Raw genomic sequence first — 57,671 nt, forward strand, 5'->3', positions numbered from 1 at the left:
TTTCATGCCAACCCGTGTCAATTAGAACAAGACCCTTTGGATGTTCTATAAGATACACAGATACAGGTAAGCGCAGTTGTTTCTTTTTAGATCTAAATAATCCGGTCCATGCTAAAGGTGGATTATATTTATAGTTGAATGGTAATGCTTCATCTACAATCACTGAACCAGTGTGTAAGACGTGCACATTGATTGTACTAGTCATTTTATTTTACTCCTTTTAGTTAAAACAATATGGCTAATGTAAAACGAATAATCAGAGATATGTAGGATTTGATCATTCAAGTACCATAAAATAGTGACGATTATCAATAGACATTAATTTCATCATAATTTGGTTATAACTATCTTCAGATGCTTTAAAGTGTTGAAAATAAGCAAATAAGATGTTGAAAACTTTAACTTATTTAGAGATTATGTGTCAAATAAATAATGATTTATTATAGTTATTCCATTAAAAACTTGTCGTATAAAAGTGAAAGAAGAGGCATGAGACAGGTTCTTTATAGCACTTTAAAAGTGGAGTATGGTATGGTGATAAAAAATGGGGGGAACTAAAATGAATATACAATCATCTTGGCTTAATTTACCGGTAGAAGATTTAGCAGCAAGTGAAACATTTTTTAGTGAAATAGGTTTTACAATCAAAAGAAACGAAGCAGTTTTAGATAAAATGAGAGGAATTGAAACTTTAGATAATAAAGTCATAATGCTTATTGAACGTAATCAATTTGAGAAAGTCGCCCAAGTTTCAAATGTCGGAAGTCATAGTACATTAGTTTCTATTTCTGTATCTGAACCGGAAGAGGTGGATTGCTTATTAGAACAAGTTGAAGCATCAGGTGGAGAAGTCCTACAAAGTGGTACTATGCACGAAGGGTATTATGGTGGCTTATTTAGAGATATTGATGGTCACCTTTTTAATATTATTGTAATGTAATTTAAGCAAGTATATGGTTATTTAATTATATCTTCGAGAGCAGAAGGGAGTATCAATGATGATAAAAGCAATTGCTGTAGATAAAGATGGGACCTTTTTAAAATCGGATCACACATACGATAAGGTATATTTTGAGAAAATATTCAATGAGTTGAAGCGTCAAGATATTAAATTTATTGTGGCAAGTGGTAATCAATATGCTCAATTACAGTCATTTTTTCCGGAAAAAGACCAACATATCACGTATGTTGCTGAAAATGGTGCTGTTACTTATTATGATAATGAATTGATGACATCTTATTATTTTGATCAACAACTCATTTATGATGTCGTGGAGACACTTACAAGAGACTTTGGGCTAGCAGATATTGTGTTGAGTGGTATTAAATCAGCTTACGTGAAACAGACGTGTAGCGAGGAGTTTTTGAATTTTATTAGTAACTACTATTATGATATTGAAAAAGTAGAGTCTTTTGAACATATAGAAGAAGATAATTTTGTAAAAGTTGCAATGCGCATCAAAGATAAAGATTTGGTTAAAGCAGTTATAGATGCATTAGAAACTAAATTTAGAGGAGAATTACGTGCAGTAACAAGCGGTAACGATAGTGTGGATCTTATTTTACCAAATGTTAATAAAGGTGTTGCGATTCAAGACATATTAAAACAATGGGGGATTGAACATGACGAGTTATTAGCATTTGGAGATGCCAATAATGATATAGAAATGTTAGGCTTAACTACGCATAGCTATGCGATGGCTAATTGTAGCCCTGAGGTAGAAGCGGTTGCCCAGCATAAAGCACCTTCAAATGATGACTCTGGTGTTTTACAAGTGATTGAACAGTATTTGAAGCAACAGCAATAAAAAATAAAACTCAATTCTTCTATTCATTTATGATGGAAGAATTGAGTTTTTTATATGAAAGCTAATTTACGATAAGTACAGGTATATCTACGTTACTTGCAATCTTGTGTGTCACATTACCAAGTATATTTTTAATATCTGATTTTGTACGTGTATTACTCATTACAATAATATCATAGCTATGTTCGTTAATTTCTGACAAAATTGAGTTTTTGATGTAGCCTGTACTAAATCTAATATTTACATTTAAACCTAGGTCTTCTAATTTGTTAACAAAAGGTTCGAGTAATTCGCTTTTTTCATGTGCCAAATCTTCAAAGTGTTTATTATCATACCGTACTGAAGTTTCTAACTCACTTTCTGGTATAACGTGGAATACTGTAATTTCAGCATCATCTACGCCAGCGGTTAGATTTTGCAACTCTTCAGGTACATTGTTAAACGAATTATCAAAATCATAAGCTAATAATATATTTTTATACATAATGGCACTACCTCCTTTTATTATACATATACCCTATTATTATTAAAGTAAAAGAGGTAGTGCAAGAATGAGCATAGACAATCACCTAGAAATATTAGGAGTCTAACCCAATAATTTCGCTAACATTACTATAACCATTAGATTTGAGATAATGTGCGAGTTGCTTATTTAATTTTTGAGTTAACCCAGGTCCTTCAAAGACTAAAGAACTATATATTTGTACTAATGAAGCACCACTACGTAACATTTTAATTACATCATTATCACTGAAAATACCACCTGTACCAATAATTAAGAAATCACCATTTGTTTGTTTGTAAGCATATGAAATTAATTCTAGATTACGGTTGAATAATGGTCTTCCGCTCAATCCACCTGTTTCATGACGATTGTCTGAATTTAAGTGCTCACGTTGTTGAGTTGTATTGGCTAGTATAATCCCGTCAAAGGTTTGTGTTATCGGTTTTAACATTTGATTAAGACCATCTAATGTTAAATCAGATGTAAGTTTGATGAAAATAGGGACGTTTAGATTTTGCTTTTCTTTATAAGATTGAATAGCTTCGCACAATTGGGCGAATTCATCTTTATCATGGAAACTTTGTAAGTTTTTTGTATTAGGAGAGCTGATGTTAACCGTAAAAAAGGTAACGTCATTTTTAAATGTATCGATAACTTTAATATAATCTTCATAACGCGCATCATAAGATGTGGTCTTGTTAACACCAACATTTAGGCCTATTGGAATTTGATAATTATATTTGCGTAGATTACTTAAAGCTTTGTTCATGCCTAGATTATTAAAACCCATTCTGTTAATCAGTGCATTATCTTCCACTAAGCGATACATCCGTGGTTTGGGGTTGCCAGGTTGTGGTATAGGTGTGATGCCTCCTAATTCAAGTGCGCCAAAACCAGCGTTTTCTAAGGCTTTAGGTACCTCACAAGATTTATCAAAACCTGCCGCTAATCCAATCGGATTGTCGAAATGAATGCCTTTGATATTTTGGTATAAGCGTTCATTTTCATAATGAAATAATTGATTAATAACAGGTAAAAGTTTTGGGTATTTTTGGACGAATTTGAGTGCGTTAATTGTCATACCGTGCGCTTTTTCAGGATCTATTTGGAATAAAATAGGTTTGATGAGTTTATACATATCATGATCGCTCCATTTATCAAATTATTTGTAATAAAACTATGTATTGTGATGAGTGCTTAGTCAATTAAAAAAAGTAAAATTGAAAAAGATGTCTTTAATAGACTAGCATTTTACGTATTATATGCCTAGAGTAAATAAAAGAATTATTAAAACTTTCACATATAATTTATTTGAACATGTGAGTGATTACATAAGTTAAAAAAGGCAATAATAATGATGTATTTATTTTTAATTATAATAATTGGAGGTATAACTCATGAAACAGTCATGGCAAACACAATTGCCTTTAAATAATATAAAGTTTATAACACCTGTTAGCGGGGGAGATGTAAACGAAGCATTTAAAATTGAGACAACTGAGGGAGCCTATTTTCTATTAGTTCAACGAAACCGAAAGGCATCTTTTTTTGCCGCAGAAATTTCAGGTTTAAAACTTTTTGAAGAGGCGGAAGTTACTGCACCACGAGTAATAGGTAGTGGTGAAATTGAGGGCGATGCTTATTTATTATTAACTTATTTAGATGAAGGTCGTACAGGAAGTCAAGAAGCATTAGGGGAATTAGTAGCCCAAATGCATAGTAAACAACAAGCAAATGGCAAGTTTGGTTTTGATTTACCTTATGAAGGTGGAGATATAACATTTGATAATAGTTGGACAGATAATTGGATAACATTATTTGTGAATCGACGCTTAGATCATCTGAAAGCAACTTTAGTAGAGCAAGGGGCTTGGAGCGACGACGATGTTTCACAATATGAATCTGTACGTTCAGTAATTGTAGATACATTAAAACAACATCCAAGTAAACCCTCTTTATTGCACGGTGATTTATGGGGTGGAAATTATATGTTCCTGACAGATGGTTCACCAGCGTTATTTGACCCAGCGCCATTATATGGTGACAGAGAATTTGATTTAGGTATTACTACTGTCTTTGGTGGTTTTACAGAGGCATTTTACAATGAATATGACAAACATTATCCACTAAACGAAGATGTAGAAAAGCGTCTCGAATTCTATAGATTGTACTTATTGATGGTTCATTTAGTTAAATTTGGTGGCATGTATGCGGGAAGTGTTAAACGTTCTATGAAACAAATCTTGTCACAATAAGATATAAAAAAGGAGCGAGCAAGCAATCTATCTTTAACTAGATTGCTGACTCACTCCTTTTTTGTGTTTTAATTAAGGTCTAATGTGCCCATTTCTTCACGTAATTTATAAACTTTATCAGGTGTTACGTCTTCACCTAATGGATCAACTACTTTCATTGTTGAAAATGTATTAATAACTTGTCCACGAATCATTTGTAAATATTCTTGTCTTAATATGTGTTGTTCTTGTTTTTCTTCAACACTCAATGCTTCTACTTTTTCTTTATTTGCAAGTTCATTAATTCTGTCTAATAATGTCATTTTTATGTTCCTCCTGTAATATATGTGGCGGGAAATGTGGTATTACATAATCGCCAATTTCTGTTAATAATGATTTATATGATCTGCTATTTGATTTTAAATGTAACATAATATGATTTGTGCCGATTTTTTCATAGGCTTTTAGAATTTTTATTAAAGTATTTCTACCTAACCGATAACCACCTTTAACAGGTTTCACTAATTCGTTCGGTTGGTTTGATAAATCTACAACAAGCGGATGCATAAATGGTTTGAAAGTATCATTGTTGTGCCAATCTTGAAGTAGCGCTTTCTGTTGTTGAAATGGTTGTGGGTAAAACATTAAGCCGTCCATATTGGACTTTAACCAAGACATTTGTTGTTTTGAATAGCCTGTCGCAAACATTGGGATATGTTTATGCTTTGGCAACATTTGTAGTCCTGAGTCTGCATATAATTCAAATATTGAGTTCGATATATCTGGTGAATGTACTTGCCATAACTCATTTATAGCCATAATAGTATCTTGAAATTTTTCGGTTAACTGTTCTTCTTTTATCTTAAATGTAGGAAATTCAAATTTACGGTCTCCTGTTGCCATACCTAACAAAAAGCGCTCATTTGAAATTAAGTCAAGAGAAGTAGCTGCCTTAGCTATATGAATTGGATGACGTAATGTAGCAACAATACTAGAGGTCCCGAGAGCGATTTTAGATGTTTTGGCACTGAGATAAGATAAAAATACAAACGGATCGTAGTTTGTCGTTACATTTCCTAGATGTGGACTATAAAGCGGACTGTCACGCACAAATAGGCTAGTAAATCCGAGTTCTTCAGCATATTGAGCTAACTCAATTTGATTTTCAAATGATAATTCATGGTCTTCCGAATTGTCGAAAGGAAATGCTAACCCTAAGGTCAAGTGATCCTTTTGAAAAGTTCGTTGGAACCCATGATGGTGTTGGATTGTTGTCACGTCTATCCCTCCTAACTTTTAATTTACAACACGAATCGTCTAACTAACACCTGTTGCATAGTTATATTGTATAACGTGTTTCTAATTATAGCAAACAACATGTTTATGCATATATCGTGTAAACAACACATAATCATAAATGTTGCTTAAATACGTAAAATCTTTATTTAATGAATATAAATTATTCTATGTATAATGAAATGATTTTTTGTAAAGAAATTTAAAATATAATATAATTTGATTATTTTTAGAAAATTCTTTAAATTGAAGAAGAGATTTATATTTTATTGGAGGGTTAATTTATGTTGAAAAGAATATTAATTAATAGTATCTCATGTGCTTTTATCGCTGTATTGTCATTAGCAATGTTTAATAGTGATAGTAAGATTGATGCTCAGAGTACTAATGCTACAGCACAGAGTACTGAAGCAACGCAAAATACAGCAGAACGTCCTGCTGAAAACAAAGCAATGCCAAGAGTTATATTACCCAACGAAGATAGAACACAAATTGAAAATACAAACAGTGGACATTATCAATCTATTGGTTATATAAATATTGGAAACAATATCGCGACAGGTGTTGTAATAGATAAGAATACGGTGTTAACGAATAAGCATGTTGCAGACCTTTCGGATGGCAACATGACCTTTGCACCAGCTGCCAAAGATGCTAATACATTTCCTAATGGTACTTTTACTGAAAAAGAAATAAAAGCATACCCTGGTGAGGAAGATTTAGTTGTTGTTCATTTTAATGAAAATAAAAACGGTCAATCAGTAGGTGATGTTGTTCAACCAGCAACGTTACAAGATGCTTCAAATGTTAGTGAAGGCGAACCTATAACGGTTACTGGGTATCCTGGAGATAAGTCACTAGCGACAATGTGGGAAAGTAAAGGAGAAATTTTAGCTAATAATAGTAATATACTTACATATGATGCGAGTACTTATGGTGGTAATTCTGGTTCACCACTCTTTAATGAAAATAATGAAGTTATTGGATTGCATCAAGGTGGTATTGAGGGTGAAAGTAATAGCGCAGTGGCGATAACAGGTAAAGTGTTAGATTTTATAAATGAAAATAGAGAATAAAGAATTAAAAAATACATTTGATATGTTTGAAAATGTAATGTGATATTTAAATTACAGTATAAAATATAAAGCGGAGCTATAAAATCAAAAATATCATTTGATTTTATAGCTCCGCTCTTTAAATATATTTAATTAGTATTTTGATTCATTAAGAAAGGAAGTGCTTGTTTAATATACGTTTGTGCTGGTAATTGACTCGTATGGAACCAATGCTTAGCTGTTCCATAAAGCCCCCAAGACAAGAACCTCGCAGTTGTAGCAAGCGTTTCACGATTTTCGTTAACGTGTTGTTGTACTAGCAGTGTTAGAAAGATATCCTCTAATTCTTCTTTTACTTTTTTTTCTACAACTTGACCATAAGCTTCACTATTTAATTTGCATTCGTTATGAGTCTCTTGAATATAGCTTGTGATAGTAATAAAACTTTTACATAGCGTTTCTTCATTGAGTTCCGTTGATACATTTAATGAATAATTTAAGTTTTTAAGTAAAGTTTCTGATAATGTATAATCCATGATGTCATATTTATCATAAAAATGAGCATAGAACGTTGCACGATTAACAGTTGCACGGTCTGTAATGTCTTTCACTGTTATGGATTGAAGTTTCTTTTCTTTTGCTATAGCTCGGAAGGCATCCATTAATAATTTTTTAGTTCTGGTAATTCTTGGGTCAACATGAGTTGTCGGCATTGACCTTGAACCTCCTTTAATTTATATCACTAGCAATGCTATTTGATATAAATTATCTTGCTTTCAAATAAGAATGTCAATGTGACTGTTTAGTTCAAATTGTAGATATAGTGTTCATTATATTTTATTAGTCATTTTTGAAAATGTGACGAAATAGTATACATTGATATGATTTGATATATTAGCTGAATTTTTGAATATCACTATTGTTTTCTCTAATTTTGGCATTCATAAAGCTATAAACAAAAATACCTAATGTGATAATAATGATACCAATAATACTAATAGGATCTGGTAAAGGTAACCCCAGAAATAACATTTCACCAATGAGTGTAAAGATTATTTCAGTAGCTTGAGTTGCTTCAACAGCAGCTAATTTAGCTTGGTTGTTTTTTACTAAATTTGTAGCATAGAAAAAGAGTGTAGTCGCGATGATACCAGAAAATATAGCGACTAAAAAAGTTTGTAATACTTGATTAGAAGAAGGGAATCCACTTTTAAAAACACCGATTACAAAGATAGTAATCCAGATAGGTAACGTGACTAAGGTCATACCATAAATACGTTCAATTGTTGTTAATTCATTATCTACAAGTTCCATCATTTTACGGTTACCCAACGGATAACTGAAAGCTCCAACGATAAGTGGAACAACAGAGAGAATAAAGGTTTGCATTTCTATGGACGTAATTTGAGGTATTTGAACTAACACGACACCAAACACCATAACGCTAGAAGTACTAACAGAGCGCCAAGAAATACGTTCTCTAACTTTAATTAATTGTTTATCAAACTGAATATATTCATAAAATAAAGGTGCAAGTAATAAACCACATATAATTGTTAGTTGCCATGTTGCTGATATCAACCAACCTGGGCTGTAATTGGAGACAAATGTAATGGGAATATAGAAAAAGACGAAACCAAGAGTACTCCAAAGTAACCATTGTAAAAAGTACTTTTTAATATGTTCAAGTATGTATCCATGTCTTTTTTTTATATAAACAAAAATAAAAAGAAATGGGAACATAAATATAAAACGTAATGAAGCACTAAATAACCAATTTCCACCACTACTTGCCATAGAATGATTTAGTATAAAAGTGATTGAAAAAAATAATGCTCCGAGAATACCTATAAAAATCGCGCGCATTAAATCCCCCCTCAGATATATATAAGTTAATATTTTTAATTTAACAGTTTTTATAATATAAGCAAGAGGAGAATATTTATGGGTGCGATATAAATATTGTATAAAAAACTTTTTGAAAAATAATTTAAGTTGAAATATGAATATAGTTGATTTATGATTGTGATATTATGTAAGCGCATACATAAAGTGATTTAACTTTTTTATTATTGAGTTAATAGTAAATATAATAGGGGAAATTATTTGCTAAAAGCATGTTAATACACTTTTAATGTGAATTTGGTGTAACTTTCTTGTTCAAGTGAAAAAGTAGTAAAATAGAAATGTGCGCATATTTCAAGGTTAAGGGGTTAGGAACTATGGCAGACAGATTAAAGAGAGAGTTAAGTAATAGGCATATACAATTAATTGCTATTGGTGGCGCAATAGGTACAGGTCTGTTCTTAGGAGCTGGACAGTCTATTAGTTTGGCAGGTCCATCAATTTTACTAACATATATTATCGTAGGATTTGCCTTATTTATGTTTATGAGGGCTATGGGGGAAATGTTACTTTCAGATACAAAATTCAATTCATTTGCGGATATAACAAATGAATATGTTGGGCCGCTCGCTGGTTTTATTACTGGTTGGACTTATTGGTTAACATGGATTATTTCCGGTATGGCAGAGGTTACAGCCGTAGCTAAATATGTATCATTTTGGTATCCAGAAATTCCAAATTGGTTATCGGCATTAGCTTGTGTCTTATTGCTAATGTCATTCAATTTACTAAGTACGAGATTGTTTGGAGAATTAGAATTTTGGTTTGCTATTATTAAAGTTGTTACTATCATCGCATTAATTATTATAGGTATTGTTATGATTGTAATGGCTTATCAAACGCCATTTGGGCATGCAAGTGTTTCTAATATTTACAATAACGGAGGGATTTTTCCCAACGGTATATCTGGATTTTTAATGTCATTCCAGATGGCGATTTTTTCTTTCCTTGGTATTGAAATGATTGGAATTACAGCAGGAGAAACTAAAAATCCTCATAAAACTATTCCACAGGCTATTAATAATGTACCATTTAGAATTCTAATATTTTATATCGGTGCTCTAGCAATTATTATTTCTATTATACCTTGGAATCAATTAGATCCAGATAGCAGTCCATTTGTTAAAGTTTTTGCGTTAGTCGGTATCCCATTTGCTGCAGGGATTATTAATTTTGTTGTATTAACTGCAGCGGCATCTGCTTGTAATAGTGGGATATTTGCAAATAGTAGAACATTGTTTGGATTAGCAGATAGAAAACAAGCGCCACCTAAGTTCCAAGTAACGAATCGTAGAGGTGTACCTGTTACAGCAATTTTAGTGACATGTATATTATTGCTTTTTGCAGTACTACTAAATTATTTTATACCTAATGCGACAACTGTATTCGTTTATATTAGTACTGTTTCAACAGTATTAAACATATTTTTATGGACATTGATTATGATTGCGTATTATAGATATACACGAGCTCGACCTGATTTGCATAAAGGAAGTAAATTTAAAATGCCTGGTGGTAAAGTAATGGCATTATGTATCATCATATTTTTTGCTTTTATTTTTTGTGTATTATTTGTAAATCCAGAAACACGAATAGGTGTAATCTTTGCGCCATTGTGGTTAGTTGTACTTGCAATTATGTATAGACAGTACAAAAAACATGCAGTCTAATAACTTTTAACTTTGAAATATACACGGCATGTATTTTTATGATTGGAGTGAAGAATATGAGTAAAAAAATTATTATGGATTGTGATCCAGGTCATGATGACGCGATTGCGTTAATATTAGCAGGAGCTAAAAATAGTACGTTAGATATATTGGCTGTAACAACAGTGGCTGGTAATCAATCAGTTGAAAAAAATACCAAAAATGCTTTAAACGTATTGGAAGTAATGGGAAGAGGAGATATTAGTGTATCTGTCGGTGCTACAAGACCACTGATCAAGCCAGCTTCATTTGCATCACAAATACATGGTAATAGTGGATTAGATGGTCCAAAATTACCAGAAGTACCTTCGTTGAAACCAACGCAAAGTCATGCCGCTGATGTAATAATTGAAACACTAAAACATAGTGAGGAACCTGTAACGCTAGTGGCTACAGGCCCTTTAACGAATATTGCAACGGCTTTAATTAAAGAGCCGAGTATTACGCAATATATAGATTCTATAACGATTATGGGTGGAGGAACCTTTGGAAATTGGACACCTACTGCAGAATTTAATATTTGGGTTGATGCTGAAGCGGCCAAACGTGTATTTGACTGTGGCGTACCTATCAACGTGTTTGGCTTAGATGTAACGCATCAAGTATTGGCAAACGATGCCATTATCAACAGGTTCAAAGCAATCGACAATCAAATTGCAAAATTTGTTGTAGAACTTTTAGAATTCTTTAAATCTACATATAAAACACACTTTAATATGGATGGAGGGCCTATACATGATGCTTGTACAATTTTGTATTTGTTGCAACCTGATTTATTTACAATGCAACAAACACATGTTGATATCGAGCACCAAAGTGCGCTTACCTATGGAACGATGGCTGTTGATTTAAATAATATTACAAATAAGGAAAAAAATGCTTATTTTGCGACTGCTGTAAATGTTGAACGCGTATGGACATTAATGGAAGACATACTTAAAAGTTATAGTGATGACCAATAACTTTTAAATATAGATATAAATAATGAAAACTTACATGGATGTTGTATGCACACCGTTTGGTTGCGCTATAATACCATGTAAAATAATAATTGCGTAGTTTTGAGTTAATTGTGGAAGCGAAAATAAGAAACTGCATTTCCCTCTCAATTTTTACGTCAAACTAAAGTATGAGGTTCTTTTTAAGCGGATTATTAGTTTTTTGGGACTATAAAAAGTATACTTATGAACTAATAATAACTATTTAAAAGGTGATTCATTTAGTGAAAAATACGTTGAAAACAATTGTGTTATTAATCATTATAATCGTTCCATTTATTTTCTTGATGGCGAATATGGATTATATACAAAAAAGTATAAATGAAAATTTTTCAGAAATCAGTAACCAAAATAATAAAAATGACCGATCGACATCTTATACAGATTTTTTTGATCGAAGCAGAGAAACAGAAAATTTTGGTAAATATGAGTTTAGTGGTTTTGATGGGAAACATTATGGGATAGATTATGATTTGCCTGAAGATACGCCGGTTAAAGCCGCAACAGATGGCAAGGTTACTCGCACATTTGAGAATGACTTAGGTGGCAAAGTAGTGCAAATAGCTGAAACGAACGGACAGTATCACCAATGGTATATGCATTTAAATCAATTTAAAGTTAAAGTAGGAGACAATGTACAAGCGGGAGATGTAATTGCACTTTCTGGTAATACAGGAGAACAAACGACTGGGTCTCACCTTCATTTTCAGAGAATGAATGGTGGCATCGGTAATGACTATGCAGAAGACCCTAAAGATTTTGTTGAAAAATTACCAGATGGTGAGAAAAGTTTATATGAACTAAAATGACTAGAGTGTATATTGTGACATCATAAAAAAACTACCGCTTACCCTAAGGTTCTGATAGGGTAAACGGTAGTTTTACGTTCATTTATTTTAATTATAGTTGTTTACTGTAATAACGCTTGAAGCACAACAGCTTGATTATGTTTTTTATCTTTAGCGGCAAATAATAAAATGATATCTTTATCAGTCTCAGAAACTTTATTTTGCAATTCTTCAAATGCTTGTTTTTGGCTAATATTTTCGCGAAGTTCTTTCTCGTACTTTTCTTTAAAAGCAGCATATAACTTGGGATCATGGTTAAACCATTTTCTTAATTCAGAAGTTGGCGCCACTTCTTTGATCCAATGATCTAAATTTGCATCGTCCTTAGCTACACCTCTTGGCCATACGCGATCTACGAGTATCCGTAAGCCTTCTTGCTGTTTGTCTTCATAAATTCTTTGAATATATACCGTCATATAATAAATCTCCTCCAATATTTATCTAATTAGTTTTATCATTACCTTTAAAAATTGAATAAGAAACATTTATAGATAAGTATGTACTTGTTCTATAAAAGGGTATATTAATAAAAATGACTATAGGAGTGATCGTAATGACTAAATTTGATCATATTCAACCACCTGGCCAGTTTAAATATCGCAATGGTCAAGTTTTGATAAAGAATTATTATAAATTCACTTGTGATAATCGAATTTATTTTACAAATACAGTGCATAAAGACCTAGAAGATCAACAATATCAATTTAATATTGAGATTTTATCAGATATAGATAAATATGGTTTAGCATTAGATTTCAATGAAGTAGATAAATTATACCAAACAGAAATTGAACCGTATTTAGATGGTCAGTTGGTAAATGACACACTACCCGAAATGAATACAACTGCTGAAAATATTGCTATATGGATATGGGAACAATTTGAAAAAAGTTTACCTAAGGAAACCCAATTGCAAAAATTGGAATTTTTTGAAACAGCATCTCAAGGGCTGGTACTAACAACAAATTTAATGAAACGCTAAAATTTGTTGATTATGAAAACATGTTAATTATATATAGAAGTAGGTAGCCGAAAGCGAATTTAAAATTTCGATTTGGGCTACCTATTTTTTATGCTGTAATATTTTAATCATAGTTGTGAAATTTTAATTGTTAATTTGATATAAAAATATTTGAGGAAAATACAGGAACAATATTCTGAAAATTAAGAAAATATGATATATTAGTATTTATTTCAGCTTAGGGGGAACTTCTATGATTAAAGTAAGTCCAAAACAATTTTTATATAATGTACTATCTGGTGTAGCAATTGCCATAGTAGCAGGGTTAATACCTAATGCTATCTTAGGGGAACTATTCAAACTTTTCGCTCCTAAGTACCAGCTTTTTCAAACATTATTACAAGTAGTAGAAAGTATTCAATTTACTGTACCATTATTAGTTGGTGCACTTATAGCAATGCGGTTCAATTTATCACCTTTAGCAACAGCTGTTGTGGCAAGCTCTGCTTTTGTGGGGAGTGGCGCAGCGCAATTTAAAGATGGTGCTTGGATGCTTGTAGGTGTTGGAGATCTTATTAACACAATGATCACTGCAGCAATTGCTGTATTTTTAATATTAGTCGTTGGAGAAAGATTTGGTAGTTTAACGTTAATTATTCTGCCGACCATTGTCGGTGTTATAGCTAGCTTTATTGGCGTACTTATATTGCCATATGTCCAAATGATTACAACTGGTATTGGTAATTTAGTCAATACATTTACAGAATTGCAACCAGTATTGATGTCTATGCTTATTGCATTAGTATTTAGTTTTATAATTATTTCACCTATATCAACTGTAGCAACTGCATTAGCTATAGGTATTAGTGGTCTAGCGGCTGGTTCTGCTTCACTTGGGATTGTGGCATGTGAAGGTGCATTAGTTGCAGGGACGTTAAAGGTAAATAGAGCAGGCGTACCTCTGACAATCTTTTTAGGTGGTGTGAAAATGATGATACCTAATATGGTAAGGCATCCTATTATTTTACTTCCAATCTTTTCAAATGCGCTAATCACTGGTTTTGTTGGTGCGCTCATAGGAATTGGTGGAACAAAAGAATCAGCAGGTTTTGGAATTATTGGGCTTGTTGGACCAATAAGTGCATTTAGATTTATGGAACATTCAGTATTATTAACTTTAATATACGTATTTATTGCGTTTTTTGTAGTTCCATTTGTAATGGGCTATTTGATAAATACATTTTATATGAAAACGTTGAAATTATATGATAGAGAAATTTTTAAATTCTTGGCGTAAAATTATATATAACGTTTAAAATGTATAGTTGTTTTTGTAATATAATGTAATGTTTTGAATGTTGGATAAAATAATAAAGTATATTAAAAAGGCCACAAAACAGTGGTCTTTTTAAATTTTAGACAAAAAAATTTGCAAGTTTTACTCCAAAATATATATTTTTTATCCTTTTATTATTTTACAGTTATGTAACAAAAAGGTTTGCTGTAATAATTCAGACAATGTAAAACCATTCGATGATAAAGGAACGAAGCTTAATATACCAGTGCTATACACAATATATTTTGAAAACAATGCAAGAATTATGCATTACAAAACAAAACAACAGTATTTCAATGTTACAAATAGACTTTTCTTTTGTAACGTTTTGTTATGTAAGTGTAATATAAATGGGCGAAATATGTGTTATATTATTTGTGGCGAAAAAATAAAGCATAAAAATTAATCGATTTTAGCACATACGATAAATAATTTAACGAAAATATAATTTTACTTAAAAAGATTTTAATTGGAGGATTTTTTAATTATGAAGAAAACAATTTTAGCATCATCATTAGCAGTAGCATTAGGTGTAACAGGATATGCAACAACAGTAGATCACAATCAAGCTCACGCTTCAGAAGAAAATATCGACAAAGCGCATTTAGCTGATTTAGCTCAAAACAATCCTGAAGAATTAAACCAAAAACCATTACACGCTGGAGCGTATAACTATAACTTCGTTTTAGGTGGAAATGAATATACATTCACTTCAAATGGTCAATCTTGGTCATGGAATTACACAGCTGCAGGTGCTCAAAGTGCAACTTCTAATTCAGTACAAGATGTAACTACTCAAGCAACTACAAATACTAACGAAACTTCAGCTAGCGAAGTAAGTGCTCAAAAACAATCAAGTAATACTCCAGTAGCAGCAGTTGAAGCTCCTAAAGCTTCATCTAACTCAAATGTTCAAACTGCACAAACAAGCGTTGCAACTAAAACTTATAAAGCTGCTCAAACATCAGCTGCATCAACTGGTGGATCAGTTAAAGCTCAATTCTTAGCTGCAGGTGGTACAGAAGCTATGTGGAATTCAATTGTAATGCCTGAATCAAGCGGTAACCCAAATGCTGTTAACCCAGCAGGTTACAGAGGTTTAGGTCAAACTAAAGAATCATGGGGAACTGGTTCAGTAGCTAGCCAAACTAAAGGTATGATTAACTACGGTGAAAGCCGTTACGGTTCAATGGAAGCAGCGATGGCTTTCCGTGCTTCTAATGGATGGTGGTAGGATCTAAATAACTAAATAGAAACGTTTAGTTATCTTAGGTTGAACAACCCGGAACATTTATGTTCCGGGTTTTATTATTTTATTCTATGTTTTTATGTGAGTGATATCTAGGTCTTATTATTCTATAAGATTTTGATGTCACTTTTTGTTTTATAAGTAGATTGACAAGCGTGAATATTCTGATAAAATTAATGGTAATTTAAAATAAACTTATCCAGAGAAGCTGAGGGATTTGGCCTGATGAAGCTTCAGCAACAGACTTTGATATAAAAGTACTGTGCTTACTTCCAACAAGCGTTAATGCTTGAAAGATAGGTGACATGTGTAACTATATGCCACACAGGTCGGCATATAGTTTTTTTAATAGGAGGAGTTTTATGGCAATTTCGGATAGATTGGCACAGATACCAGATAGTTATTTTGCAAAAACAATGGGACAGAAAGTAGAACATGGTCCTTTGCCATTAATTAATATGGCTGTAGGTATCCCTGATGGTGAAACTCCCAAGGGAATTATTGACTGTTTTGCTGATGCGCTACGTCAGCCTGATAATCAAAAGTATGTTGCTTTCCATGGTAAAGACTCATTTAAGCAAGCAATAGTAGATTTTTATCAAAGACAATTTCAAGTTGAATTAGATAAAGAAGATGAAGTATGTATACTATATGGTACTAAAAATGGTCTTGTAGGTTTACCTACATGTATCGTTAACCCAGGAGAAAATGTATTACTACCAGATCCAGGATATACGGATTATAAAGCAGGAGTGTTACTTGCCGATGCACAACCACAACCACTCGTTTTAGAGCCGCCTTATTATTTGCCTCAGTGGGACAGAATAAGCAAAGAAACATTACTCAATACACGTTTAGTTTATTTGACTTATCCAAATAACCCGACAGGTTCAGTTGCTACAAAATCAGTATTTGAGGAAGCGATTGAGCGTTTTAAGGGAACAAAAACAAAGATTGTTCATGATTTTGCCTATAGTGCCTTTGGCTTTGATGCTAAAAATCCTAGTATATTACAAGCAGATGGAGCAAAAGACCTAGCAGTAGAAGTATTTTCATTATCTAAAGGATATAATATGTCAGGTTTTAGAGTTGGATTTGCAGTAGGAAATAAAGATATTATACAAGCATTAAAAAAATATCAGTCACATACACATGCAGGTATGTTTGGTGCATTGCAGGACGCAGCAACATATGCTTTGAATAATTATGATGATTTTCTAGAAGAGCAAAATATAACATTTAAACGTCGTAGAAATGAATTTGAAGCTAAATTGCAACAAGTGGACATACCTTTTGAACCAATGAAAGGTGGTATTTTCTTATGGTTACGTACACCGAAAGACTTTGATGGAGAAAGTTTTGTTGATTATTTATTACAAGAACAGTCAATTCTTGTTGCACCAGGTATACCATTTGGAGAACATGGAAAGCATTATGTGCGTATTTCTTTAGCTTTAGATGATGCATCGTTACTAGAGGCTACGGAAAGAATACAATCGCTTAAGCACCTTTATGAATAGAATAAATATTATTGGAGTGATTAACTTATGACAAGTATTAAAATTTTTGGAGTAAGAGAAGAAGATTTACCTTATATTAAAGCATGGTCAACCAAGCATAATGTGACTGTCGATTTAGATGAAGCATTACTTTCGTCAGAAACTGTCGATCGTACAAAAGGCTTTGATGGTGTTTCGATATCACAGCAAATTCCTTTTGGTGAAGATGTATACCGCAAGTTACATGAATTTGGAATTAAGCAAATTGCACAACGAAGTGCTGGTTTTGACATATATGATTTCGATTTAGCTCAAAAATATGATTTGATTATTTCTAATGTGCCATCTTATTCACCACATTCTATTGCTGAATATACGGTATCACAAGCACTTAATTTGGTCAGAAATTATAATGATATTCAACAGAAAACAGCTTCATATGATTTTAGATGGCAACCAGCTATCTTATCACGATCTATTAAAGATTTGAAAGTTGCTGTTATAGGAACTGGTCGTATCGGTTCAATTGTTGCTAAGATATTTGCACAAGGCTTTGAAGCTGAAGTTATTGCTTATGATATTGCTCCTAATGAACGCTATAAGGCATTTTTAACGTATGCTAATAGTATAAATGAAGCTGTGCAAGAAGCGGATATTGTTACAGTTCATATTCCTGCAAGTAAGGATAATGATTATTTATTTGATGATGCATTGTTTAATGAATTTAAACCAGGGTCAGTATTTATCAATTGTGCAAGAGGCTCCATTGTAAAAACTAGTGCGCTAATACACGCACTGGATAAAGGAATTTTGAAAGGAGCAGCACTTGATACATATGAAGGGGAAAAGGGATTGTTTCCAAGTGATCAACGACATTCAGAATTAAAGGATGAAGTATTAAAGCAATTAATCGAGCGACAAGATGTTATTGTTTCACCTCATATTGCTTTTTATACAGATGCTGCCGTTGAAAACCTCATTGTCGATGCTTTAGATGCGACAATTGATGTTATTGAGACTGGTGACACTAAATTACGTGTGAATTAATAAGGAAGCAATTATGTATATTTAAGATGTAAAATATTAAATATAAAAAAGGGACGGGACAGAAACCTAATTTTTCAAAAAGAATTTCGTTGTCCTGCCCTTGGCAAAGCAAATTAGAGTTGAAAAAGCTTTTAGACGAAGCTTTTCAACTCTAATCAGCAACTGCTATCACACTGAGCGGAGATCGAAATATCATATATGTCCTAGCCGCTTTATTTTGATAGCATACCTTATGAATTTTATTCAATTGTGTTACCGATGACGCTTATATTTGACGTGTTTTTAATATATTATTTTACGTCATAACCTTGATCTTCTATTGCTTCGTACATGTTTGGCGATGTGACTTTGTTATCATCAAAATCAACTTTAACGTTACCTTCTTCAAGATTAACATTAGCTGTTGATACACCATCTAGATTTGTTAGTGTATCTTCTACTGCATGTTTACAGTGTTCACAACTCATACCTTCTACTTTAATTGTTTCAGTTGCCATATCAATCACCTCCTTAAAAATAATGATATTCATATGAATCATCTCAAATTTTAATTATAATTTCATGCGTTTTAATCTAAGTGCATTAGTGACAACACTTACAGAACTTAAAGCCATTGCAGCACCAGCAATCCATGGTGCAAGTAACCCTAGTGCAGCAATAGGAATACCCGCAACGTTGTAACCAAATGCCCAAAATAAGTTTTGACGTATATTACGTATAGTCGATTTACTAGCCGTGATTGCTTTAGGTACTAGTAACAAATCGCCACCAAGAATGGTAATATCAGCAGCTTCTATAGCCACTTCTGTTCCTGTACCGATAGCAATACCAATATCTGCTTGGACTAAAGCTGGTGCATCATTTACGCCGTCTCCAACCATAGCTACTGTCTTATTATTAGCTTGTAATGATTTTATTTTAGCCGCTTTTTCTTCTGGTAACACTTGTGCAATGACTATATCTATACCAACTTGTGAAGCAATGGCTTCTGCTGTACGTTGGTTATCCCCAGTCAACATGACGACTTCGATATTTAAATCATGTAACTGTTGGATTGCTTTATTGGTAGAATCTTTGACAGTATCAGCTACTGCGATTGTACCACGTAATTTTTGATCAATCGCTATCAACATAGCCGTCTTACCTGATTGTTCAAACTTGGATAATTGTAGTTCAGAACTACTAATGGTTACTTGATAATCTTCTAAGAATTTACGATTACCTACTAATAAAGATTTTCCATCAATCGTAGCTTTGATGCCGCGTCCAGGTACAGCTTCGAAGTCATGAACTTCTAATAAATTAACTTGTTCTGCTTTTGCATAATTTACGATAGCTTCTGCGAGTGAATGTTCAGAAGCTTTTTCAGCGCTAGCTAATAATTGTAATGCTTCATTATCGCCATCAAAGTCAGTGACTACAGGTGTTCCGTGTGTGATTGTTCCCGTCTTGTCTAAGACAACGGTATCGATTTGATGCGCACGTTCAATATGTTCGCCACCTTTAAATAAAATACCGTTCTCGGCAGCTTTTCCAGTACCTACCATAATAGAAGTAGGAGTAGCTAACCCAAGTGCACAAGGACAAGCAATAACCATTACGGCAATTGCTGCTACTAAGGCTGGTTCAAATTGACCTTGGCGTACTAAAGTAATCCATATAATAAATGTTAGTATCGCGATCCCAACTACAATAGGCACAAAATAACCAGATATAATGTCAGCAAGTCTTTGGATAGGCGCTTTAGAACCTTGAGCTTCTTCAACTACTTTAATAATAGAAGAGAGTGCAGTATCTTTGCCTACTTTTGTTGCTTCAATTGTGAGAACGCCATTTTGATTCATTGTTGAACCAATAACATAATCGTTTTGTACTTTTTCAACAGGTATAGATTCACCAGTTAACATAGATTCATCTACAGAAGTTTTCCCTTTAAGAATTATACCGTCTACAGGTATTTTCTCTCCAGGTTTAATAATTAAATAATCACCTTCTACGACCTCACTTAAAGGTATCATATATTCCTCTTTGTTACGTAGTACACGTGCTTCTTTAGCTTGCAAGTTTAGTAATTCGCTTAAGGCATTTGTTGTTTGTGATTTTGCACGTGCTTCCAAATATTTACCAAATAAAATCAGTGTAATGAGTATAGCACTTGTTTCGAAATATAAATGAGGCGTAATGTTTGTATCATTTAGCCATTTAACCATCTCATATAAGCTATAAAAATAGGCTGCGCTAGTTCCTAATGCTACTAGGACATCCATATTTGCTGAACCATTACGAAGATTTTTATAAGCTCCAACATAAAATTGCCAACCAATGATGAATTGTATCGGAGTTGCTAAGATAAACTGAAACCATGGGTTCATTAAAATAGAAGGCAAATGCATATTAAATAGATGTACAAACATAGTTAATAATAATGGTAAAGCCAATATAGCCGAAACAATTAATTTGGTAAGTTTATGTTTTAACTCTATTGCTTTGTGTGATTGTTTCTCATCAGCTTCTTTTTTGAGTTGTGCATCATAGCCTAATTTTTGAATTTTTTGAATTAAAGTATCAACTGAAATTGAATTAGGGTTATATACAATCGTAGCATTTTCCGTTGTAAGGTTAACGTTTGCTTCCTCTACACCATCAGTACGATTCAGTACCTTTTCAATACGGTTAGAACACGCTGCACATGTCATGCCTGTAACGTCCAAGTCAATTTTTTCATTTAATACACCGTATCCTGTTTTTTCTATTGTATTGTAAAGATCAGTAGTAGAAGTTGAACTAGGATTATAGCTTATTGTGGCTTTTTCAGTTGTAACGTTAACATTAGCTTCAACTTCATCCATTTTATTTAAATTTTTCTCTATACGGTTGGCGCAAGCGGCACATGTCATGCCTGTGATGTTGAAAGTAGTTTTTTTCTGTTCACTCATTAAAGTGGTCTCCTTTCAGTTTGTAAATAAGTATCTATAACGTTAGCCCTTTCATATCACAAATATACCCCTAGTAGGTATATTTGTCAATGTTATTGTTTTAAAAAAGGAGGGACAAGAAATACAAAATCAAAATTTGCAAATTGACTTTGTATTTCTTGTCCCTCAAGGTATTCCGATAATAATTTATTGATGGTGGTATCTTAGATTTATACATTTTGTTTGTAAGAATGATCAATAATAAACAAATTAAATATAAGAATATTGCATTTTATTCATACTATAGTTTAGTTTTGTTGAAATTTAATGAATATGACAGCAAAATTGATTTATTATTTGTTAATCTGTGCGAATTAACTTGTTTTTATAAAAGGTGCTGCTGGTTTACTTTACTTAATTCGTTAACAATTTTACGACTATCTTTATTTAGATATTGGACATAAATTTTGTTATTCTTTTTATGATAATTTTCAATTAGTGTGTCTATGGCATTAACTGCCGAATCATCCCATAAATGTGCTTCTTTAAAGTTTAAATAGATGGTTTTGTCACGTAATTCTAAATTTAGTTGGTTCATTAATGAATCTATAGAAACAAAAAAGATTTGTCCTTTGATATTATAATGAATGGCATGATTACTTTCTTCATATTGTACGGAAACATTTGAAATTTTGGTAGCAAAGGACAAGGCGCTTACAATTACACCAATGATTACTCCCAGTGCTAAATTACTTGTAATTAATACGATAGTTACGGTGAGAATCATCACAAGTGCATCTGTACGGGGTGCTTTTTTAATAAATTTAAATGAACGCCAATTAAAAGTTCCTACAGAAACCATAACCATAATAGCTGCTAGAATCGGCATAGGAATTTCAACGACCCAATCGCCAAATACGATGATTAAAATAATTAAGAATACACCAGCAGTAAAGGTAGATAGACGTGTCGTAGCGCCTGAACGGACATTGATTACAGATTGACCGATCATCGCACAGCCACCCATGGCACCAAAGAAACCTGTGATGACATTGGCAATTCCTTGGCCACGAGATTCTTGGTTTTTACTACTATAGGTATCTGTTGCTTGGTCAACAATTCGAGCTGTAAGCAAGCTTTCTACAAGTCCAACAATTGCCATAGATAATGCATATGGGAAAATGATTTTTAACGTCTCTAAGTTGAACGGCACATCTGGAATGAAAAATTGAGGTAACGAACGTTTAATTTCTCCTAAATCTCCAACTGTTTCTACATTTGCACCAGTTACTAAATAAGTTGCCGTTAATAATATAATTGCAATTAATGGCGCGGGTATCTTGTTAAAAATACGTGGTAAAAGATAGATAATCAGTAAGGTAATAATCACAAATAGATAAGTAGCAAAAGATATACCAAAAATATGTTTGATTTGTGTTAGGAAAATCATGATTGCTAAGGCATTAACGAAACCAATCATGACAGAGTTGGGGATAAACTTCATTAAACGACCAATTTTTAATATACCAAAGATAATTTGAATAACACCCATTAAAATAGTGGCTGCTAATAAATATTGGACGCCGTGATCACGTACTAAAGGCACAATAACTAAAGCTACAGATCCTGTTGCTGCAGAAATCATTGCTGGTCTTCCACCTACGAAAGAAATGACAACTGCAATAATAAAAGAGGAATATAGACCAACCATAGGGTCTACTCCTGCTATAATTGAAAATGAAATGGCTTCTGGAATTAATGCTAAGGCAACGACAATACCAGCCAATATATTGGTTCCTGGAGCAGTTAGCCATTCTCGTTTGATTTTATTTAACATCTATATTACTCCTTATTTAAAAATGAACTAGACTATTATATCATATGGTGAAAGTTATTAATCCTAAGTTATAAAAGTATTTATAAAACGAAAAGTCTAAGACATAAATAAGTCATGATTTTCAAAAGGTGTGACAAGTTTGTCATTTTAGAGCATAAAGTTGTTAGATGAAACAAACGAAAACAGATTGCAACTTAGTTAAACTAAGGATATAAATTATTTAAGGAGTGAATGGCATGCCTATACTAAAAGTAGAAGGGCTCACTAAAAGCTATGGCAACAGACATAGACAACAAGAAGTGCTTAAAGGCCTTGATTTTTCTATAGAAAAAGGCGAGTTTGTTACGATAATGGGACCATCTGGATCAGGAAAAACAACGTTGCTAAACGTATTGAGTTCAATTGATTATATTACAAGTGGTACAGTCGAAATCAATGGCAATAAAATAAATAAAATGAGTAATAAAGCATTAGCTGATTTTAGAAAACAAGAAGTGGGTTTTATTTTTCAAAATTATAGTGTGTTAAATACACTTACAGTTAAAGAAAATATTATGTTACCACTTTCTATTCAAAAAATGTCTAAAACAGAGAAAGAGAAAAATTACAGTGAAGTTACTAAAGCTTTAGGAATTCAAGATTTAGGTCATAAATATCCTAATGAAATATCTGGAGGACAACAACAACGTACTGCTGCAGCGCGTGCGTCTGTTCATAAACCGGCTATTATATTTGCAGATGAGCCTACTGGTGCATTAGATTCTAAAAGTGCCCAAGATTTGTTGAATCGCTTAGAAGATTTAAATGAAAATTTAGAAGCAACGATTGTTATGGTTACACATGATCCTGTCGCAGCAAGTTATTCAAATAGAGTAATCATGTTAAAAGATGGTAACATTCACTCTGAAGTGTACCAAGGTGATGATTCAAATCAAGCCTTTTACAAAAATATTATTCATATGCAGACGGCATTAGGCGGTGTCGCACATGAGTTTTAATCAAATTGTGCTTAAGAATTTAAAACAGAATTTGCGTCACTATGCGATGTATATTTTTTCATTGATTGTAAGTATCGTATTATATTTTAGTTTCGTAACTTTAAAATATACAGAGAGTATTAATAATGAAAATTCAATGGCAATTATAAGAAAGGGCTCAGATGTTGGATCATATTTCTTATTTTTTATCATCATTGTATTTTTAATGTATGCAAATCAATTGTTTATAAAGAGGCGTACACGTGAATTTGCTTTGTTTCAATTGATTGGACTAACTAAGTCGAATATATTACGTATGCTTATAATTGAACAAATTGCTATGTTTTTAGTAACTGGTATCATTGGTGTCATAGTAGGGGTGTTTGGGTCTAAGCTATTACTTATGGTTGTGCTAAAAGTTTTGCATATTAGTACAAGTGTAGCTTTAACTTTCCAATTTGCTGCAGTATTTCAAACAAGTTTATTAATCTTTATATCCATGCTACTAATTATTATACAAAGTTATATTTTCTTGCGCAGACGTAGTATTTTATCAATGATGAATGATAGTACAAAATCAGAAGTATCAAAGAATACTATCTCAATAGTCGAGATTTGTGCAGGCATCTTAGGAATTGTGATGATTGTATTTGGTTATTATATGTCCACAGAAATGTTTGGGAAATTCTCGAATGGAATGATGTTCACACCTTTTATTATATTGCTTTTAACAGTAGTAGGTGCTTATTTGTTTTTCAGAAGTTCCGTATCTGTTATTTTTAAAATGATAAAAAATGCGAAACGTGGCAAAGTGTCTATAACTGATGTTGTATTTACATCTTCGATCATGCATAGAATGAAGAAAAACGCTTTGTCGTTATCAATAATTGCAACTATATCGGCAGTAACGGTGACTGTTCTTTGTTTTGGTGCTATTAGTAAATCAACTATTGAGGATAATGTTGCCATGACATCACCTCAAGATTTTAATTTTATTGATAATAAACAAGCAGAGTCATTTGAAAGTAAAATGAAAGAAGCGCATATTGGTTTTGATAAAAAGTATAAAGAGGTTTCTGAAGTGAAAATGTCGAAAGATACATTTTTTAAAGAGACTGGAAATCCAAATATGTTTAAACCTGATTCAATGTTAATTACAAGTAACAAAATTTTCAATGATAAGCAAGTGACTGGTAATCGTGCAAAAGTAGTTAATATGGGAACCACTGGAGGGCTCGTTCAGCACAATGAAAAAGGTGAGATTGTGTTAGAAAATCATTCCCAAGAAACGTTTAAAGTCATTGGCTCAGAAAAAGACGTTAACTTTATGAGTGTGATAAGTTTTGGTGGTCCAGTGTTATTAGTTAGTGATGATAAGTATAATAATTTAAAACAAAATTCTGCCGAAATACGTAAACAATTTGGTTATAATTTGAAAAAGCAAAGTGATTGGAAGGAAGCAAACAAAATTGCTAAATCAGTGTCGCCAAATACGGAATCGCAAAAAATGGTACGTCAATCGATGGATGATTCTATAGGTATTCTATTATTTGTTACATCGTTTTTAGGGTTAGCCTTTTTAGTCGCAGCAGGTTGTATAATCTACATTAAACAGATGGACGAAACTGAAGATGAAATACCTAATTTTGTTATTTTACGTAAAATTGGCTATACACATCACGATATGTTAAAAGGGCTAGCTTTAAAAGTGACGTTTAACTTTGGTTTACCTCTTATTGTATCCTTACTGCATGCCTATTTTGCAGCAAAAGCATTTATATTACTTATGGGTGGTAATAGTATGTTACCAGTTTATATTGTTATGGGTACTTATTCTGTTGTGTATTGTATTTTTGCAATTATGGCATTTGTACATTCAAGTAGAATTGTTAAGCATTCGATTTAAAGGAAAGTCCTAGGAGTAATTTAAAATAAGATAGAAAATTAACAGTTATAGATGAAAGTGAGCTTCTCAATGTTAAGTAAATTTATAAAAATATATTTAGTGCAAAGTATATATAAGTGATGAGCAAAGATGTTTGCTTAACTAATTGGATGTTGTTTATATCATATAAGCCTTTGAGGAATTTTTTTATTTCTCAAAGGTTTTTTGTATTGTTATTAAGTTGTTTGCTATTGAATATTCATTTAACATGTTTGAATCCTATTTAAAGTGGTATTTGGCAGTAAAAGGGTAAAATGGAGGTATATAACATATGAATTTAACTGAATTCCATAAAGAAATTAAAGGATATACGCAAGATAGACAGCCAGGCATACAAAAAGATATGAATCCCCAGCCTATTACTGAAATGGAAGATTACAAAAGTGGTGGTAAACTCCAAGGTAAAATTGCATTAGTAACTGGGGGAGATTCAGGGATTGGCCGGTCTGTGGCGGTATTGTATGCTAAAGAAGGGGCAGATGTGGCGATTGGTTATTACGATGAACACGAAGATGCTGAAGCGGTAGTAGAGCAATTAACTTCACTAGGCGTCAATGCAAAAGCATATGCGCATGACTTAAAAAGTGTCGACGCATCAAAAAATTTAATTGAAAAGGTCGTTAAAGATTTTGGTGGATTGAATATATTAGTTAATAATGGAGGGGTACAATTCCCTCAGGATAGCTTTGAAGATGTTTCACCAGAACAGATTAAAGAAACGTTTGAAACGAATATTTTTGGCATGATTTTCTTATCGCAAGCTGCAGCACCACACTTGACAGATGGCGATGCAATTATTAATACTACTAGTGTAACTGCTTATAGAGGATCAGCTCATCTGATTGATTATTCTGCTACAAAAGGTGCAATAGTTGCCTTTACACGTTCATTAGCGTCATCTTTAATTGGTCAAGGAGTTCGAGTAAATGCTGTTGCACCAGGGCCTATTTATACACCACTAATTCCAGCTACTTTTTCAGAAGATAAAGTTGAGAATCAAGGTGGAGATACGCCAATGGGAAGAAGAGGGCAACCAGCAGAACTTGCACCTTCTTATGTTTTCTTAGCATCATATGCAGATAGTTCTTATATCACTGGTCAAGTTATACATGTAAATGGCGGAGATTATATAACATCATAATATAAAAATTAAAAAAATATAAATAAAAAGTAACGAGACAGTTTTTTAGCTGTCTCGTTACTTTTATGTTTGAAGGTTGTCTTGGAAATTTTAGTTTAGACAATTAATGTCAATTGTAGGTTATTTTATCTAGAAGAAAGTGTATAAACGTTAGAAGAAATCTGAAGGTTTCAGATCATTGAAATCTAAATTTTTTAAGCCGTCAAAATTAATGTTTTCAATAGTTTGTACTATTTCACCGCTTTTAAATTGGTTATAGTAGTTTGTCGCTTCTGAAACAATATCGTGTTCCTCGAATGTTTTCACTATACCAAGTATTAAGACAATTGCTATCGCTCCTTTAAATAAGAATTTCATAATTATTGACTCCTTCTATAAGTTTATAACGTTATTTTACAGTATTTTTTCTAGTAAAACATGCGTCCATAGTATAGAAAGTGTATCATACATAAGTTGTATATTGTATATTAAACAATTGTGTTAAATTATTTTTTATAATCCGAATGCTATAGGTAACCAGAAATAAGTAAAGAGTGAAATTACAATGATAGCGAAAATATTTAAAATAAAACCAGCTTGTACCATGTCTTTCATCTCTATTTCATCAGAGCTAAATACAGCTGCATTAGGTGGTGTTGAAATCGGCAGCATGAATGCACATGTAGATGAAACTGCAACGATGCCCATAATTATAAATGGATCTTGACTAATCGCTGCTGCAAAGCCAATACTAATTGGCATCAACATATTAGAAACAGCTGTGTTTGACATAACCTCTGTTAAAAATAAAATAGCTGTTGTTAATACAAGTACGATTAATATTAATGGTAGTGGTTTTACAATTCCCATCATACTACCAAACCATTTTGTAAGTCCTGAATCTTCAAAGGCTGCAGCTAAAGATAATCCGCCTCCGAATAAGAGTAGTATACCCCAAGGGAGTTTAATCATATCGTCCCATATAAGTAGCCCTCCTTTTTTAGATTTTGCGGGAATGAGAAATAGTAATACTGCACCAAACATTGCAATATTAGTATCTGTTATATGTAATGAGCCGGGGAGTAATCCGCCAAATATCCATAAAAGACTGACAAATAGAAAAACAACTCCTGTGAGTTTCTCTTCCTTGGACATAGGCCCTAAATCATGCAATGCTTTCTTCGCAAAATCTGATGATATATGATCCGCATCTTCAATTCTAAATAACCATTTCGTTAGTAAGAAATAAAGAATTGCTAATAATATGATAGTAAGTGGTAAGGCAAAAATCATCCACTGAGCAAAGGATACTTTTCTATCAAGGCTAGAAGATGCAATTGCTGCAAAAACAGCGTTTGGTACTGAACCGATAAGTGTTGCTAGTCCACCTATAGATGCCGAATAAGCTACAGTTAGGAGGAGTGATTTACTAAATTTACTAGCAGACTCAGGCTTAAGAAATTGTGCCTCTTTAATTTCTTTGATGAGTGCTAACGCAATAGGTAACATCATGAGTGCAGTAGCCGCATTTGAAATCCACATAGATATGAAGGCAGTCGCAATCATAGTACCTAGAATGATACGGTTACTATTTGTTCCCATCATTGAAATGATGGTCATTGCAATACGCTTGTGTAAGTTCCATTTTTCAATGGCTAAAGCAATAATAAACCCACCCATATACATAAAAACTATAGGATCAGCATAAGCACTTGATGCGATAACTTCATCAGTACCTCCTGTTAATGGAAGTAAAATTAGTGGAATTAAGGATGTTGCTGGTATAGGAATAGCTTCTGTAATCCACCATGTTGCCACAAATAGTGTAACTGCAAGTACAGCTCTAGGTGAGTCATCTAAACCTGTTATTCCAGGAATAAAGTAAAAAATAAGAAAAAGCAAAGGCCCCAAAATTAAACCGATTTTTTGTTTCATAATTATTTCCCCCTTGTTTGTGACGCTATAACTGTAAGAATATCAATAACCTAACATATAGACAATTAAATTTTTCAGAAAATTATAAAAATATGTAACCAAGACTGATAGAATATAGGTGATATATTAAAACAAATATAAGAAAAGGGATGATTTTATGATGGTGGGTGCACTTGTAGACAAAGGGGATACATGGATTTTATGGGCAATCATTATTGTGTGGGCAACGGTGAGTTTATTTTTAGAACAGAGGTATCAATGGGCAAGTACAATTTCTGGGGCCATTATTGCACTTGTTGGTGCGATGGTATTATCTAACTTTAAAGTGATACCAACGAGCTCACCCGTATATGATACGGTATGGGACTACATTGTCCCTTTATCGATACCATTACTATTATTTAGTTCTAATATTATGAAAATATGGAAAGAAAGTAGAAGGTTGTTGATTATATTCTTCATTGCTTCGTTGGGAACTATGATTGGAACGTTGGTTGCATTTATTGTATTAAATCAATGGATACCTTATTTGAACAATATAGGAGCTATGATGACAGGTAGTTATATTGGTGGTGGAGTCAATTTTGCAGCGCTAAGCTCTAAACTTGAAACACCAGGCGATATGGTATCATCTACAGTAGTAGCAGATAATAGTGTTATGGCTTTGTATTTTATGCTATTGATTGCACTCCCTTCACTCCCATTAATTAAAAAGTATTTTAAAACAGACTATAATACAAAACAATCTCCAAAAGTACAACAATCGTATTGGCAACCTAAAAAAATTCAATTGTTAGATATCGCATTTTCGATAGCGAGTGCAATCACACTTGTCGCAGTTAGTTTTAAAGGTGCTGATTTGATTCAGCAATGGATACCTAAAAGTAATATTGTGCTCACAATTATTACTTCTTTCTTTGGAGATTCCTATCTTTTGCTAACGACTTTAACGCTAATTGTGGTTGCGATATGGGGTGACTTCTTTGAAAAGTTAGCTGGTGCATCAGAAATAGGTACTTTTTTAATTTATATCTTCTTTGTAGTTATAGGTATTCCTGCTTCTTTTGCTACAATTGTAACAACGGCGCCATTACTCTTTGTTTTTGTTATTATTATACTCGTTTTTAATTTAGGATTAAGTTTGTTGTTAGGCAAGGTATTTAAATTTAAAATTGAAGAAATATTATTAGCGAGCAATGCGACAGCAGGTGGACCAACAACTGCAGCTGCATTAGCAATTGGAAAAGGATGGACAGGACTCGTTGGTCCTATTCTAATAGTAGGAACATTAGGGTACGTAGTAGGAAATTATGCTGGTACATTGATGTATCAATTATTAAGTCATATCTCTTAATCCATATCGAAGTGTAATACGTAATTATAAATATAGGGAAATTAAACTAAATGCATACGATAAGAAAGGAAGCAATGATTATGAGTGAAAAAAATAAGATGTTAGCTGGTGAATGGTACGATGCAAATAATGATAAAGATTTAGAGGCAGAGCGAATGAAAGCTAAAGATTTATGTTTTGATTTAAACCATGTCCGTCCTAGCAATCAAACACAGAGACAAGAAATAATAACGGAATTATTAAATTATGAGCCTCAATCATTAGAATTACTAAGTCCATTCCAAGCTGATTATGGCTATAATATCAATTTAGGTCAGCGTGTCTTTATTAATCACGATTGTTATTTTATGGATTGCAATAAAATTGCTATTGGAGATGATGTGTTTATTGGTCCTAATTGTGGGTTTTATACAGCAATTCATCCTCTTGAATATCAAGCGAGAAACGAAGGGATAGAACAAGCTTTGCCTATAAATATTGGGAACAATGTTTGGATAGGAGCTAATGTCGTTGTATTACCTGGCGTAACTATCGGTGATGGTGCTGTTATAGGAGCGGGTAGTGTGGTTGCTAAAGACATACCTGCCAATGTGCTTGCACTCGGCACACCTGCGAAAACTGTTAGTACAATTAATCAATAATTATGCTTTATCTGTTTTTATTAAATACATTCACTTAATATTTAAGAAAGTGCCGTCAAAAAATTATTGTTTTGGCGGTATTTTATATTTTCTAATTTTCTTGTTTTAATTTTTATAGTGACTGTTTGTTTTAGGTGAATAAAAGAAAATGGGGGTATTTTTCACTGAACTATTATAGAGAATGGAATTATATTTGTATTTGGTTGTGTAATATCAAAAAACAAATTAAAATTATATTGAAAAATATTCCGCGGAGCTTAAATGGAAAATAATTAAATTGTTCGGAATATAATTGAAATTTGTGTTAAAATATAAAAATGTGAGTGAAATGGTAAGAGTAATAATAGTGACTATATAAACATGAATTCAAAATTTATAAAATATAAAGTTTTTACAGATTGTTTGAACAAGCCAACTTTTAAATAACTATTTCCATATCTAACTTAACGATCACTAGACAAGAAAAGAGGAATATTGAATATGGATATTTTAATTGGTACATTATTTTTAATTATAGTGTTAGCTTTATTTACAATATTTACATATAGAGCACCTAAAGGTATGCGTGCGATGGGAGCTTTAGCAAATGCTGCAATTGCAACATTTTTAGTTGAAGCTTTTCACAAATACGTAGGTGGAGATTTATTAGGTATTAAGTTTTTAGGAGAATTAGGTGATGCTGCTGGAGGCCTAGGTGGCGTTGCGGCAGCTGGCTTAGTATCATTAGCTATTGGTGTTTCACCGGTTTACGCGTTGGTAATCGCTGCATCATGTGGTGGTTTAGATTTGATACCAGGCTTTGTAGCTGGTTATGTAATAGGTTATTTAATGAAATATGCTGAACGTAAAGTACCGGATGGTATAGATTTAATAGTAGGTATTATCATCATTGCACCTTTAGCAAGGTTAGTTGCAACAGGTGTAACGCCGTTAGTCAATAACTCGCTATTAAAAATAGGGGATATTATTCAAAGTTCAACTGAAGTAAGTCCAATTATTATGGGGATTATTTTGGGTGGAGTCATCACAGTTGTTGGAACAGCTCCACTTAGTTCTATGGCTTTAACGGCATTATTAGGCCTTACGGGTATGCCAATGGCGATTGCGGCCATGGTGTCATTTGCTTCTTCATTTATCAACGGCACCATGTTTAACAAACTAAAATTAGGTGACCGTAGATCTAGAATTGCAGTATGTATTGAACCACTATCTCAGGCTGACGTAGTGTCTGCGAATCCAATACCGATATATACAGCAAACTTTATAGGAGGTGCACTTGCGGGTGCAGTTATCGCCTCTTCCGGTATGATAAATGATGCTACAGGTACTGCTACACCGTTAGCTGGATTTTTAGTAATGTTTGGATTTAACGATCCAATGAAAATCTTTATTTATGGGGCTATTGTAGGTGTTATCGGTTTAATTGTTGGTTATGTATGTTCCGTTATTTTTAAGAATCACCCAATTGTTTCCAAAGAAGATATTGAAGCAAGATAAAATTAAAAAGCACTTTGACGCATCTAAAACAATCGTCAAAGTGCTTTTTTTAATCGCTTAATTGGCTATCAGGAATATCGGTAATGAACATATGACCGGGAGCATGTGTAATCATAATTTCTGGTTTAGCATCTAAAGCGACAGATTGAGGCGTTACACCACAGCCCCAAAAGACAGGAACTTCATTATTTTTAATTTCTACGGGTTCACCAAAATCAGGCTTATTTATATTAGAAATACCAATTTCTGAAGGGGCTCCTATATACATAGGTGTGCCATGTACATTTTTAAAACGAGAAGTAATTTCGGTTGCTTTAATCGCTTGTTGCATAGTCATAGGACGCATGCTTACGGTTATGTTACCAGAAAATTGGCCGCTATCGGCAGCTGGAATATTAGTCATATACATTGGTACATTATGTCCTTCTTCTAAATGGCGTATAGGAATACCAGCTTCCAGTAATGCATGTTCAAATGTAAAGCTACAGCCTATTAAAAAACTGACCATATCTTCTGTAAACAATGTGTCGATGTAAGCTCTTTGTTCTATGAGCTTACCTTGTTTATAAACACGGTAGGCAGCAACTTCGGTAGTGATGTCAGCTTGTTGACCAAAGGTAGGAAATGACTTCGATCCTTTTTCTGACACATCTAAGAGCGGGCAAGTTTTAGGGTTCCTAAAGCAAAATTTCAAAAAGTCATAAGCATAGGCAGAAGGAAGTATGACAACATTAGCCTGAATGTAGCCTTTGGCCATACCACTTGTATGTCCGGTCAGTTCTCCTTGTTTAATCATTTTTCTTATTGTAGTTGGTTGTTGTATTTGTAAGTCCAAATTTATCATCCCCTTATAAAAGTAATAATACCATTTTACCAAAAATTCAGAAAAATATAGTGTTGAGCATATTTTAATTACTTTGTAATACGGTTTTAAAATACTAAAAATAACGTTATAATAAATCAGTAGATGTATTGAATTCATAATGATTTCTTGGGAGGGGACATATGAAGAGGACTGGAGAAAAGGTGCTTGTATGGATTGGTATTATCTTGCAATTTATACTAATATTTTTAATGGCAATTGTCACACCATTTTTAAATGATATAAGCGTGAAAAACGAATTAGCAGATACTATTTATAATAGCGATATGTATAATCAGGGGACGCCACAAATGGATGCATCTAGCTTAGTAGATATTGCTAGTCAAATATTTCTTCTAGCTTTAATTATAGTGATTATATGTACTGTTTTGGCTATTATATTTGCTTTATTCATTAATAAAATTCCAAAAGTTGTAGGTGTATTCTTTATTCTCCTTGGCATTACTACGGTCTTAACGCTGAATTGGCTTACAGCTGTTCTATGGTTAATTGCTGGGATTATGTTGCTAGCGAGAAAACAGAAACATACAGATAGCTTGTATAGGTCGAATGAATACAATAATTATAATAGAAACCAAAGTAACTATAATGAAACACAAAAAACTAAGGTAGATAACACTAGACAAACACGTATTAAACATAATGATTCGGAGCGAAAGCAATCAACACAGTTTAATCGTAGCGAAAGAAATAAGAAATAGTACTGTTGAGTATTGTGTATACTCGAGGGATTTTCAAACAAAATTGGCAAGAGTGAAATTAAAAAGGTGAGACAGAAGCTATAAGTTACTGTCTCACCTTTTTTATATACAATTGATGAAGCAAAGAGAATCAATTCATTTTGCCCTGTTTATAACTTTCATAAACACTATCATATTTGATATTTCCAATACCACCAACAACAAATTTGCCAAACTTAAATAGATTAAATAAATAAGCTAAACAGATAGAAACTACTAAAGTGATAATTAAGTTAAACGCGATATTACGTATCGAACTATCAGCTCTTAATAACCCTAAGTCATGTACAAAGAAATAGTGGGTTAAGTATATACAAAATGAATAGTTACTAATAAATAGTACAAATTTAGGTACATATTTTATATAAGAAGAGAATAAGAAAAAGACTAATATAACCATAGTGACATAAAAGGGAATGTCAAAACGTTTCGATTCCACCCAGGTACTAATGCCTAGCAGATAATTACCAATTAAAATAGATGATGCAATTACTAGTCCTATAATAATGGGCCAAGTGTAACGTTTAATATTTTTCATGAATGTTTCATAATAAATACCTGTATAAAAACCAAGTAAAAAATAACTAAGCCATCCTAAAAATAACATCCAACCTTCTCTTTCCCAAAATAAGCCTAAAATATCATTTTCTGATTGTGGTACATACTGGCGGAATGCCCAGTATATTGTAGCGAATATTATCGAACCGATAACCATTGGAATAGGCTTCCATTTAATTAAATACTTAGCAAAAAGAATATGCAATATGTAGAATTGGAAGATAATGATAATGAAGTAGGTGACAGCGCCACCGTGAAACATAGTATCTCCAACATTATGCATATATTGAGCTAATGTTTTTGGCTCGAAATAAAAATATGAAATACCAAGGTTAATCAAGATATAAGGTATACCTAAATAGATTAATTTATTCTTAAAAAATCCTGGTTTTGTTATAACGTGATAATTTTTAGCTAATAAAAATTCTGAAATAAATACGAATAATGGTGTACTAAACATAAGGAGTAATTGGAATACTCTAATAGTTGTACCATGACCAACAAAATCCATTTTACTAAAAGTTGTTGTAATCGAATGAATAAGAACAATACTTAAACAAGCTATCGCACGCATCCAAAATATCACAGACGTATATGTTTTCATTATAGCTTACCTCTCGATTGTTCTTTTTGTGTTTTTAAAATAAATATAAATCTTATTATTTGTGAATAATCATACTAACATATTGAATTTAGTCTAAATGTAAAGTTTAGATTACAAATTATTAAATTTATATATTATATATTCATGGGTGCAATAATAAATGTGATTGAATAAAATTTCAAATATCAACGTAATGGATGAAATAAGTTCAATACCATTTATTTTAATAAAAAATGTTGTAAGCGATTGCAATTATTGTTTGATAACTATACAATGGCAATAAGAATGGAAACATTTCCATTTAGTTTTCTATTTACAAACTTACATGGGGGTAGAAAAATGGTAGTCAATTATCACAACGAACCAGGCATTGATTTTACAGATAGTAAAAATGTCGAGTCATTCAAAAAAGCTTTAGAGAAAGTTAAAGGTGAATTGAATCAAAAAATTCCTTTAGTTATTAACGGGGAAGAGAAATTTACAAAAGATACGTATCAGTCTATCAATCCGGCTAATACTTCTGAAGTTATTGCTGAAGTTTCAAAAGCAACGCAAAAAGATGTAGATGATGCATTTGATGCAGCTAATGAAGCATATAAATCTTGGAAGAGATGGTCTCACAAAGACCGCGCAGAATTTTTAATTAGAGTTGCAGCGATTATTAGACGTCGTAAAGAAGAAATCTCAGCTGTAATGGTTTATGAAGCAGGTAAACCATGGGATGAGGCTGTCGGTGATGCTGCAGAAGGTATTGACTTCATTGAATACTATGCAAGGTCAATGATGGAGCTTGCAGATGGTAAACCAGTATTAGATAGAGAAGGAGAACATAATAAATATTTCTATAAACCTATCGGTACAGGTGTAACAATCCCACCATGGAATTTCCCATTCGCAATCATGGCTGGAACAACATTGGCACCAGTAGTTGCTGGTAACACAGTACTTCTAAAACCTGCTGAAGATACGCCATTAACTGCTTATAAATTAATGGAAATCTTAGAAGAAGCGGGACTACCTAAAGGCGTTGTTAACTTTGTTCCAGGTGATCCAAAAGAAATCGGTGATTATCTTGTAGATAGTGTACACACACACTTTGTAACATTTACAGGTTCTCGTGCAACAGGTACAAGAATCTTTGAAAGAGCTGCAAAAGTACAAGATGGTCAACAATTCTTAAAACGTGTTATTGCTGAAATGGGCGGTAAAGATGCGATTGTTGTTGATAAAAACATCGATACAGATTTAGCTGCAGAGTCTATTGTAACTTCTGCATTTGGTTTCTCGGGACAAAAATGTTCTGCATGTTCTCGTGCTATCGTACACAAAGATGTATATGATGAAGTGTTAGAAAAAGCAATAGCTTTAACTAAGAACTTAACGTTAGGTAACACTGAAAATAACACATATATGGGACCTGTTATTAATCAAAAACAATTTGATAAAATTAAGAACTATATTGAAATTGGTAGTAAAGAAGGTAAGTTAGAACAAGGTGGAGGCACAGATGATTCTACTGGTTACTTCATTGAACCAACAATTATTTCTGGCCTTAAATCAAGTGACCAAATTATGCAAGAAGAAATCTTTGGTCCGGTTGTAGGATTCGTTAAAGGTAAAGACTTTGAAGAATTATTAGAAATTGCTAATGATACTGATTACGGTTTAACTGGTGCAGTGATTACAAATAATCGTGAAAATTGGATCGAAGCTGTAGAGTCTTATGACGTAGGTAACTTATACCTTAATCGTGGTTGTACTGCAGCAGTTGTAGGCTATCATCCATTTGGTGGTTTCAAAATGTCGGGTACAGACGCTAAAACAGGAAGTCCTGACTACTTATTAAACTTCTTAGAGCAAAAAGTTGTTTCAGAAATGTTCTAAAAATAAATGATTAAAAGGAGCGAGCATACGCAATCAAAATTGATTGTGTACGTCGCTTCTTTTTTTATTCATCTATGACTTGGATATTAATTAATTTTCTGAAATACTTGTCTAGTTCAACAGGTGGTAGTTCGATACATTGTTCTCTAATCCATTCTGTAAATCCAAACAGGCTCGCACCATAAACATAAAATATAAGTTCGGCAGGAATTTCAGAATCTACTGAGATACGGTGCTCATTTTCTTTAATATCATTCTGTAAAACGCTGATGAAATGATTTGATATCGTACGTTCAAACTCTTTGTCATGTTCTTGTTTATCCTTGATACGTTGCAATTCAATCACATCACTAGTTCTATCTATTACTGAAAAGGGCGCATTGATACGTTCTTTTAAATCGATTGAAAAGTAATCTTTTGTCACGAACTTAATTAAATAAATCAAAAGGTCGTATTTATCATAAAAATGTTTATAAAATGTTGTACGATGTACTAATGCTTTTTCGCATATTTGATTCACTGTAATAGTTGAGAAAGTTTGTTTTTCAAGCAATTCATAGAAACTTTGAGAGAGGGCACGTTTAGTTTTAATAACACGTAAATCTTTTGTGTTCAATATACATTTCTCCTTATTTGTAGTTTAAATATACAAATTCTAATAATTAATTCTTTTAATAAAAGGGTAAAGCATTTAATATGTGGATAGAAATAATCTACAGTATATATTTAAACTATAACGTTGATTAATTTAGGAGGCAATAGTTTGGCAAAGTTTTTATATAGAGTAGGATCGTTTGTGGCTAAGCATAAATGGTGGAGTGTTGTTGCTTGGATAGTTTTGCTTGCGGCTATTATTATTCCCCTTACAATAAGTGCGCCGAAGTTCGATAATGACATTACTATGAATGGCTTACAATCACTCGATACTAACAAGAAAATTGAAGATGAATTTGGTCAAGATAGTGAAAAAGCTCAAATAAGAGTTGTATTAAAAAGCGATGCAAAAGAAGGTATCGTTAAGCCTGATGTGACTAAAGACATCAAAAAGGCTTTGAAAGATATAAAAGATGACGATAAAGATGTCAAAAATGTTTCAGATCCATATGATAGTAAACAGATTAGTAAAGATAAAACAACTGCGTTTGCAGATGTGAATTATGATGTTAAGACAACATCGCTAAAATCAAGCTCTAAAGATAATATCAAAGAAAAAGTAGATGAAATTAAAGAAGATCATAATGTACAGGTTGAATTAATGGGTACAGGTATGGAGTCTACAGAAATTGGTGGCGCTTCTGAGATAATAGGTGTCATTGTAGCCTTTGTCGTACTATTAATCACATTTGGTTCAGTTATTGCTGCAGGTTTACCAATCATCAGTGCATTACTTGGATTAGGTACAGGTGTAGGTGTGATTTCGTTACTTACATATGCATTCGATATTCCTAATGTTACTTTGACTTTAGCAGTTATGATTGGTTTAGCAGTTGGAATAGATTATGCATTATTTATATTATTTAGATACAGACAAATAATGAAGACAGAAACTAACCATATTAAAGCAATTGGGCTAGCAGTAGGTACTGCAGGTAGTGCAGTGATATTCGCTGGTGTCACTGTAATTATTGCAGTATGTGGTCTATCTCTTGTTGGAATAGATTTCCTAGCTGTTATGGGATTTGCTTCAGCAATCAGTGTATTTGTAGCAGTGGTAAGTGCACTTACTCTATTACCAGCACTAATTAGTATATTCCATAAACAAATTAAACCTAAAAGAACGAAATCAGAATTTAAAAATGATAACGATACTGGGTGGTCAAAATTTGTTGTAGGAAAACCATTATTAGCTATATTGGTTGGCTTAATTATTTTAATATTAGTTGCTATACCAGTTAAAGACATGCGTTTAGGTATCCCGGATGATGGTATGAAGACTGCAGATTCCACGCAGAAAAAAGCATATGATATTATCTCGGATAAATTTGGCGAAGGATTTAATGGTCAAATCGCAATGTTAGTAAATGTTAAAAATCAAAAAGATAATCCTCAAGCTTTACAGAATGATTTGAAAGCTATGCGTCAAGATATTAACGATATGGATAACGTTGATGTAGTTACAGCTCCACAACTAAGCGAGAGTAAAGACTTTGCGATGATCGCAGTTATACCTGAAAAAGGACCAAACGCAGAATCAACAAATACATTGGTTCATGATTTAAGAGATTACAATGATAAAGCTAAAGATGAATATGACTTCAAGACAGAAGTTTCAGGCCAAAGTGTTATTAATATAGATATGTCCCAAAAATTAAATGAGGCAATTCCATTGTTTGCTGGCGTAATTGTTGCACTAGCCTTTATATTATTAATGGTCGTATTCCGCTCGATTATTATACCTTTAAAAGCAGTACTTGGTTTTGTATTATCCTTAATGGCAGCACTTGGATTTACAACAGTAGTTATGCAAGAAGGTGTAATGTCTGGATTGTTTGGTGTCGATACTACTGGGCCATTGCTTGCATTCTTACCTGTTATAACTATAGGACTGTTATTTGGTTTAGCAATGGATTATGAAGTATTCTTAATGTCACGTATTCATGAAGAATATACAGTAACACATGATAATGAACATGCTATAAAAGTAGGTATTAAAGAAAGTGGTCCAGTGATTGTTGCAGCTGCATTAATCATGTTTAGTGTCTTTATTGCCTTTGTCTTCCAAGATGATGTGATGATTAAATCGATGGGATTAGCACTCGCATTTGGTGTACTCTTTGATGCAGTTATCGTACGTTTAATATTAGTACCAGCATTAACTAAATTATTCGGTAAAGCATCATGGTATATGCCTGCATGGTTAAACAGAATCTTGCCAAGTGTCGATATAGAAGGACATGGGTTAAAAGATGATATAGATAAATCAGATAAAAAGTAAATACTTGTTAAAGAGCACATACTAAGATTAGCCATGAAAATCTATGACAATAGATTTATTCATGGCTATTTTTTATAATTTTAAAGAGGGGAGGTTTATACGTGTTATTGGGGTTGAAAGGCGATGCTATCAAACATAGTTCACGCCTAGTTACATTCGATAGGATGGAACAATGAAATTGTTTTGAACTAATTAGGCTTTTGTTCTACTATCTTTTTGTCAAAAAAAGAACAAATTCTAGATTTTATAGATTATTGGGAATATTTCTTTAAAATAGTAAACTATAAAGAGGTGAATTATGGAAACTTTTTATAGTATTGATTTGATGAAAGTAACTAATAATAGTACCCAAATTAACCAAGGATTAAGAATTGGTTTGATATTAAATAACGATATGTCAATTTGGAATTTTAACGAATCTCATGAATTCAATAAAGGTGATGTTTTCATTATTAACCATCACGAACCTTATAGATATAAGAAAGACGAAGAGACGTTATGTATCGTGCTTCATTTAACAGAAAATTATTTAAAACAGTACTTAACTGACTTTACGGATAAAATTTATATATTGGATAAAGCACATATACAAAATGCAATATATAAACAAATTGTAAATATTGTAGCTAAAATCGGGATTGTTTATATCAGAAAAGGTGAGTTTTACCGCTTATATATAGAACAACAATTGATAGAATTAATGTTTATTATTGCACGGTTTTTACCTACAAAACGTAATGATTTTTATAGGAAAAGTGTAGAGGATAATCGTGTGGCATTTGTATGCAATTATATAGAAAATAATTATAGTAATAGTATTTCGCTCAATGAAGTAGCCAATATGGTACATCTCAGTACTACTTATTTATCTAAAGTATTCACACGACAAGTTGGTATGGGATTTAGTCAATATATCATATATATAAGGCTGAAACATTGTAAGAAAGATTTAGTTATGACGGATAACTCAATTACACAAATTGCTGTGAAACATGGGTTCAGTAATTCGAACACTTTATTAAAACATTTTAAAGCACATATGAAATTAACGCCTTCTCAATTTAGAGAAAAATATAAAAATATAGAATTAGTGGAAACCATCAACAAAGAGCAAAAAGAAGTTATTTATCAAAGATACTTATATTATTTATCATTATATATTTACCAAACAGATGAGATGTTACTACAGTCACCTGAGGCTCAAAAAAGAATAGACATTAGACTCAAAGAAACAAAACAAAGGCTGTTACCGTATGATCATGTCATACAAATAGGGAACTTAGAAGTATTACTCATCAAAAGATTTAGAAGACAATTGCTTGAAGTTAAAAATAATATTGGCGTAAATCATGTGCTAATCAAAGACCCAATCAAAGAGGAATTTGTAGAACATGAATGGATTGAAAGTGATGAAGAAATTCCCAATATTCACCCATATATGAAATTAGATGAATGCTTGGATTTTCTAATTGAACATCAAATAGGTTTAGGAATAGAAATAGATCCGCCTAAGACAAGAGTAAACTTTAAAGTATATTATCAAGAAATGACTTATTTATTAGAACACATGTATAACACATTAATGGAGAGAAAATCACTTGATTTAATAGTTTATATTAGTACTAATGATGAACAGTTATTTAAGTCTCTTTTGAAATTATTTAAAAATTATTTTCCTCATATAAAAATAGTAATGAATACGAGCATTGATTCAGAAAAACAAGCAACTGCAGTTAAGTATATTTTAAATAGTCATCGAAATAATATTGATAGTATTAGTTTTAGTGCAAATCAAAATGATATGATTAATTTTAAATCAATCGACGATAATCAATATAACCAAACTAAAAAACATATTAAATTAAAATTGAAGCAAATTAAGCATTGGTTAGGTTTGAAAGATTATTGTATACCATTTACTTTGTTAAAGTGGAATACATTAACAGGGAATACAAATTATACAAATGGCGCGTATTTTCGCGCAGGTATTATTTTTGAACAACTAGTGGAAATGAATGAAGACATTCGTTCGATCGGGTATTGGTTAAATTTTGAGATACATCAACAATACTGTCAGAAAGAAACTATTGCTCAGTTGAATGGTATCGAGTTATATCATCAATTTGGAGGTAAGAGACCCGCCTTTTTTACAAGTACAATGTTTTCAAGACTCTCTGAGCAAATTTTATATAAAAATGAAAATTGTATGGTTATAGGTGCGTTTAATCATTTTCAGTTGGTTTTATGGAATGCAGAACATTATAATCCATATTTCACGATGAATGATTCATCGAATGATGTAAACTATAATGAATATCAATTTAATATTACAAATGCTTTACCTGGTACGTATAAAATTAAACATTACACTTTAGATAAGAATCATGGTGCGTTATATAAAGTATGGCAACAATATAATACACGTTATGGTATGGATAAAGAAACGATTGATTACGTAAATCGAGTTAATTATCCAAAATTAAATATTAGTGAAATCAAAGTCACAAATACAATTACATATCATTTAAAATTACTGACTAATGCACTACATATTATTGAATTTAGAAAATATTATAATGAAGAAACTTAGGAGCTAACCTAGGGGTATTGAACTTCAAATGCCCTAGGTTAGTTTTTTGAGTGAATAATGGTTACGAATACTGTAGTTATTGTAAAGTTTGGTAGTAATGACAAAAAATGGAGTTCTTTTTTTGTCATTACTAAAAAGGTACACAAAGTTATTATAAAAAGAATATAAAAATAGCAAATAATCTATATTAAGAAGGAAATAAGCGCGCTACAATCTTTTTTGAGAGAGGATAGCAAGTATCATTGATGGAAGATGTTTTGTAAACATCTCACAATTGAGCTTATCTTCCCTGTTTGTCATTTGTAAATTTAAAAATAGGAGGAACATAAAATGACTCAAAAGGGAAATGCGCAAACATATAAAGGTGACAATAAATTGATTTTAGGCATTGTGCTAGGCGTTGTGACTTTTTGGTTATTTGCACAATCTTTATTAAATGTTGTACCTACGTTGCAACAATCGTTTCACAGTAATATCGGAACAATCAGTATCGCAGTGAGTATTACGGCACTGTTCTCTGGTATGTTTGTTGTTGGCGCTGGAAGTCTAGCTGATAAGGTGGGCCGCGTAAAGATAACTTATATCGGTTTATGGTTAAGCATTATAGGATCATTATTAATTATCATTAGTAACTTACCAATATTATTAATTATTGGCAGGGTTATTCAGGGATTGTCAGCAGCAGCTATTATGCCCTCAACATTAGCAATTATGAAAGCATATTTTGATGGTAAAGATAGACAACGTGCATTGAGCTATTGGTCAATAGGATCGTGGGGAGGTTCAGGTTTAGCATCACTGTTCGGCGGGATGGTCTCAACATTTATTGGCTGGCGTTGGATTTTTATTTTATCTATACTTATTGCCTTATTATCAATGTATTTAATCAAAGGAACCCCTGAAACGAAATCACCAATAACTAATAATAAACGCTTTGATTATGTTGGTTTGATTTTATTTGTAATTATAATGTTAAGTATCAATATTGTTATTACACAAAGTGGTGCGTTGGGATTACTCTCACCAATTATTTTAGGACTTGTAATCATTTTTATAATTTCGACAATTATTTTCTTAAAAGTTGAAGTTAAAATAGATAATCCATTAATTGATTTTAAACTATTTAACAATAAGGCGTATACAGGCGCAACATTATCTAATTTCTTATTGAATGGTGTGGCAGGTGCTTTACTAGTTGCTAATACATTTGTACAGCAAGGATTAGGATTTAATGCATTTCAAACAGGATTACTATCAATAACATATTTAGCAACCGTATTATTAATGATTCGTGTTGGAGAAAAAGTACTACAAAAAGTTGGTGCGAAGAAACCAATGGTTTTAGGAACTTCTTTTAATATGGTTGGTATCATTTTAATTTCGCTTACTTTTTTACCCAGTATGATTTATGTAGTTGTCTGTATTTTAGGTTATTTACTTTATGGCTTAGGCTTAGGATTTTATGCTACACCTTCGACAGATATGGCTATTTCTAATTCACCAGAAGATAAAGTTGGTGTAGCCTCAGGTATTTACAAAATGGCTTCATCATTAGGCGGTGCGTTCGGTATTGCTTTATCTGGGGCATTATATGGGATTGTAGCAAATTTAACTAATGTACAAATTGGTGCATTAGCGGGCTTATGGTTAAACATTGTTATGGCATTGTTATCCTTATTCATTATTATAATTATGGTGCCTACAACAAAACAAATTAGAAAATAAAATCCCAATAGGGCTGACAAATATTTTGAAAACAAAAGGTGTATAATGTAATTATCACGTTATAGGGGGAACTATTATGGTGAAAGAATTAATAGAGTTATTGAAAGATAAAGAAGAACGAATGATTGAAATTCGTCGATTTCTACATCAATATCCTGAACTATCGTTTCATGAAGAGCAAACTCCAAAATATATTGAAGAGTTTTATAGAAATAAAGATTGTGATGTAGAAACTAACATAGGGCCTAACGGATTAAAAGTGACAATTGATAGTGGGAAACCTGGCAAAACAATTGCTATTCGTGCAGATTTTGATGCGTTACCAATTGAAGAAGATACAGGTTTATCATTTGCTTCAAAAAATAAAGGTGTGATGCATGCATGTGGTCACGATGCTCATACAGCATACATGTTAATACTTGCTGAAACATTAATAGAATTAAAAGAACAATTTAAAGGCAAAGTAGTAGTTATTCACCAACCTGCAGAAGAAGTGCCACCAGGAGGCGCACAAGCAATGATTAAAGATGGCGTGTTAGATGGCGTGGACCATGTGTTAGGTGTTCATGTTATGAGCCATATGCCTACTGGAACGGTTTTTTATCGTGAAGGTAACGTGCAAACTGGGAGAGACTTTTTTAAACTTACAGTAAAAGGACAAGGTGGTCATGGCTCATCACCACATACAGCAAACGATGCTATAGTTGCTGGTGCGTATTTTGTTAATGCTGCCCAAACGATTGTATCAAGAAGATTGAATCCGTTTGAAACGGGCGTCGTAACGATTGGTTCATTTGATGGTAAAGGTCAATTTAATGTCATCAAAGATAGCATCGTTATTGAGGGAGATGTTCGAGCATTAACAGACGATACAAAACGTACCATTAAAAATGAAGTTACACGCTTGTCAGAAGGTTTAGAATCAATGTTTGGTGTGGCTTGTGAGTTAGAATATCATGACGATTACCCTGCGTTATACAATGATCAGGCATTCACACGTTTTGTAGTGGATTCTATTGAAAATGCAGAAACAGATGCAATTAAAAAAGTAGAAAGATGTGAACCACAACCACCATCTGAAGATTTTGCATATTATGCTAAATTGGTACCAAGTACATTTATATATGCAGGTGCAGCTCCAGAAAATGGGGATATTCATCCTCATCATCATCCTAAATTCACAATTAGTGAAAAAGCAATGCGAGTTTCTGCGGAAGCGGTAGGTATTACTGTATTAAACTATTTAAAATAAACCAATATTTAAGACACCTTGATGACTATTCACTTTATAGCATCAAGGTGTCTTAAATTATGTTGTAAAAATGATTATTAAACTATTATTTAACTCATAAACTTTAATATTGTCATAAAAGTTTATGAGTTAACTATTGAGTGTATATATAGAATGACAATAAAAAGATGAAGGATGATTATGATGAATGGCGATAAAAAAATAAATGAACTACTAGATAGTTATAAAAAACCATTAAAAAAACTTTTTAAGTATGATAAATCAAAAGCCTCAACATTTGATAAAGAAAGTAGAAATGAAGTTGAAAATGAAAAGGGTGTCTTTGTCATATTTAATAACAAAAAACCTATATTTGTGGGACAAGCTGGTGGATTTATGACGGGGTACAAATTAACACAAAAAGATCTGAATGATAAATTAGGTCAATTTAATTCCAAATCTGACGCAGGTACAGCAAAATTTAGAAGAGTGTTTAGTGCGCAACAAAACTTAGATGAAATGGAACAACAAAATATTAAGGCAGAAACTTATAATTTAAAATTCCAATATATTAAAGTGAAAGAGAATCCAGCAATGATTAATATATTAGAACTACTTGCTTTAGAATACGCAAAAGATAATGAAATTGAATTGTATAACTTTTTATAAATTAAGATAGATTGTTCTCGGTTTTAATGCTTGAAGTGAGGTGATATGAAATGAATTTAAGCATATTAAGTATTTATTTTCAAGATCATGAGATAAGAATAAAACTACCAAAAAACTATTTTAAGACTGAACGGAAGTCTTATCCACTAGTTATAGTACAAGATGGCGATTATTTATTTAAAGATGTAAAGGTAGACGTAGTGTTTGCAGGGGTTGTTCCTAAAGACAGAAAGCAAGACTACACACCTTGGCACACAAACGTAAATGGAATTGAATATGGTGGTAAGGCAGACGATTATTTAGAGTGGATAGCTAATGAATTATTACCGTATTTGAAAAAATGTTTCAGTATTTCCAAGGAACATAAAGATATAGCTATCGCAGGTGCGTCGTTGGGTGGACTAGTATCATTGTATGGACTTTTAACGGAGAAGAATGTTTTTGGTAGCTATATATTAATATCTCCATCAATGTGGTATCCTGGGTTTTTAAAATATATGAGAGAGCATGAAATACTTAAACAGCCACGCCATGTGTACTGGTATGTAGGAGAGTTAGAAGGAAAGCAAAATAAACTTTTAACTCAAAGTATGGTTTCACAAACAGAACAAGGCGTCGATATTTTAAACGAACTCTTAATATCTGAACAATCAATGTTTTACTTTGTAACTAATAGAAAAGGAATACATCGTAAATATTACTTTAAAAAATATTTCAAACATGCAATTAAGAAACTATTTTGACTAAATGAAAAAGTTTTTCGCCTATATTATCAGAAAATTCTTTAAATTAATCTAAATTCAGCACTTTTATGTTAGAAAAGTGATAACATTTATAGTGTAAGTATTTATAAAATGGAGAATCATGCATCTAATAGTGGAATATAACGCTTTAGATGTAGCGTTGATTGATGTTTTGAATTTTTATAAATATTGATTGAATTTATATTTAAATATAGGGGATGCTTTTATGACAGAAAACACTAAAAATTTTTCGGGAAGTAAGTTATTGACTGGCATTGTATTATCTATATTAACTTATTGGCTTTTTGCGCAGTCTTTTTTAAATATAGGGCCAAAGATACAATCATCATTTAGTACTAGTCCAGATATAGTTAATATTTCAATTAGCTTAACTTCATTTGTTACTGGCGTTTTTATGGTTGTAGCGGGTAATTTTTCAGATAAACTTGGTAAGGTGAAGATGACTAGAATTGCATTGATACTTAGTATTATAGGTTCGCTTATGTTAATCGTTTCTGGAAATGTTGGTTTATTACTCACGGGGAGAGTAGTACAAGGACTATCAGCAGCTATTATAATGCCGGCCACAATTTCAATAGTAAATGACTTTTTTGAAGGTGAGGAAAGACAAAAAGCGTTAAGTTATTGGTCAATTGGCGCATTTGGTGGTACTGGTTTATCTTCTTTTTTCGCAGGTGCAATGGCAACATTTATATCGTGGCAATCGATTTTTGTATTATCTATTATTTTATCTCTTTTGGCGTTATTCTTGTTGAATAATTTACCTGAAAGTAAATTAGTTAAATCAACGTCTAATCAGTTTGATTATATAGGTCTTATTATATTTGTGATTATGATTGCAAGTATTAGTTTTGTGATTACACAAGGTTATAAAATTGGGTGGTTAAGTACCCCTACATTAGTCTTAAGTTTACTATTTTTCGTGTGTATTTTTATATTTTATAAATTTGAAAAGTCCAAACAAACACCTTTTATTGATTTAGAATTATTTAAAAATAGATCATATATTGGCGCAGTGTTAGCAAACTTTTTATTGAATACAGGTGTAGGTGTTATCGCTTTGTTTAACATGTATGCACAAGGTGGATTGAAACTGAGTGCATTCCAGGCTGGTATGCTCACTTTACCTTATTTAATTACATTATTACTTGTTGTTCGATTAGGTGAAAAAAGTATTAAACGTTTTGGAGCAAAACGTGCAATGGTTATCGGTCCGATTTTTACAGCTTTAGGCATATTACTTTTTAGTTTTACTTTCTTTGATAAATCTCTATATATAATTGTAGCATTAATAGGAGCGGTATGTTTTGGAGGAGGAACCGGCTTGTTTGCAACGCCAGCTCTAAGTACGGCGGTATCAACTACACCAGCTGAAAAAGTAGGAGTAGCATCAGGTATTTTTAAAATGGGATCTACACTAGGTGGCGCATTTGGCATCGCAATTATGACCTCTATTTATACAGCTGTAATACAAAGTGGCCGTAGCATTGAAGCAGCAGCAAGCATAGGTTTTATCGTAGGGACATGTTTAGTTGTTTGTGGTGTGTTAGCGAGTGCGCTGGTTATTCCAACTAGGAAGATTAAAACTAGATTGAAAACAAGCTAATTATTTAATCAATGCGTATATGGTATGGATGATAGGTATATATAACGCACATATTATGAATTCAATGATTAACATGTAAATAGCTTCAAGTTAAGATGTTAATCATTAGGAAAAGAGAAATAGATAGTCAAAGACTTATTTTCTCTACTCCTCTTTACCTTAATTTATAATTTATGCTTAAAAGCTAAATGTAAATCGTGAGTAAATGCAATCAAAGGTCTTATAGTCATTTGAATACTGCCTATAACGAATAATACAGTACCAGTTGTTACAGTTGAACTGTTGAAAAATAAAAAGCTACCACATAGGAATACCAAACCTAAGATAATATCATTTAATTGGTAGAGCGCTTTATAAATTAATGTAATACGCTCAGATTTTGGATTTTTATGAAAATTAAGTTCTATACTTTTGTTGTGGTGTTTGAAGTGTCTCACTTAGAACCTCCTAGAGTTAAATTCTATATGAGTTGTACATACCCTTAAGTATTTACATAAAACAAATAAAGTTTTATGATTATAGAAAATTAAAAGGGTGGGAAGAGGAATATTATGTATTATAAAACAACTTATCAATCACCGATTGGCCAAATCACCTTAACCTCTGACGGAGAAAGTATTACAGGTTTGTGGTTACCAAACCATCAAGACATTGAATCACATTATGATGATAAATTAGTAAAACAAAATCAACCAGTATTTGAACAAGCTACACGTTGGTTAGATAGCTATTTCTCAGGAAATAAACCTAAAATAGATTTTCCTTTGAAGGCTATAGGGACTCCTTTTAGAGAGACAGTTTGGAAAATATTGTTAGAAATACCACATGGAGAAACGGTAACTTACAGTGATATTGCCCGAAAAGTGGCGTTAGAAAGAGGTAAAGAGAAAATGTCTTCTCAAGCTGTAGGCGGGGCAGTTGGAAGTAATCCAATCTCTATTATCATTCCATGTCATAGAGTTGTTGGAAAAGATGGAAGTTTAACAGGTTATGGTGGTGGCATTGACACTAAAATTGAATTATTAAAATTAGAACAATTAGATATGACTCAGTTTTATAAGCCTAAAAACAGTACCAAACCGTGAGTTTGGTACTGTTTTTTGCATTTTCAAAAAATAAAATATGTATAAATAAATATACTGGATTTTATGGAAAGTTGATTACTATCTTCAGTGTGTTATTCTGTACAACATAATAATAATTTATTTAGGTGGTGCAAATTTTGGGTGACGATGAAAAGCGATTTTCAAGTGTATTTGTTTTTTCAGCAACAATTGTGGGTTTGTTAGTACTTATTGGTGCAATTTTTCCAATCCAATTTGGAGAAATAACAGGATACATATCGACGTGGGTAACAAAAACATTTGGCTGGTATTACATGCTACTTTACACAGTTGTTTTAGGCTTTTGTGTATTTTTAGTATTCAGTCCGATTGGAAAGTTAAAACTAGGAAAACCGTCTGATAAACCGGAGTTTCATACGGTATCGTGGTTGGCAATGCTATTTAGTGCAGGTATGGGAATTGGTCTCGTATTCTATGGGGCTTCTGAACCTATATCGCATTATCTAGCACCACCTACTGCCGATCCAGAAACAAAAGCGGCAATGTCAGAAGCATTTAGATCATCATTTCTTGATTATGGATTTCATCCATGGGCTGTATATGGTGTAGTGGCATTAGGATTAGCATATTCGCAATTCCGTAAAGGTGAAAATGGATTGATTTCTAGAACATTACGACCTGTATTAGGCGATAAGGTTGATGGTCCGATTGGTGCCATAGTGGATGTATTAAGTGTATTTGCAACAATTATTGGGGTGGCAGTGTCACTTGGTGTTGGTGCAATTCAAATTAATGGAGGTTTAAATTACTTATTTGGTATCCCTAACAATGCGCTTATTCAAGGTATCATTATTGCAGTGGTTACCGTCTTATTTTTATATAGTGCCTGGAGTGGTTTGAGTAAAGGGATTCAATATTTAAGTAATTTAAATATGTTTTTAGCTGGCTTATTATTAGTGGTTATTTTTATAGTGGGTCCTACGTTGTTAATCGTTAATATGATGACAAGTGGCACAGGAGATTATTTAAATACATTGATCTTTAATAGTCTAGATGTAGCCCCGCTAAATGAACAAAAGGCTGAATGGCTTCAAAGTTGGACAATCTACTACTGGGGATGGTGGATGAGCTGGAGTCCATTTGTAGGTATTTTTATAGCTAGAATTTCAAAAGGGCGTAGTATACGTGAATTTGTTATAGCAGTGTTAGGTGTGCCAGTAGTAATTAGTATCATATGGTTTAGTGCTTTTGGTGCTACAGGAATTGATGTAGGACAAACACATGGTGAGATTTTCAAATTACCTCCTGAGACGCAATTATTTGGTATATTTAATGAACTACCATTTGGCTTCATCTTATCAATTATTGCGTTAGCATTGATTGCTTCATTCTTTATTACTTCAGCGGATTCAGCAACATTTGTATTAGGAATGCAAACAGCTTATGGCACATTAAATCCTTCAGGTTTTATCAAAATCATTTGGGGATTAGCGTTGGCTGCTATTGCTTATGTATTACTACTTGCTGGTGGAGATACGGGATTAGACGCTTTGCAATCAGCAGCGATTATCTCGGCGTTACCGTTTAGTGTTGTTGTGATATTAATGATGATTTCATTATATAAAGATGGTAATGAAGAAAGAAAACAATTAGATTTATCGTTACAACCAAACGAAAAGCAGTATGAAATTTATAAAAAACAAGTAGAAGCAAATGACAAGAAATAAACCATTATAAGAATGAGGTGTTTAAATCATGGGTGTGTTTTAAAGCATTCCTATGATTCAGCACCTTTTTTAGTATTGATATATCAAGGAGAAAACAAGGGAAGTAGTGATAGCAATACTATACGCAAATGACATTATGGATAGAACTAATAATTAATTTTTCGCCGCTCTTTCATAGAAAAGGGGGATAAGTGAACGAAATACACATCACTTTATACACATTCTCTCTACATCAAATTGACGCCTGAGAGATAGGCGACGCCATTATTATTCCGCCTGTAAATGTAAAAGTAAATACACTTCCAATACTTTGAATAATATTAGTTCAAGAGCAAAATAATGTGCCTTACTTTGGTAAAAGTTGAATTCGACTTTATGATTATCTATATATTCACTTTATACAGATATAACGAATGGTTAAGGCTGGGACAAATAAAATTTTGCCCCAGCCTCACATTAATTTATAAAGAGATAAGAATAAGTGATTTAAAACTTAATTTAAGGTATTATAATTACGGATATGATCGTTAATGCTTTCAAGATAGAAAATTGCATTTTCTTCATTTTCTAATTCAGTTTCGTGATCAAATTCTAAATTATCAAAACGGTTGAAGAAAGTTTCATATGTTTCAACTGAAATTTCTGTCCGGTTGTTTAGTAAATCTTTATGTCCTTGAATATCAAGTGCATCTTGGTAACCTTCAACAACTTTACCACTAAAGAATTCACCAACAGATCCAGAACCATAACTGAATAAACCAATTGTGTCATTAGCAGCTAAATCATGCGTTTCTAATAATGAGATTAAACTCAAGTATAGAGAACCTGTATAGATGTTACCTACATAACGATTATAATAAGTAGCTGCATCATAACCAGAAGTTAGGCGCGATTTAGTTTCTTCATCTATGTCATCTGTTAAAATTGAATCAAGTGCTTTTTTGCCCATTTTAGTAAATGGTACATGGAAGCATAAAGAACTGAAATCAGCTAGTGATTTATTGTAACGACGTGCATATTCTTGCCAACTTTCTTGGAATGAATGAATATATGCATCTTTTGATAATGCACCATCTACAAGTGGATAAGGTTGTCCGCTTGGACGCCAAAAATCATATACGTCTTCAGTGAAAGCAACCGCGTCATCATTTAGTTCAAGAATACGTGGGTTTTGTGATATCATCATAGCAACTGCACCAGCACCTTGTGTAGGTTCGCCACCAGAATTTAAACCATAACGCGCAGTATCACTTGCAATGACAAGTACTTTTTCATCTGGGCGTTGCGCTAAATAATCTTTAGCTAATTGTATAGCTGGTGTTGCAGCATAACAAGCTTCTTTCATTTCAATACAACGTGCAAATGGTTGAATACCTAACAAATTATGTATTTGCACTGCTGAAGCTTTTGCTGAATCTATTGCAGATTCAGTTGCAACAATAACCATACTGATTTGTTTTTTATCTTCTTCTGTCACGATGGCTTTTGCAGCATTAGCACCCATCGAAACGATATCTTGACTCATAGGACTTACTGACATCTCAGTTTGGCCGATGCCTAATAAGAACTTGTTTGGGTCCACTTGACGTGATTCGGCAAGTTTAGCCATATCTACATAAAATCTTGGAACATAAAAATTAATTTGATCAATACCGACTGTCATAAAGCGTATCGACACCTTTCTATATATAAATAAGCAACTGTATCATACCAAATCATACGCATAAAATACAATTATTTGAAAAGAGCTATAAAGGAGACTAATAATGAATAAAGTAGCAATCGTAAGTGCAAAACGAACACCAATAGGAAGATTCAGAGGAAAGTTGAGTAAATATTCAGCAGTTGAACTGGGAACAAAGACATTAGAAGCTGCGATGAAGGCGATTAACATAGCTCCACAGAGAGTAGAACAAGTTATCTATGGTAATGTATTACAAAGTGGTAGTGGTCAAAATCCTGCTCGCCAAATAGCAATCCATGCTGGTGTTCCAAATACAACGCCAGCTATGACTATAAATGAAGTGTGTGGCTCTGGCTTAAAGTCTATTATTTTAGGAAAGCAATTAATCCAATTAGGTGAAGCTAAAGTAGTAGCTGTAGGTGGTGTAGAAAGCATGACAAACGCACCTAAGTTAGTGTTTAATGATGATGAAGCACCTGTAGATAGCTTTATGCATGATGGTCTTACTGACGCATTTTTAAACGTACCTATGGGGATTACAGCTGAAAAAATTGCGGAAAAGTACAATGTATCACGTGAAGCACAGGATTATTTTGCTAACGAATCACAACAAAAAGCACAACAAGCGACAGAAGTAGGGAAATTTAATAATGAAATCATTCCATTAGAAGATGTAAATGGAGAAATGATGACTACGGATGAAGGTATTCGTGGAAATAGTAGTGTAGAAAAATTAAGTACATTAAAAACAATATTTAAAGAAGATGGCACCGTAACAGGTGGGAATGCGTCTAGTATTAATGACGGTGCGTCTACAATCATTTTAATGGACGCTGAATATGCGAAACAAGAAGGTTATGAAATTTTAGCTATAGTAGGAGAACATGCCGAAATTGGTTGTGATCCTGAATATATGGGTTATGCACCATATCATGCAGTGACGAAATTATTAGATAAGACAGATAAAGTCATCGATGACTTTGATGTAATAGAAATGACAGAAGCATTTGCGTCACAAAGTATTCCTGTGAGAGATAATTTAGGTATATCTGAAGATAAGTTGAATCTATATGGCGGTGCGATTGCGTTAGGTCACCCAATTGGTGCAAGTGGCACACGCTTGGTTACAACTTTAGTTAATATTTTAGCTCAAGAAGAGAAACAATCAGGCATAGCAACTGCCTGTATCGGCGGCGGTTTAGGAATTGCAATCCAAATTGAAAAGGAGAATAACTAATGGAATCATTAGATAAGACATTTCGTCATTTGTCTAGAACAGAAAAGTTAGAGGAGTTAGTAATTAAAGGCTGGTTATCAGAAGAAAATAAAAATGTGTTACTCAATAATCCTTTAATTTCGGAAGAGGTTGCGAATAGTCTTATTGAAAATGTCATTGGACAAGGGACATTACCTGTAGGTTTATTACCTGAAATAAACGTAGACAATAAATCATATGTTGTACCAATGATGGTAGAAGAACCTTCAGTAGTTGCTGCAGCTAGTTACGGAGCAAAGCTTGTAAATCAAACTGGAGGCTTTAAAGTTATTTCTAGTGAACGTTTAATGATTGGTCAAATTGTGTTTGACGGTGTAACTGATACAGCAGTTTTAGAGCAACGTCTACAACAACTTGAACCGCAAATGAAACGTATTGCGGATGAAGTGTATCCTTCAATAATTGAGCGTGGCGGTGGTTTTCGTAAAATTGAAATAGATACATTCCCTAATGAGGGCTTATTGTCATTAAAAGTTTACGTAGATACTAAAGATGCAATGGGTGCAAATATGTTAAATACCATCTTAGAAGGTATAACAGCCTATTTAAAAAATGAAATAGAGCATGTTGATATATTGATGAGTATTTTATCTAATCATGCCACTGCTTCTGTCGTTAAAGTACAAGGAGAGATTACAGTTGATGCATTATCAAAAGGTGGTCGTGATGGTCAAGATGTTGCCAAAAGAATGGAACGCGCATCTGTATTAGCTCAAGTTGATATACACCGTGCGGCAACACATAACAAAGGTGTGATGAATGGTATCCATGCTGTAGTATTGGCAACAGGTAATGATACTCGTGGCGCTGAAGCGACAGCGCATGCATATGCAAGCAAAGATGGTCAATATCGTGGTCTAGCTACGTGGCATTATAATGAAGAAAAACAAGTGCTTGTAGGGACAATTGAGGTGCCTATGACATTGGCTACTGTAGGCGGAGGTACAAAAGTTTTACCAATTGCAAAAGCATCATTAGAATTAATGAATGTTGATTCTGCTCAAGAATTGGGTCACGTTGTTGCTGCTGTAGGATTAGCTCAAAATTTTGCTGCATGTCGTGCCTTGGTTTCTGAAGGTATTCAACAAGGTCATATGAGTTTACAATATAAATCATTAGCAATTGTTGTAGGAGCTCAAGGTGAAGAAATTACCCAAGTAGCAGAACGTTTGAAAACACAAGATCGTGCCAATACAGCAGTTGCACAACAACTCTTAGAAGAATTAAGATTACAAAAACAATAATATAAAAACCCCTAAATAAATTCATTAATTCATTTAGGGGTTTTTATATAAATAAATTTGATAATGATTTTTAAAATGATTCTCATATAATTAAAATATAAAGAAAGTGAAGAAAGGGGAACTGATTAATGGAAAATAAAAAATTACCTGGATTATCATATACGGGAAATGCTAAAAGTGAGGTGCCTATTCTTGCTCATGAACAAGGTATACAAACCATTACGGCTGAACCATGGCTAAAGATTTCTGATAGGGGATTACAACTTGAAGGGCTTTGCTTCGATAGAAATGGAGACTTAGTACTTTGCGAAGTCTTTGGGGGGACTATTTTTCATGTAGCCCTACCTGACAAAAAAATCACACAATTATTAAAATCACATAAAGAAAATCCAGCAGCCGTTAAAATTCATAAAGATGGACGTTTATTTGTATGTTATTTAGGTGATTTTGATAGTTCAGGTGGTATTTACGCTGTTGATGGAAGCGACAATAAAATTCAGGAAATTATATCAGATATTGAAACAGAGTATTGTGTAGACGATTTAGTATTTGATAGTAAAGGTGGATTTTACTTTACGGATTTTAGAGGTTATTCGACGAAACCTAAAGGTGGAGTGTATTATGTCTCACCTGACTTTAAGTCAATCACTCCTGTGATACAAAATCTTGCAGTTGCTAATGGTGTTGCACTTAGCACTGATGAACAAATACTTTGGGTTACTGAAACGAATGCAAATCGATTACATCGCATAGAGTTATTAGAAGATGGTATTACCATTGCTCCCTTTGGTGCTTCTATTCCTTATTATTTCACAGGGCATGAAGGTCCAGATTCATGTTGTATAGATAGTGACGATAATTTATACGTTGCTATGTATGGTCAAGGAAGAGTTCTAGTATTTAATAAGAGAGGATACCCAATAGGCCAAATATTGATTCCTGGTCGTGATTCGGGTCATATGTTGAGATCGACCCACCCAGCGTTTATACCTGGAACAGATCAGTTGATTATTTGTTCAAATGATATTGAAAATGATGGCGCTTCTTGGATTTATACAGTTAAAGGATTTGCTAAAGGATACCAAAGCTATCAATTTCAATAAAATAAAAAAGAAACGTTGATTTGCAACAAAAAGATGCAAATCAACGTTTTTTTAGAAGAACACAGTTAACTATATCTATTAGAAAATTATCTTACGTAGTTTTCTAATAGATATAGTTATATTTGGCAGCTGCTGATTTACTTAATATTCTTGTGCCATAAGCTAGAGGACGATTGTAATTATATTCGGATACTTTAATACTGCCATTTTTATAAACAGTTTCTACATAAGCAACATGTCCATATGTGCCAACAGTTGATTGCATTACCGCTCGCTTCGCGGGTACTCTACCTACACGATATCCCCTATTTTTTGCTTTATAATACCAATTTTTAGCATTGCCCCAACTATTGGGCACAGGTTTACCCACGCTCGCTCTTTTATTAAATACATACCATGTACATTGATTTTTACTATAATAATTAACTGCTGCATTAGCATTTTGATTTTCATGTGTTGTTTGGAAGGTTATTGTCCCAGTCATAAGTATCGTAGTCGCAATAAATGTGTTTACTATGTTTTTTTTAATATTCATACATTACTCCAGACATTTTTAAAATTATATATTTATCATAAGTAGCTAGAGTAAAAAGTACAATAAGATAAACTATTATTACAAATAACTTTAATATGTTTGAAATATATGCCATACAACTGTAATTTTCTTCAACAAATACTTAAAGAAAAACTGTAGCAGATATTTTTTAATTATA

Annotated in this window: 50 protein-coding genes, 1 pseudogene and 1 riboswitch (1 of these 52 cut by a window edge); of the genes and pseudogenes, 32 read left to right on the plus strand and 19 right to left on the minus strand. The window is 32.8% G+C overall.

Annotation, left to right across the window (positions count from 1 at the left end; genetic code table 11):
• Positions 1-205, minus strand: partial view of an N-acyl homoserine lactonase family protein gene (locus tag ACW5YJ_RS03270; protein WP_153672417.1) — the start only. 623 nt of this gene lie to the left of the window's left edge; only the first 205 of its 828 coding nucleotides appear in the window; it begins with the start codon at positions 203-205; its stop codon lies off the left edge, out of view.
• A gap of 354 nt (positions 206-559) precedes the next feature.
• On the opposite strand from ACW5YJ_RS03270, the gene ACW5YJ_RS03275 reads away from it, so the two are divergent.
• Both ACW5YJ_RS03275 and ACW5YJ_RS03280 read left to right on the plus strand, forming a co-directional pair.
• Complete coding sequence (locus tag ACW5YJ_RS03275; RefSeq protein ID WP_107551374.1) at positions 560-940, plus strand: VOC family protein; 381 nt, start codon at positions 560-562, stop codon at positions 938-940.
• Between the two features lie 58 nt (positions 941-998).
• Positions 999-1,808 carry a Cof-type HAD-IIB family hydrolase gene (locus ACW5YJ_RS03280; RefSeq protein ID WP_107551375.1) on the plus strand — a complete coding sequence of 270 codons (810 nt, stop codon included), beginning with the start codon at positions 999-1,001 and terminating at the stop codon, positions 1,806-1,808.
• Positions 1,809-1,869: 61 nt separating this feature from the next.
• Here the strand turns inward: ACW5YJ_RS03280 and ACW5YJ_RS03285 are convergent, their stop codons facing one another.
• Entirely contained in the window at positions 1,870-2,292 is a 423-nt protein-coding gene (locus tag ACW5YJ_RS03285) for a universal stress protein (protein WP_017723810.1), read from the minus strand.
• Positions 2,293-2,386: 94 nt separating this feature from the next.
• Positions 2,387-3,451 (minus strand): quinone-dependent dihydroorotate dehydrogenase, encoded by a 1,065-nt coding sequence (locus ACW5YJ_RS03290; RefSeq protein WP_017723809.1) that lies wholly within the window; start codon positions 3,449-3,451, stop codon positions 2,387-2,389.
• A 259-nt stretch (positions 3,452-3,710) separates the two neighbouring features.
• On the opposite strand from ACW5YJ_RS03290, the gene ACW5YJ_RS03295 reads away from it, so the two are divergent.
• Positions 3,711-4,568, plus strand: coding sequence for a fructosamine kinase family protein (locus ACW5YJ_RS03295; RefSeq protein ID WP_457338475.1), 858 nt, complete (start codon positions 3,711-3,713; stop codon positions 4,566-4,568).
• A gap of 68 nt (positions 4,569-4,636) precedes the next feature.
• Here the strand turns inward: ACW5YJ_RS03295 and ACW5YJ_RS03300 are convergent, their stop codons facing one another.
• Positions 4,637-4,870, minus strand: a complete 234-nt coding sequence (locus ACW5YJ_RS03300) for a DUF896 domain-containing protein (protein WP_017723807.1) — start codon at positions 4,868-4,870, stop codon at positions 4,637-4,639.
• Entirely contained in the window at positions 4,848-5,825 is a 978-nt protein-coding gene (locus ACW5YJ_RS03305; RefSeq protein WP_017723806.1) for an LLM class oxidoreductase, read from the minus strand. The genes ACW5YJ_RS03300 and ACW5YJ_RS03305 overlap by 23 nt, the downstream gene beginning before the upstream one ends.
• A 302-nt stretch (positions 5,826-6,127) precedes the next feature.
• Here ACW5YJ_RS03305 and ACW5YJ_RS03310 point away from each other — a divergent pair, with 302 nt between their 5' ends.
• Positions 6,128-6,919, plus strand: coding sequence for a trypsin-like serine peptidase (locus ACW5YJ_RS03310; protein WP_457338476.1), 792 nt, complete (start codon positions 6,128-6,130; stop codon positions 6,917-6,919).
• Positions 6,920-7,047: 128 nt separating this feature from the next.
• Here the strand turns inward: ACW5YJ_RS03310 and ACW5YJ_RS03315 are convergent, their stop codons facing one another.
• Both ACW5YJ_RS03315 and ACW5YJ_RS03320 read right to left on the minus strand, forming a co-directional pair.
• Positions 7,048-7,611: a TetR/AcrR family transcriptional regulator gene (locus ACW5YJ_RS03315; protein ID WP_017723804.1), complete on the minus strand. Its 564-nt coding sequence runs from the start codon at positions 7,609-7,611 to the stop codon at positions 7,048-7,050.
• Positions 7,612-7,792: 181 nt separating this feature from the next.
• Positions 7,793-8,764 carry a DMT family transporter gene (locus ACW5YJ_RS03320; RefSeq protein WP_457338477.1) on the minus strand — a complete coding sequence of 324 codons (972 nt, stop codon included), beginning with the start codon at positions 8,762-8,764 and terminating at the stop codon, positions 7,793-7,795.
• Positions 8,765-9,120: 356 nt separating this feature from the next.
• Here ACW5YJ_RS03320 and ACW5YJ_RS03325 point away from each other — a divergent pair, with 356 nt between their 5' ends.
• The 3 genes from ACW5YJ_RS03325 (at position 9,121) to ACW5YJ_RS03335 (ending at position 12,319) form a co-directional block, all read left to right on the plus strand.
• Positions 9,121-10,473 (plus strand): amino acid permease, encoded by a 1,353-nt coding sequence (locus ACW5YJ_RS03325; RefSeq protein ID WP_017723802.1) that lies wholly within the window; start codon positions 9,121-9,123, stop codon positions 10,471-10,473.
• Positions 10,474-10,529: 56 nt separating this feature from the next.
• Entirely contained in the window at positions 10,530-11,474 is a 945-nt protein-coding gene (locus ACW5YJ_RS03330) for a nucleoside hydrolase (RefSeq protein WP_017723801.1), read from the plus strand.
• Positions 11,475-11,797: 323 nt separating this feature from the next.
• A complete protein-coding gene (locus ACW5YJ_RS03335; RefSeq protein ID WP_182477200.1) occupies positions 11,798-12,319 on the plus strand; it encodes a M23 family metallopeptidase in 522 nt (173 codons plus the stop codon).
• Between the two features lie 101 nt (positions 12,320-12,420).
• On the opposite strand, the gene ACW5YJ_RS03340 is transcribed toward ACW5YJ_RS03335, so the two are convergent.
• Positions 12,421-12,774 (minus strand): DUF488 domain-containing protein, encoded by a 354-nt coding sequence (locus ACW5YJ_RS03340; RefSeq protein ID WP_017723799.1) that lies wholly within the window; start codon positions 12,772-12,774, stop codon positions 12,421-12,423.
• A 137-nt stretch (positions 12,775-12,911) separates the two neighbouring features.
• On the opposite strand from ACW5YJ_RS03340, the gene ACW5YJ_RS03345 reads away from it, so the two are divergent.
• The 5 genes from ACW5YJ_RS03345 to ACW5YJ_RS03365 all read left to right on the plus strand — a co-directional run bounded on the left by ACW5YJ_RS03345 (position 12,912) and on the right by ACW5YJ_RS03365 (position 18,450).
• Positions 12,912-13,340: a 6-pyruvoyl trahydropterin synthase family protein gene (locus tag ACW5YJ_RS03345; RefSeq protein ID WP_457338478.1), complete on the plus strand. Its 429-nt coding sequence runs from the start codon at positions 12,912-12,914 to the stop codon at positions 13,338-13,340.
• Between the two features lie 232 nt (positions 13,341-13,572).
• On the plus strand, positions 13,573-14,616 hold the full coding sequence (locus ACW5YJ_RS03350; RefSeq protein ID WP_017723797.1) for a PTS sugar transporter subunit IIC: 1,044 nt from the start codon (positions 13,573-13,575) through the stop codon (positions 14,614-14,616).
• A gap of 526 nt (positions 14,617-15,142) precedes the next feature.
• On the plus strand, positions 15,143-15,889 hold the full coding sequence (locus ACW5YJ_RS03355) for an aggregation-promoting factor C-terminal-like domain-containing protein (protein WP_457338479.1): 747 nt from the start codon (positions 15,143-15,145) through the stop codon (positions 15,887-15,889).
• A 207-nt stretch (positions 15,890-16,096) separates the two neighbouring features.
• A riboswitch (SAM riboswitch) is annotated at positions 16,097-16,207 on the plus strand.
• A gap of 59 nt (positions 16,208-16,266) precedes the next feature.
• A complete protein-coding gene (locus ACW5YJ_RS03360) occupies positions 16,267-17,424 on the plus strand; it encodes an aminotransferase class I/II-fold pyridoxal phosphate-dependent enzyme (protein WP_457338480.1) in 1,158 nt (385 codons plus the stop codon).
• Positions 17,425-17,451: 27 nt separating this feature from the next.
• Positions 17,452-18,450, plus strand: coding sequence for a D-lactate dehydrogenase (locus ACW5YJ_RS03365; RefSeq protein ID WP_457338481.1), 999 nt, complete (start codon positions 17,452-17,454; stop codon positions 18,448-18,450).
• A 290-nt stretch (positions 18,451-18,740) separates the two neighbouring features.
• On the opposite strand, the gene copZ is transcribed toward ACW5YJ_RS03365, so the two are convergent.
• From copZ to ACW5YJ_RS03380, 3 genes are all read right to left on the minus strand, one after another.
• The gene (gene copZ / locus ACW5YJ_RS03370; protein ID WP_457338482.1) at positions 18,741-18,947 is read right to left on the minus strand and encodes a copper chaperone CopZ; all 207 of its coding nucleotides are present in this window, start codon (positions 18,945-18,947) and stop codon (positions 18,741-18,743) included.
• Between the two features lie 54 nt (positions 18,948-19,001).
• Complete coding sequence (locus tag ACW5YJ_RS03375) at positions 19,002-21,386, minus strand: heavy metal translocating P-type ATPase (protein WP_457338483.1); 2,385 nt, start codon at positions 21,384-21,386, stop codon at positions 19,002-19,004.
• A gap of 364 nt (positions 21,387-21,750) precedes the next feature.
• The gene (locus tag ACW5YJ_RS03380; RefSeq protein ID WP_017723791.1) at positions 21,751-23,202 is read right to left on the minus strand and encodes a SulP family inorganic anion transporter; all 1,452 of its coding nucleotides are present in this window, start codon (positions 23,200-23,202) and stop codon (positions 21,751-21,753) included.
• A 236-nt stretch (positions 23,203-23,438) separates the two neighbouring features.
• Here ACW5YJ_RS03380 and ACW5YJ_RS03385 point away from each other — a divergent pair, with 236 nt between their 5' ends.
• The 3 genes from ACW5YJ_RS03385 to ACW5YJ_RS03395 all read left to right on the plus strand — a co-directional run bounded on the left by ACW5YJ_RS03385 (position 23,439) and on the right by ACW5YJ_RS03395 (position 27,265).
• Complete coding sequence (locus ACW5YJ_RS03385) at positions 23,439-24,200, plus strand: ABC transporter ATP-binding protein (protein WP_017723790.1); 762 nt, start codon at positions 23,439-23,441, stop codon at positions 24,198-24,200.
• On the plus strand, positions 24,190-26,085 hold the full coding sequence (locus ACW5YJ_RS03390; protein WP_457338484.1) for an FtsX-like permease family protein: 1,896 nt from the start codon (positions 24,190-24,192) through the stop codon (positions 26,083-26,085). The genes ACW5YJ_RS03385 and ACW5YJ_RS03390 overlap by 11 nt, the downstream gene beginning before the upstream one ends.
• Positions 26,086-26,395: 310 nt before the next feature.
• A complete protein-coding gene (locus ACW5YJ_RS03395; RefSeq protein WP_457338485.1) occupies positions 26,396-27,265 on the plus strand; it encodes an SDR family oxidoreductase in 870 nt (289 codons plus the stop codon).
• 150 nt (positions 27,266-27,415) lie between these two features.
• On the opposite strand, the gene ACW5YJ_RS03400 is transcribed toward ACW5YJ_RS03395, so the two are convergent.
• Positions 27,416-27,622, minus strand: a complete 207-nt coding sequence (locus ACW5YJ_RS03400) for a hypothetical protein (RefSeq protein WP_017723787.1) — start codon at positions 27,620-27,622, stop codon at positions 27,416-27,418.
• 135 nt (positions 27,623-27,757) lie between these two features.
• Positions 27,758-29,179, minus strand: a complete 1,422-nt coding sequence (locus ACW5YJ_RS03405; protein ID WP_107551944.1) for an SLC13 family permease — start codon at positions 29,177-29,179, stop codon at positions 27,758-27,760.
• Positions 29,180-29,336: 157 nt separating this feature from the next.
• On the opposite strand from ACW5YJ_RS03405, the gene ACW5YJ_RS03410 reads away from it, so the two are divergent.
• The 3 genes from ACW5YJ_RS03410 to ACW5YJ_RS03420 all read left to right on the plus strand — a co-directional run bounded on the left by ACW5YJ_RS03410 (position 29,337) and on the right by ACW5YJ_RS03420 (position 32,671).
• Entirely contained in the window at positions 29,337-30,533 is a 1,197-nt protein-coding gene (locus ACW5YJ_RS03410; protein ID WP_017723785.1) for a DUF819 family protein, read from the plus strand.
• A gap of 80 nt (positions 30,534-30,613) precedes the next feature.
• A complete protein-coding gene (locus tag ACW5YJ_RS03415; protein ID WP_107551945.1) occupies positions 30,614-31,174 on the plus strand; it encodes a sugar O-acetyltransferase in 561 nt (186 codons plus the stop codon).
• A gap of 480 nt (positions 31,175-31,654) precedes the next feature.
• Positions 31,655-32,671: a PTS sugar transporter subunit IIC gene (locus ACW5YJ_RS03420; RefSeq protein ID WP_457338486.1), complete on the plus strand. Its 1,017-nt coding sequence runs from the start codon at positions 31,655-31,657 to the stop codon at positions 32,669-32,671.
• Between the two features lie 49 nt (positions 32,672-32,720).
• Here the strand turns inward: ACW5YJ_RS03420 and ACW5YJ_RS03425 are convergent, their stop codons facing one another.
• Positions 32,721-33,515, minus strand: coding sequence for a putative hydro-lyase (locus ACW5YJ_RS03425; RefSeq protein WP_457338487.1), 795 nt, complete (start codon positions 33,513-33,515; stop codon positions 32,721-32,723).
• 161 nt (positions 33,516-33,676) lie between these two features.
• On the opposite strand from ACW5YJ_RS03425, the gene ACW5YJ_RS03430 reads away from it, so the two are divergent.
• Entirely contained in the window at positions 33,677-34,255 is a 579-nt protein-coding gene (locus tag ACW5YJ_RS03430; protein ID WP_017723781.1) for a DUF4064 domain-containing protein, read from the plus strand.
• 130 nt (positions 34,256-34,385) lie between these two features.
• On the opposite strand, the gene ACW5YJ_RS03435 is transcribed toward ACW5YJ_RS03430, so the two are convergent.
• Positions 34,386-35,456 (minus strand): acyltransferase family protein, encoded by a 1,071-nt coding sequence (locus ACW5YJ_RS03435; RefSeq protein WP_017723780.1) that lies wholly within the window; start codon positions 35,454-35,456, stop codon positions 34,386-34,388.
• Between the two features lie 339 nt (positions 35,457-35,795).
• Here ACW5YJ_RS03435 and pruA point away from each other — a divergent pair, with 339 nt between their 5' ends.
• Positions 35,796-37,340, plus strand: coding sequence for an L-glutamate gamma-semialdehyde dehydrogenase (gene pruA, locus ACW5YJ_RS03440; RefSeq protein WP_017723779.1), 1,545 nt, complete (start codon positions 35,796-35,798; stop codon positions 37,338-37,340).
• A gap of 64 nt (positions 37,341-37,404) precedes the next feature.
• Here pruA and ACW5YJ_RS03445 read toward each other — a convergent pair whose 3' ends face one another.
• The gene (locus ACW5YJ_RS03445) at positions 37,405-37,956 is read right to left on the minus strand and encodes a TetR/AcrR family transcriptional regulator (RefSeq protein WP_017723778.1); all 552 of its coding nucleotides are present in this window, start codon (positions 37,954-37,956) and stop codon (positions 37,405-37,407) included.
• Between the two features lie 147 nt (positions 37,957-38,103).
• On the opposite strand from ACW5YJ_RS03445, the pseudogene ACW5YJ_RS03450 reads away from it, so the two are divergent.
• From ACW5YJ_RS03450 to ACW5YJ_RS03480, 7 genes and pseudogenes are all read left to right on the plus strand, one after another.
• Positions 38,104-40,245: pseudogene (locus ACW5YJ_RS03450) on the plus strand (MMPL family transporter); the annotation flags it as partial.
• A gap of 328 nt (positions 40,246-40,573) precedes the next feature.
• Entirely contained in the window at positions 40,574-42,865 is a 2,292-nt protein-coding gene (gene aryK, locus ACW5YJ_RS03455; RefSeq protein ID WP_457338488.1) for a transcriptional regulator AryK, read from the plus strand.
• A 330-nt stretch (positions 42,866-43,195) separates the two neighbouring features.
• The gene (locus ACW5YJ_RS03460; RefSeq protein ID WP_457338489.1) at positions 43,196-44,590 is read left to right on the plus strand and encodes an MFS transporter; all 1,395 of its coding nucleotides are present in this window, start codon (positions 43,196-43,198) and stop codon (positions 44,588-44,590) included.
• Positions 44,591-44,666: 76 nt separating this feature from the next.
• Positions 44,667-45,842: a M20 family metallopeptidase gene (locus tag ACW5YJ_RS03465; RefSeq protein ID WP_457338490.1), complete on the plus strand. Its 1,176-nt coding sequence runs from the start codon at positions 44,667-44,669 to the stop codon at positions 45,840-45,842.
• 183 nt (positions 45,843-46,025) lie between these two features.
• Entirely contained in the window at positions 46,026-46,490 is a 465-nt protein-coding gene (locus ACW5YJ_RS03470; protein ID WP_017723773.1) for a hypothetical protein, read from the plus strand.
• Positions 46,491-46,540: 50 nt separating this feature from the next.
• On the plus strand, positions 46,541-47,233 hold the full coding sequence (locus ACW5YJ_RS03475; protein ID WP_017723772.1) for an alpha/beta hydrolase: 693 nt from the start codon (positions 46,541-46,543) through the stop codon (positions 47,231-47,233).
• Between the two features lie 226 nt (positions 47,234-47,459).
• Entirely contained in the window at positions 47,460-48,860 is a 1,401-nt protein-coding gene (locus ACW5YJ_RS03480) for an MFS transporter (protein ID WP_107552009.1), read from the plus strand.
• Between the two features lie 164 nt (positions 48,861-49,024).
• On the opposite strand, the gene ACW5YJ_RS03485 is transcribed toward ACW5YJ_RS03480, so the two are convergent.
• Positions 49,025-49,297, minus strand: a complete 273-nt coding sequence (locus ACW5YJ_RS03485; protein ID WP_135091966.1) for a YrhK family protein — start codon at positions 49,295-49,297, stop codon at positions 49,025-49,027.
• A gap of 114 nt (positions 49,298-49,411) precedes the next feature.
• Between ACW5YJ_RS03485 and ACW5YJ_RS03490 the strand changes: the two genes are divergently transcribed.
• Together ACW5YJ_RS03490 and ACW5YJ_RS03495 are read left to right on the plus strand one after the other, a co-directional pair.
• Complete coding sequence (locus ACW5YJ_RS03490; protein ID WP_135091964.1) at positions 49,412-49,945, plus strand: methylated-DNA--[protein]-cysteine S-methyltransferase; 534 nt, start codon at positions 49,412-49,414, stop codon at positions 49,943-49,945.
• 137 nt (positions 49,946-50,082) lie between these two features.
• Positions 50,083-51,651, plus strand: a complete 1,569-nt coding sequence (locus ACW5YJ_RS03495) for a BCCT family transporter (RefSeq protein WP_457338491.1) — start codon at positions 50,083-50,085, stop codon at positions 51,649-51,651.
• A 493-nt stretch (positions 51,652-52,144) separates the two neighbouring features.
• On the opposite strand, the gene ACW5YJ_RS03500 is transcribed toward ACW5YJ_RS03495, so the two are convergent.
• Positions 52,145-53,314, minus strand: coding sequence for a hydroxymethylglutaryl-CoA synthase (locus tag ACW5YJ_RS03500; protein ID WP_017723767.1), 1,170 nt, complete (start codon positions 53,312-53,314; stop codon positions 52,145-52,147).
• A gap of 103 nt (positions 53,315-53,417) precedes the next feature.
• Here ACW5YJ_RS03500 and ACW5YJ_RS03505 point away from each other — a divergent pair, with 103 nt between their 5' ends.
• The 3 genes from ACW5YJ_RS03505 (at position 53,418) to ACW5YJ_RS03515 (ending at position 56,958) form a co-directional block, all read left to right on the plus strand.
• On the plus strand, positions 53,418-54,572 hold the full coding sequence (locus ACW5YJ_RS03505) for a thiolase family protein (RefSeq protein WP_107551990.1): 1,155 nt from the start codon (positions 53,418-53,420) through the stop codon (positions 54,570-54,572).
• Positions 54,572-55,855, plus strand: coding sequence for a hydroxymethylglutaryl-CoA reductase, degradative (locus ACW5YJ_RS03510; RefSeq protein ID WP_457338492.1), 1,284 nt, complete (start codon positions 54,572-54,574; stop codon positions 55,853-55,855). Before ACW5YJ_RS03505 ends, ACW5YJ_RS03510 begins: the two co-directional genes overlap by 1 nt.
• 128 nt (positions 55,856-55,983) lie before the next feature.
• On the plus strand, positions 55,984-56,958 hold the full coding sequence (locus ACW5YJ_RS03515) for an SMP-30/gluconolactonase/LRE family protein (RefSeq protein ID WP_135091960.1): 975 nt from the start codon (positions 55,984-55,986) through the stop codon (positions 56,956-56,958).
• A gap of 103 nt (positions 56,959-57,061) precedes the next feature.
• On the opposite strand, the gene ACW5YJ_RS03520 is transcribed toward ACW5YJ_RS03515, so the two are convergent.
• On the minus strand, positions 57,062-57,493 hold the full coding sequence (locus ACW5YJ_RS03520; RefSeq protein WP_135091958.1) for a CHAP domain-containing protein: 432 nt from the start codon (positions 57,491-57,493) through the stop codon (positions 57,062-57,064).
• Between the last annotated feature and the right edge of the window lie 178 nt (positions 57,494-57,671).

Source organism: Staphylococcus sp. mip270_02, assembly GCF_054031535.1.

Coding starts and splice junctions, on each gene's coding strand:
- ACW5YJ_RS03340 (WP_017723799.1), bottom strand. CDS start 12,774: ATGACGGTATATATTCAAAGAATTTATGAAGACAAACAGCAAGAAGGC.
- copZ (WP_457338482.1), bottom strand. CDS start 18,947: ATGGCAACTGAAACAATTAAAGTAGAAGGTATGAGTTGTGAACACTGT.
- ACW5YJ_RS03400 (WP_017723787.1), bottom strand. CDS start 27,622: ATGAAATTCTTATTTAAAGGAGCGATAGCAATTGTCTTAATACTTGGT.
- ACW5YJ_RS03315 (WP_017723804.1), bottom strand. CDS start 7,611: ATGCCGACAACTCATGTTGACCCAAGAATTACCAGAACTAAAAAATTA.
- ACW5YJ_RS03385 (WP_017723790.1), top strand. CDS start 23,439: ATGCCTATACTAAAAGTAGAAGGGCTCACTAAAAGCTATGGCAACAGA.
- ACW5YJ_RS03475 (WP_017723772.1), top strand. CDS start 46,541: ATGAATTTAAGCATATTAAGTATTTATTTTCAAGATCATGAGATAAGA.
- ACW5YJ_RS03285 (WP_017723810.1), bottom strand. CDS start 2,292: ATGTATAAAAATATATTATTAGCTTATGATTTTGATAATTCGTTTAAC.
- pruA (WP_017723779.1), top strand. CDS start 35,796: ATGGTAGTCAATTATCACAACGAACCAGGCATTGATTTTACAGATAGT.
- ACW5YJ_RS03465 (WP_457338490.1), top strand. CDS start 44,667: ATGGTGAAAGAATTAATAGAGTTATTGAAAGATAAAGAAGAACGAATG.
- ACW5YJ_RS03380 (WP_017723791.1), bottom strand. CDS start 23,202: ATGTTAAATAAAATCAAACGAGAATGGCTAACTGCTCCAGGAACCAAT.
- ACW5YJ_RS03500 (WP_017723767.1), bottom strand. CDS start 53,314: ATGACAGTCGGTATTGATCAAATTAATTTTTATGTTCCAAGATTTTAT.
- ACW5YJ_RS03415 (WP_107551945.1), top strand. CDS start 30,614: ATGAGTGAAAAAAATAAGATGTTAGCTGGTGAATGGTACGATGCAAAT.
- ACW5YJ_RS03490 (WP_135091964.1), top strand. CDS start 49,412: ATGTATTATAAAACAACTTATCAATCACCGATTGGCCAAATCACCTTA.
- ACW5YJ_RS03365 (WP_457338481.1), top strand. CDS start 17,452: ATGACAAGTATTAAAATTTTTGGAGTAAGAGAAGAAGATTTACCTTAT.
- ACW5YJ_RS03320 (WP_457338477.1), bottom strand. CDS start 8,764: ATGCGCGCGATTTTTATAGGTATTCTCGGAGCATTATTTTTTTCAATC.
- ACW5YJ_RS03520 (WP_135091958.1), bottom strand. CDS start 57,493: ATGAATATTAAAAAAAACATAGTAAACACATTTATTGCGACTACGATA.
- ACW5YJ_RS03510 (WP_457338492.1), top strand. CDS start 54,572: ATGGAATCATTAGATAAGACATTTCGTCATTTGTCTAGAACAGAAAAG.
- ACW5YJ_RS03290 (WP_017723809.1), bottom strand. CDS start 3,451: ATGTATAAACTCATCAAACCTATTTTATTCCAAATAGATCCTGAAAAA.
- ACW5YJ_RS03335 (WP_182477200.1), top strand. CDS start 11,798: ATGGCGAATATGGATTATATACAAAAAAGTATAAATGAAAATTTTTCA.
- ACW5YJ_RS03405 (WP_107551944.1), bottom strand. CDS start 29,179: ATGAAACAAAAAATCGGTTTAATTTTGGGGCCTTTGCTTTTTCTTATT.
- ACW5YJ_RS03480 (WP_107552009.1), top strand. CDS start 47,460: ATGACAGAAAACACTAAAAATTTTTCGGGAAGTAAGTTATTGACTGGC.
- ACW5YJ_RS03280 (WP_107551375.1), top strand. CDS start 999: ATGATAAAAGCAATTGCTGTAGATAAAGATGGGACCTTTTTAAAATCG.
- ACW5YJ_RS03470 (WP_017723773.1), top strand. CDS start 46,026: ATGAATGGCGATAAAAAAATAAATGAACTACTAGATAGTTATAAAAAA.
- ACW5YJ_RS03505 (WP_107551990.1), top strand. CDS start 53,418: ATGAATAAAGTAGCAATCGTAAGTGCAAAACGAACACCAATAGGAAGA.
- ACW5YJ_RS03295 (WP_457338475.1), top strand. CDS start 3,711: ATGAAACAGTCATGGCAAACACAATTGCCTTTAAATAATATAAAGTTT.
- ACW5YJ_RS03435 (WP_017723780.1), bottom strand. CDS start 35,456: ATGAAAACATATACGTCTGTGATATTTTGGATGCGTGCGATAGCTTGT.
- ACW5YJ_RS03420 (WP_457338486.1), top strand. CDS start 31,655: ATGGATATTTTAATTGGTACATTATTTTTAATTATAGTGTTAGCTTTA.
- ACW5YJ_RS03410 (WP_017723785.1), top strand. CDS start 29,337: ATGATGGTGGGTGCACTTGTAGACAAAGGGGATACATGGATTTTATGG.
- ACW5YJ_RS03310 (WP_457338476.1), top strand. CDS start 6,128: ATGTTGAAAAGAATATTAATTAATAGTATCTCATGTGCTTTTATCGCT.
- ACW5YJ_RS03330 (WP_017723801.1), top strand. CDS start 10,530: ATGAGTAAAAAAATTATTATGGATTGTGATCCAGGTCATGATGACGCG.
- ACW5YJ_RS03395 (WP_457338485.1), top strand. CDS start 26,396: ATGAATTTAACTGAATTCCATAAAGAAATTAAAGGATATACGCAAGAT.
- ACW5YJ_RS03300 (WP_017723807.1), bottom strand. CDS start 4,870: ATGACATTATTAGACAGAATTAATGAACTTGCAAATAAAGAAAAAGTA.
- ACW5YJ_RS03390 (WP_457338484.1), top strand. CDS start 24,190: ATGAGTTTTAATCAAATTGTGCTTAAGAATTTAAAACAGAATTTGCGT.
- ACW5YJ_RS03325 (WP_017723802.1), top strand. CDS start 9,121: ATGGCAGACAGATTAAAGAGAGAGTTAAGTAATAGGCATATACAATTA.
- ACW5YJ_RS03345 (WP_457338478.1), top strand. CDS start 12,912: ATGACTAAATTTGATCATATTCAACCACCTGGCCAGTTTAAATATCGC.
- ACW5YJ_RS03360 (WP_457338480.1), top strand. CDS start 16,267: ATGGCAATTTCGGATAGATTGGCACAGATACCAGATAGTTATTTTGCA.
- ACW5YJ_RS03460 (WP_457338489.1), top strand. CDS start 43,196: ATGACTCAAAAGGGAAATGCGCAAACATATAAAGGTGACAATAAATTG.
- ACW5YJ_RS03430 (WP_017723781.1), top strand. CDS start 33,677: ATGAAGAGGACTGGAGAAAAGGTGCTTGTATGGATTGGTATTATCTTG.
- ACW5YJ_RS03350 (WP_017723797.1), top strand. CDS start 13,573: ATGATTAAAGTAAGTCCAAAACAATTTTTATATAATGTACTATCTGGT.
- aryK (WP_457338488.1), top strand. CDS start 40,574: ATGGAAACTTTTTATAGTATTGATTTGATGAAAGTAACTAATAATAGT.
- ACW5YJ_RS03275 (WP_107551374.1), top strand. CDS start 560: ATGAATATACAATCATCTTGGCTTAATTTACCGGTAGAAGATTTAGCA.
- ACW5YJ_RS03375 (WP_457338483.1), bottom strand. CDS start 21,386: ATGAGTGAACAGAAAAAAACTACTTTCAACATCACAGGCATGACATGT.
- ACW5YJ_RS03515 (WP_135091960.1), top strand. CDS start 55,984: ATGGAAAATAAAAAATTACCTGGATTATCATATACGGGAAATGCTAAA.
- ACW5YJ_RS03355 (WP_457338479.1), top strand. CDS start 15,143: ATGAAGAAAACAATTTTAGCATCATCATTAGCAGTAGCATTAGGTGTA.
- ACW5YJ_RS03425 (WP_457338487.1), bottom strand. CDS start 33,515: ATGATAAATTTGGACTTACAAATACAACAACCAACTACAATAAGAAAA.